Annotated in this window: 47 protein-coding genes and 1 other RNA gene; 19 read left to right on the top strand and 29 right to left on the bottom strand. The window is 61.2% G+C overall.

Annotated features, from left to right (window positions below; all coding sequences use genetic code 11):
- Together CRO59_RS21145 and CRO59_RS21140 are read left to right on the top strand one after the other, a co-directional pair.
- Positions 1-265, top strand: a 265-nt coding sequence (locus CRO59_RS21145) for a transposase (protein ID WP_143503308.1), incomplete at its 5' end; no start/stop codon positions are given.
- A 215-nt stretch (positions 266-480) separates the two neighbouring features.
- Positions 481-1,122 (top strand): HD domain-containing protein, encoded by a 642-nt coding sequence (locus tag CRO59_RS21140; RefSeq protein WP_097089600.1) that lies wholly within the window; start codon positions 481-483, stop codon positions 1,120-1,122.
- Positions 1,123-1,265: 143 nt separating this feature from the next.
- On the opposite strand, the gene CRO59_RS21135 is transcribed toward CRO59_RS21140, so the two are convergent.
- The 7 genes from CRO59_RS21135 to CRO59_RS21105 form a co-directional block, all read right to left on the bottom strand.
- Positions 1,266-2,156, bottom strand: coding sequence for an ABC transporter permease subunit (locus CRO59_RS21135; RefSeq protein WP_007968003.1), 891 nt, complete (start codon positions 2,154-2,156; stop codon positions 1,266-1,268).
- Positions 2,153-3,034, bottom strand: a complete 882-nt coding sequence (locus CRO59_RS21130; protein WP_371917826.1) for an ABC transporter permease subunit — start codon at positions 3,032-3,034, stop codon at positions 2,153-2,155. Before CRO59_RS21130 ends, CRO59_RS21135 begins: the two co-directional genes overlap by 4 nt.
- Before the next feature lie 35 nt (positions 3,035-3,069).
- On the bottom strand, positions 3,070-4,212 hold the full coding sequence (locus CRO59_RS21125) for an ABC transporter ATP-binding protein (protein ID WP_003229245.1): 1,143 nt from the start codon (positions 4,210-4,212) through the stop codon (positions 3,070-3,072).
- 67 nt (positions 4,213-4,279) lie between these two features.
- Complete coding sequence (locus CRO59_RS21120; RefSeq protein ID WP_047596655.1) at positions 4,280-5,377, bottom strand: polyamine ABC transporter substrate-binding protein; 1,098 nt, start codon at positions 5,375-5,377, stop codon at positions 4,280-4,282.
- A gap of 187 nt (positions 5,378-5,564) precedes the next feature.
- On the bottom strand, positions 5,565-6,674 hold the full coding sequence (locus CRO59_RS21115) for a polyamine ABC transporter substrate-binding protein (protein WP_097089597.1): 1,110 nt from the start codon (positions 6,672-6,674) through the stop codon (positions 5,565-5,567).
- A 171-nt stretch (positions 6,675-6,845) separates the two neighbouring features.
- Positions 6,846-8,210: an aspartate aminotransferase family protein gene (locus CRO59_RS21110; RefSeq protein WP_096797600.1), complete on the bottom strand. Its 1,365-nt coding sequence runs from the start codon at positions 8,208-8,210 to the stop codon at positions 6,846-6,848.
- A gap of 56 nt (positions 8,211-8,266) precedes the next feature.
- A complete protein-coding gene (locus CRO59_RS21105) occupies positions 8,267-9,625 on the bottom strand; it encodes a glutamine synthetase family protein (RefSeq protein ID WP_007967993.1) in 1,359 nt (452 codons plus the stop codon).
- A 730-nt stretch (positions 9,626-10,355) separates the two neighbouring features.
- Between CRO59_RS21105 and CRO59_RS21100 the strand changes: the two genes are divergently transcribed.
- Entirely contained in the window at positions 10,356-11,732 is a 1,377-nt protein-coding gene (locus CRO59_RS21100; RefSeq protein WP_003229254.1) for a glutamine synthetase family protein, read from the top strand.
- A gap of 282 nt (positions 11,733-12,014) precedes the next feature.
- A complete protein-coding gene (locus CRO59_RS21095; RefSeq protein ID WP_027610513.1) occupies positions 12,015-12,647 on the top strand; it encodes a TetR/AcrR family transcriptional regulator in 633 nt (210 codons plus the stop codon).
- 161 nt (positions 12,648-12,808) lie between these two features.
- Here the strand turns inward: CRO59_RS21095 and CRO59_RS21090 are convergent, their stop codons facing one another.
- The 8 genes from CRO59_RS21090 to CRO59_RS21055 all read right to left on the bottom strand — a co-directional run bounded on the left by CRO59_RS21090 (position 12,809) and on the right by CRO59_RS21055 (position 20,105).
- Positions 12,809-13,024: a molybdopterin-binding protein gene (locus CRO59_RS21090; RefSeq protein ID WP_007967989.1), complete on the bottom strand. Its 216-nt coding sequence runs from the start codon at positions 13,022-13,024 to the stop codon at positions 12,809-12,811.
- A gap of 33 nt (positions 13,025-13,057) precedes the next feature.
- Positions 13,058-13,864 carry an aliphatic sulfonates ABC transporter ATP-binding protein gene (gene ssuB / locus CRO59_RS21085; protein WP_095137604.1) on the bottom strand — a complete coding sequence of 269 codons (807 nt, stop codon included), beginning with the start codon at positions 13,862-13,864 and terminating at the stop codon, positions 13,058-13,060.
- The gene (gene ssuC / locus CRO59_RS21080) at positions 13,861-14,643 is read right to left on the bottom strand and encodes an aliphatic sulfonate ABC transporter permease SsuC (RefSeq protein WP_097089595.1); all 783 of its coding nucleotides are present in this window, start codon (positions 14,641-14,643) and stop codon (positions 13,861-13,863) included. The genes ssuB and ssuC overlap by 4 nt, the downstream gene beginning before the upstream one ends.
- A gap of 8 nt (positions 14,644-14,651) precedes the next feature.
- Positions 14,652-15,800, bottom strand: a complete 1,149-nt coding sequence (ssuD, locus tag CRO59_RS21075) for an FMNH2-dependent alkanesulfonate monooxygenase (RefSeq protein ID WP_003229262.1) — start codon at positions 15,798-15,800, stop codon at positions 14,652-14,654.
- A 25-nt stretch (positions 15,801-15,825) separates the two neighbouring features.
- Positions 15,826-16,806: a sulfonate ABC transporter substrate-binding protein gene (locus CRO59_RS21070; protein WP_097089594.1), complete on the bottom strand. Its 981-nt coding sequence runs from the start codon at positions 16,804-16,806 to the stop codon at positions 15,826-15,828.
- Positions 16,807-16,895: 89 nt separating this feature from the next.
- Positions 16,896-17,489: an NADPH-dependent FMN reductase gene (gene ssuE, locus CRO59_RS21065; protein ID WP_096797603.1), complete on the bottom strand. Its 594-nt coding sequence runs from the start codon at positions 17,487-17,489 to the stop codon at positions 16,896-16,898.
- A gap of 331 nt (positions 17,490-17,820) precedes the next feature.
- Positions 17,821-18,459: a peroxiredoxin gene (locus tag CRO59_RS21060; protein ID WP_097089592.1), complete on the bottom strand. Its 639-nt coding sequence runs from the start codon at positions 18,457-18,459 to the stop codon at positions 17,821-17,823.
- Positions 18,460-18,755: 296 nt separating this feature from the next.
- Entirely contained in the window at positions 18,756-20,105 is a 1,350-nt protein-coding gene (locus tag CRO59_RS21055) for an OprD family porin (RefSeq protein WP_097089590.1), read from the bottom strand.
- Between the two features lie 364 nt (positions 20,106-20,469).
- Here CRO59_RS21055 and tauA point away from each other — a divergent pair, with 364 nt between their 5' ends.
- Positions 20,470-21,465, top strand: coding sequence for a taurine ABC transporter substrate-binding protein (tauA, locus tag CRO59_RS21050; protein WP_097089588.1), 996 nt, complete (start codon positions 20,470-20,472; stop codon positions 21,463-21,465).
- Positions 21,466-21,589: 124 nt separating this feature from the next.
- Here the strand turns inward: tauA and argA are convergent, their stop codons facing one another.
- On the bottom strand, positions 21,590-22,888 hold the full coding sequence (gene argA, locus CRO59_RS21045; protein ID WP_007967974.1) for an amino-acid N-acetyltransferase: 1,299 nt from the start codon (positions 22,886-22,888) through the stop codon (positions 21,590-21,592).
- A gap of 266 nt (positions 22,889-23,154) precedes the next feature.
- Positions 23,155-24,309 carry an acetylornithine deacetylase gene (argE, locus tag CRO59_RS21040; RefSeq protein ID WP_097089586.1) on the bottom strand — a complete coding sequence of 385 codons (1,155 nt, stop codon included), beginning with the start codon at positions 24,307-24,309 and terminating at the stop codon, positions 23,155-23,157.
- 156 nt (positions 24,310-24,465) lie between these two features.
- On the opposite strand from argE, the gene CRO59_RS21035 reads away from it, so the two are divergent.
- Positions 24,466-25,836 carry an inorganic triphosphatase gene (locus CRO59_RS21035; RefSeq protein WP_097089584.1) on the top strand — a complete coding sequence of 457 codons (1,371 nt, stop codon included), beginning with the start codon at positions 24,466-24,468 and terminating at the stop codon, positions 25,834-25,836.
- An 89-nt stretch (positions 25,837-25,925) separates the two neighbouring features.
- Here CRO59_RS21035 and CRO59_RS21030 read toward each other — a convergent pair whose 3' ends face one another.
- Positions 25,926-26,390 (bottom strand): Lrp/AsnC family transcriptional regulator, encoded by a 465-nt coding sequence (locus CRO59_RS21030; RefSeq protein WP_027610503.1) that lies wholly within the window; start codon positions 26,388-26,390, stop codon positions 25,926-25,928.
- Positions 26,391-26,516: 126 nt separating this feature from the next.
- Between CRO59_RS21030 and CRO59_RS21025 the strand changes: the two genes are divergently transcribed.
- From CRO59_RS21025 to CRO59_RS21015, 3 genes are all read left to right on the top strand, one after another.
- Positions 26,517-26,855, top strand: a complete 339-nt coding sequence (locus tag CRO59_RS21025) for a hypothetical protein (protein WP_097089583.1) — start codon at positions 26,517-26,519, stop codon at positions 26,853-26,855.
- Between the two features lie 90 nt (positions 26,856-26,945).
- Positions 26,946-28,730: a GspE/PulE family protein gene (locus tag CRO59_RS21020; RefSeq protein WP_097089581.1), complete on the top strand. Its 1,785-nt coding sequence runs from the start codon at positions 26,946-26,948 to the stop codon at positions 28,728-28,730.
- A 65-nt stretch (positions 28,731-28,795) separates the two neighbouring features.
- Positions 28,796-29,116, top strand: a complete 321-nt coding sequence (locus CRO59_RS21015; protein ID WP_177409030.1) for a DUF2388 domain-containing protein — start codon at positions 28,796-28,798, stop codon at positions 29,114-29,116.
- 186 nt (positions 29,117-29,302) lie between these two features.
- On the opposite strand, the gene gcvP is transcribed toward CRO59_RS21015, so the two are convergent.
- Complete coding sequence (gene gcvP, locus CRO59_RS21010) at positions 29,303-32,176, bottom strand: aminomethyl-transferring glycine dehydrogenase (RefSeq protein ID WP_097089578.1); 2,874 nt, start codon at positions 32,174-32,176, stop codon at positions 29,303-29,305.
- Positions 32,177-32,332: 156 nt separating this feature from the next.
- Between gcvP and CRO59_RS21005 the strand changes: the two genes are divergently transcribed.
- The gene (locus CRO59_RS21005) at positions 32,333-33,475 is read left to right on the top strand and encodes a DegT/DnrJ/EryC1/StrS aminotransferase family protein (protein WP_096796140.1); all 1,143 of its coding nucleotides are present in this window, start codon (positions 32,333-32,335) and stop codon (positions 33,473-33,475) included.
- A gap of 56 nt (positions 33,476-33,531) precedes the next feature.
- Here the strand turns inward: CRO59_RS21005 and gcvH are convergent, their stop codons facing one another.
- The 8 genes from gcvH to CRO59_RS20965 form a co-directional block, all read right to left on the bottom strand.
- Entirely contained in the window at positions 33,532-33,915 is a 384-nt protein-coding gene (gene gcvH, locus CRO59_RS21000) for a glycine cleavage system protein GcvH (protein WP_027610498.1), read from the bottom strand.
- A 49-nt stretch (positions 33,916-33,964) separates the two neighbouring features.
- Complete coding sequence (gcvT, locus tag CRO59_RS20995) at positions 33,965-35,047, bottom strand: glycine cleavage system aminomethyltransferase GcvT (RefSeq protein ID WP_097089577.1); 1,083 nt, start codon at positions 35,045-35,047, stop codon at positions 33,965-33,967.
- Positions 35,048-35,203: 156 nt separating this feature from the next.
- Positions 35,204-36,820: an iron ABC transporter permease gene (locus tag CRO59_RS20990; protein WP_096796139.1), complete on the bottom strand. Its 1,617-nt coding sequence runs from the start codon at positions 36,818-36,820 to the stop codon at positions 35,204-35,206.
- A gap of 198 nt (positions 36,821-37,018) precedes the next feature.
- Positions 37,019-38,023: an extracellular solute-binding protein gene (locus CRO59_RS20985; RefSeq protein ID WP_097089575.1), complete on the bottom strand. Its 1,005-nt coding sequence runs from the start codon at positions 38,021-38,023 to the stop codon at positions 37,019-37,021.
- Between the two features lie 220 nt (positions 38,024-38,243).
- The gene (locus CRO59_RS20980) at positions 38,244-39,461 is read right to left on the bottom strand and encodes a 2-octaprenyl-3-methyl-6-methoxy-1,4-benzoquinol hydroxylase (RefSeq protein ID WP_177409029.1); all 1,218 of its coding nucleotides are present in this window, start codon (positions 39,459-39,461) and stop codon (positions 38,244-38,246) included.
- A gap of 109 nt (positions 39,462-39,570) precedes the next feature.
- Positions 39,571-40,758 carry a 2-octaprenyl-6-methoxyphenyl hydroxylase gene (gene ubiH, locus CRO59_RS20975; RefSeq protein ID WP_097089572.1) on the bottom strand — a complete coding sequence of 396 codons (1,188 nt, stop codon included), beginning with the start codon at positions 40,756-40,758 and terminating at the stop codon, positions 39,571-39,573.
- The gene (gene pepP / locus CRO59_RS20970; protein WP_097089570.1) at positions 40,755-42,089 is read right to left on the bottom strand and encodes a Xaa-Pro aminopeptidase; all 1,335 of its coding nucleotides are present in this window, start codon (positions 42,087-42,089) and stop codon (positions 40,755-40,757) included. Before pepP ends, ubiH begins: the two co-directional genes overlap by 4 nt.
- Before the next feature lie 27 nt (positions 42,090-42,116).
- Positions 42,117-42,677 (bottom strand): YecA family protein, encoded by a 561-nt coding sequence (locus CRO59_RS20965; RefSeq protein WP_097089569.1) that lies wholly within the window; start codon positions 42,675-42,677, stop codon positions 42,117-42,119.
- Between the two features lie 134 nt (positions 42,678-42,811).
- Between CRO59_RS20965 and CRO59_RS20960 the strand changes: the two genes are divergently transcribed.
- From CRO59_RS20960 to CRO59_RS20945, 4 genes are all read left to right on the top strand, one after another.
- The gene (locus tag CRO59_RS20960; protein ID WP_047597101.1) at positions 42,812-43,021 is read left to right on the top strand and encodes a TIGR02449 family protein; all 210 of its coding nucleotides are present in this window, start codon (positions 42,812-42,814) and stop codon (positions 43,019-43,021) included.
- Positions 43,018-43,335 (top strand): cell division protein ZapA, encoded by a 318-nt coding sequence (locus CRO59_RS20955; protein WP_007967943.1) that lies wholly within the window; start codon positions 43,018-43,020, stop codon positions 43,333-43,335. Before CRO59_RS20960 ends, CRO59_RS20955 begins: the two co-directional genes overlap by 4 nt.
- A 30-nt stretch (positions 43,336-43,365) precedes the next feature.
- Positions 43,366-43,544: non-coding RNA, 6S RNA (gene ssrS / locus CRO59_RS20950), on the top strand.
- An 80-nt stretch (positions 43,545-43,624) separates the two neighbouring features.
- Entirely contained in the window at positions 43,625-44,230 is a 606-nt protein-coding gene (locus CRO59_RS20945) for a 5-formyltetrahydrofolate cyclo-ligase (protein ID WP_097089567.1), read from the top strand.
- Positions 44,231-44,265: 35 nt separating this feature from the next.
- Here the strand turns inward: CRO59_RS20945 and CRO59_RS28790 are convergent, their stop codons facing one another.
- Positions 44,266-44,421, bottom strand: a complete 156-nt coding sequence (locus CRO59_RS28790) for a hypothetical protein (RefSeq protein WP_003229308.1) — start codon at positions 44,419-44,421, stop codon at positions 44,266-44,268.
- A 197-nt stretch (positions 44,422-44,618) separates the two neighbouring features.
- Here CRO59_RS28790 and CRO59_RS20935 point away from each other — a divergent pair, with 197 nt between their 5' ends.
- The 4 genes from CRO59_RS20935 (at position 44,619) to CRO59_RS20920 (ending at position 49,996) form a co-directional block, all read left to right on the top strand.
- Positions 44,619-45,068, top strand: coding sequence for an EVE domain-containing protein (locus tag CRO59_RS20935; RefSeq protein WP_097089566.1), 450 nt, complete (start codon positions 44,619-44,621; stop codon positions 45,066-45,068).
- A 121-nt stretch (positions 45,069-45,189) separates the two neighbouring features.
- A complete protein-coding gene (locus tag CRO59_RS20930; RefSeq protein ID WP_097089565.1) occupies positions 45,190-46,155 on the top strand; it encodes an HlyD family secretion protein in 966 nt (321 codons plus the stop codon).
- On the top strand, positions 46,152-48,878 hold the full coding sequence (gene rbbA / locus CRO59_RS20925; protein WP_097089563.1) for a ribosome-associated ATPase/putative transporter RbbA: 2,727 nt from the start codon (positions 46,152-46,154) through the stop codon (positions 48,876-48,878). Before CRO59_RS20930 ends, rbbA begins: the two co-directional genes overlap by 4 nt.
- Complete coding sequence (locus CRO59_RS20920) at positions 48,878-49,996, top strand: ABC transporter permease (RefSeq protein ID WP_097089562.1); 1,119 nt, start codon at positions 48,878-48,880, stop codon at positions 49,994-49,996. The genes rbbA and CRO59_RS20920 overlap by 1 nt, the downstream gene beginning before the upstream one ends.
- 16 nt (positions 49,997-50,012) lie before the next feature.
- Here CRO59_RS20920 and CRO59_RS20915 read toward each other — a convergent pair whose 3' ends face one another.
- Positions 50,013-50,420: a flagellar basal body-associated protein FliL gene (locus CRO59_RS20915; RefSeq protein ID WP_027610485.1), complete on the bottom strand. Its 408-nt coding sequence runs from the start codon at positions 50,418-50,420 to the stop codon at positions 50,013-50,015.
- 150 nt (positions 50,421-50,570) lie between these two features.
- On the opposite strand from CRO59_RS20915, the gene CRO59_RS20910 reads away from it, so the two are divergent.
- Positions 50,571-51,548 carry an NADPH:quinone oxidoreductase family protein gene (locus CRO59_RS20910; RefSeq protein WP_097089560.1) on the top strand — a complete coding sequence of 326 codons (978 nt, stop codon included), beginning with the start codon at positions 50,571-50,573 and terminating at the stop codon, positions 51,546-51,548.
- Positions 51,549-51,581 lie beyond the last annotated feature (33 nt).

Raw genomic sequence — 51,581 nt, 5'->3', positions numbered from 1 at the left:
CGCCGCCTTGGCGGGAATCGCCCCCTATAACGACGACAGCGGTAATCACAGCGGAAAGCGTCAGATTTACGGAGGGAGAGCGCGCGTCAGACGTGCGCTTTACATGTCGTGCTGGGTCGTTATCCGTTGCCAGGCCGACTTCAAGGCCCGTTATGAATCCTTAAGAGAACGGGGCAAGAGCGCGAAAGTCGCGCTCATCGCCTGTATGCGAATACTGCTGATCAGATTGAATGCCATGCTGCGAGACGGCACAGAGTGGCGGTGACGAATGGTGGCAGTAAGACAGTTGCTCCCACATGGGCCGTGCCTGCCTTGTTGATTGAGCCAACCCTAGCCAATCCAGGTTCAACAAGCGAGGTTGGCACGATTTGCAGGTCGATTGGCAAGGATCGCAGCCATGCGTTGATTGTCCGTTTAGTGCCTCGGGGAACAGACTTCGTCCATCAGCGCCACGACGGCGTTTTCGATGAGGATACCTTCATGAGCACGACCATTGCCGGCATCAAGATCCCCGACAGCGCCCTCGCCCGGGCCACCACCGAATACATTCGCGACATCGAAACCGACTTGCTCTACCACCACTCGCGCCGGGTATTTCTGTTCGGTGCGTTGAGCGGCGAGCGCCGGCAACTGGCCTACAACCCGGAGCTGCTGTACGTCGGCGCGATGTTCCACGACCTCGGCCTGGTCGAAGGCTATCGCAGTGCCGACGAGCGTTTCGAAGTGGATGGCGCCAACGCGGCAGCGGCGTTTCTCAAACCGTACGGGCTGAGTGATGACGACATCGAGCAGGTCTGGCTGTCGATTGCCCTGCACACCACGCCGGGCGTGCCCAAACATCTGCGGCCGACCGTGGCGCTGGTGACGGCGGGTGTCGAGATGGACGTGTTGGGCATGGATTACGCGGCGTTCAGCAGCACCCAGCGCGAGGCGGTGGTGCATGCGCATCCACGCGGGGAAGGTTTCAAGGAGTGCATCATCTGCGCGTTTGCCGACGGCTTGCGCCATCGTCCGCAGACCACGTTTGGCAACGTGAAGACCGATGTGCTGGTGGATCAGGAGCCGGGGTTCAAGCCGATGAACTTTGTTGAGGTCATCCGCCAATCTCCCTGGACTTCCTGAAACCAACTGTGGGAGCGAGCCTGCTCGCGAAGGGGGCGTATCAATCAACATTGATGTTGAATGACGCACCGCTTTCGCGAGCAGGCTCGCTCCCACAGTTGGATTTGGGTTGGCCTTGATAAAGGGGCCAACCCGATTTTGCTTTAAGCCGCTTCCGGCGCAGGCGCGCGGCGCACGTCCGGTTGCTTCCACGAATCGGCGGCGCCTTCTTCGATGGCTTGCTGGATGGCTTTCTTGCGCGCTTCTTCGGCACGGCGGCTGAAGAACCACACCAGGAACGTCACGATCGACACCGCCAGCAGAATCAGACTGGCCACGGCGTTGATCTCAGGCTTCACGCCCAGACGCACCGCCGAGAACACTTCCATCGGCAGCGTGGTCGAACCCGGGCCGGAAACGAAGCTCGCCAGTACCAGATCGTCCAGCGACAGAGCGAACGACATCATGCCGCCCGCTGCCAGCGACGGCGCGATCATCGGGATGGTGATCAGGAAGAACACCTTCCACGGCCGCGCACCTAGGTCCATCGCCGCTTCTTCGATCGACAGGTCCAGCTCACGCAGACGCGCCGACACCACCACCGCCACATACGCCGCACAGAACGTGGTGTGGGCGATCCAGATGGTGACGATGCCACGTTCCTGCGGCCAGCCGATCATCTGCGCCATCGCCACGAACAGCAGCAACAGCGACAGACCGGTGATCACCTCAGGCATTACCAACGGCGCGGTCACCAGGCCACCGAACAGCGTGCGGCCCTTGAAGTGGGTAATGCGGGTCAGCACGAACGCTGCCAGCGTACCCAGCGCCACCGCCGCAACGGCGGTATAGCAGGCGATTTCCAGCGAGCGCACCACCGAGCCCATCAGTTGGGTGTTGTCGAGCAGGCCGACGTACCACTTGATCGACCAGCCACCCCACACCGTCACCAGTTTCGAGGCGTTGAACGAGTAGATCACCAGGATCAGCATCGGCAGGTAGATGAACAACAGACCCAGTACCAGCATCAGGCTGGAGAAACGGATGCGTTTCATTCTTTGCCCTCCATTTCCTTGGCCTGACTGCGGTTGAACAGGATGATCGGCACAATCAGGATCGCCAGCATCACCACCGCCAGGGCGGACGCCACCGGCCAGTCACGGTTGTTGAAGAACTCTTGCCAGAGCACTTTACCGATCATCAGGGTTTCCGGGCCGCCGAGCAGTTCCGGGATCACGAACTCGCCGACCACCGGGATGAACACCAGCATGCAGCCGGCAATGATCCCGTTCTTGGACAGTGGAATGGTGATTTTCCAAAAGCTGTTGAAGGTGCTCGAACCGAGGTCGGAAGCGGCTTCCAGCAGGCTCTGATCGTGCTTCACCAGGTTGGCGTACAGCGGCAGGATCATGAACGGCAGGTACGAATAAACCACGCCGATGTACACCGCGAGGTTGGTGTTGAGGATCTGCAGCGGCTCGTTGATAAAGCCCATGCTCATCAGGAAACCATTGAGCAGGCCGTTGTTGCTGAGGATGCCCATCCACGCGTAAACGCGGATCAGGATCGCAGTCCAGGTCGGCATCATGATCAGCAGCACCAGCACCGTCTGCAGCTCTTTGCGCGCACTGGCGATGGCGTAAGCCATCGGATAGCCGATCAGCAGGCACAGCAGCGTGCTGAAGAACGCCATCTTCAGCGAGCCGAGGTAGGCGGCGATGTACAACTCGTCGTCGCCGAGCATCGCGTAGTTGCCCAGGTTCAGCAGCAGTTGCAGCTTCTGCTCGGCGAAGGTGTAGATCTCGGTGTACGGCGGGATGGCCACGTCGGCTTCAGCGAAGCTGATCTTCAGGACGATGAAGAACGGCAGCATGAAGAACAGGAACAGCCAGATGAACGGAACCCCGATGACCAGTTGCCGGCCATTGGGAATTATTCGGTTGAGCCGTCGTTTGAACTTGCGCATGTTCATGAGCGAAGTACCACGCCGCTGTCGTCTTCCCACCACACGTAGACCTGATCGCCCCAAGTCGGACGCTGGCCGCGACGTTCGGCGTTGGCGACAAACGACTGCACCAGTTTGCCGCTCGGCAATTCGACGTAGAACACCGAGTGACCGCCGAGGTAGGCGATGTCATGCACCTTGCCGCTCGACCAGTTGTATTCGCAGGTCGGCATTTCGGCGGTGACCAGCAGCTTCTCCGGACGAATCGCGTAGGTCACCGATTTGTCCTGCACCGAAGTGCTGATGCCGTGGCCGACGTAGATCTGCCGGTCGAGGTCTTTGCAAGTGATGGTCGCGTGGCCTTCGGCGTCGTCGATCACTTCGCCTTCGAAGATGTTCACGTTGCCGATGAATTCGCAGACCAGACGGCTGGTCGGGGTTTCGTAGATGTCGATCGGGCTGCCGATCTGGGCGATCCAGCCCAGGTGCATGATTGCGATGCGCTCGGCCATGGTCATGGCCTCTTCCTGGTCGTGGGTCACCATCACGCAGGTCACGCCCACACGCTCGATGATTTCCACCAACTCCAGTTGCATCTGCGAACGCAGTTTCTTGTCCAGTGCGCCCATCGGCTCGTCGAGCAGCAGCAGTTTCGGCCGCTTGGCCAGCGAGCGCGCCAGGGCTACACGCTGACGCTGACCGCCGGACAGTTGATGCGGCTTGCGCTTGGCGTACTGGCTCATCTGCACCAGTTTGAGCATCTCGGCCACGCGCGCATCGATCTCGGCGTTGGGGATCTTGTCCTGCTTGAGGCCGAAGGCGATGTTCTGCGCCACGGTCATGTGCGGGAACAACGCGTACGACTGGAACATCATGTTGATCGGTCGCTCGTACGGCGGCATGTCGGTGATGTCGACGCCGTCGAGGAAAATGCGCCCCTCCGTGGGCCGTTCGAACCCTGCCAGCATCCGCAGCAGCGTGGATTTGCCCGATCCCGAACCGCCGAGCAGGGCAAAAATTTCGCCCTTTTTGATTTCCAGGGACACATCGTCCACGGCAATCGTCTCGTCGAACTTCTTCGTGACCCGGTCGATTTTGACCAACACCTGCTTAGGTGTCTGGTCGCCCTCGAGGGCTTTCTTATAGGCGCCGGAGGCAACTGCCATTTACGAAACTCCCAGAAAAAAACAGTGCAGTTCGCCCCATGCGGACGAACCCAGGATAGTTTGTGCCTTACTTGCCCGACTTGACCTTGGTCCAGCTACGGGTCATCAAACGCTGAATATTGGGTGGCAACTCGACCGACACGTAAGTCTTGTCGAGGACTGCTTGCGGTGGATAAACCGCTTCATCGGTGCGGATGGACTGCTCCATCAGCTTGTCCGACCCCGGGTTGGGGTTGGCGTAACCGACGTAATCACTGACCTGGGCGATCACCTCAGGTTTCAGCAAATAGTTGATGAAGGCGTGAGCCTCTTTGACGTTGGACGAGTCCTTCGGAATCGCCAGCATGTCGAACCACAGCGCGCCGCCCTCTTTCGGAATCGAATAGGCGATGTTCACGCCCTTCTTGGCTTCTTCGGCGCGGTGCTTGGCCTGGAAGATATCGCCGGAGAAACCGATGGCCACGCAGATGTCGCCGTTGGCCAGATCACCGATGTATTTCGACGAGTGGAAGTAGGTCACGTAAGGACGCACGGCCAGCAGTTTGTCGGTGGCCTTGGCGTAGTCCTTCGGATTGGTGCTGTTGGCGTTCAGCCCCATGTAGTTGAGCACGGTCGGCATCATTTCATCGGCCGAGTCGAGGAACGCCACGCCACAGCTGTGCAGCTTCTTGATGTTCTCCGGCTCGAACAGCACGCTCCAGGAGTCGATCTTGTCGATGCCGAGCACCGCTTTGACTTTCTCGACGTTGTAGCCGATGCCGTTGGTGCCCCACAGGTACGGCACGGCGTACTGGTTGCCCGGGTCGTTCTGTTCCAGGCGCTTGAGCAGCACCGGATCGAGATTCGAGTAGTTCGGCAACTGCGACCTGTCGAGCTTCTGGAACGCGCCCGCCTTGATCTGCTTGCCGAGGAAATGGTTCGACGGCACGACCACGTCGTAACCGGTACGCCCGGCCAGCAGCTTGCCTTCCAGGGTCTCGTTGGAATCGAACACGTCGTACACCGGTTTGATCCCGGTGGCTTTCTCGAAGTCGGCCAGGGTGGTCTCGCCGATGTAATCCGACCAGTTATAAATATGCACCGTACCGGCGGCCTGGGCTCCGACAGCGATCGTCAGGCCGGCAGTGGCCAGCAGGGCTTTGCGCAAAGAAGAAAAAATAGGCAAGTGGAGGTCCTCTAAATTAGTTGGGCCCAAGTTGCCCCGCGTTACATGACAGCCATGGCTGCCCGGCAACCAAACCGGCGCGCAACTTACCCTCGAAAAACCGTTCCTGCAAAACTTCCTGTCATTTAATTGATCCGCTGGCCGCCGTCGCGGCGACGACGGCCAGCGGTTGCTGCTTCAAACCGGCTTATTTACCGGATTTGATCTTGGTCCAGCTGCGGGTCAGTTCACGCTGGGTAGCGGCCGGCAAGTCGGCGATCGCATACAGCTTGGCCTGCACGTCGGCTGGCGGGTAGATGCCTGGATCGCTGGTGATGTCTTTTGCCACCAGAGCGGTTGCAGCCGCGTTACCGTTCGGGAAGCGTACGGCGTTGGTGATGCCGGCCATGACGTCAGGCTTCTGCAGGAAGGTCATGAATTTGTAGGCGCCTTCAACGTTTTCGGCATCCTTAGGGATGGCGACCATGTCGAAGAAGCTGCCAGCACCTTCCTTCGGAATGGCGTAGCTGACTTTCACCTTGTCACCGGCCTCGGCGGCACGGGATTTGGCCTGCTGCACGTCACCCGAGTAGCCGACCGCTACGCAGATGTTGCCGTTGGCCAGGTCCGAGATGTACTTGGAGGAGTGGAAGTAGGTGATCGAAGGACGAATCTTGAGGAACAGCTCCTCGGCTTTCTTGATGTCTTCTTTTTTCTGGGTGTCGGTAGGCAGGCCCAGGTAGTGCAGCGCGACCGGGAGCATTTCGGTCGGCGAGTCGAGGAAGCTCACGCCGCAGCCCTTGAGCTTGGCGATGTTCTCAGGCTTGAGCAGCACGTCCCACGAGTCGATAGTGTCGACGCCCAGCGCAGCCTTGACCTTCTCCGGGTTGTAACCGATGCCGATCGAGCCCCACATGTACGGGAAGGCGTGCTTGTTGCCCGGGTCGCTGACCGACACGGCCTTGAGCAGGTCCTGGTTCAGATTCTTCCAGTTAGGCAGCTTGGACTGGTCCAGCTCCTGGTAAACGCCCGCCTTGATCTGCTTGGCCAGGAAGTTGTTCGACGGCACAACGACGTCGTAACCGGATTTGCCCGCCAGCAGTTTGGCTTCCAGGGTTTCGTTGCTGTCGAATACGTCGTAGACGACTTTGATCCCGGACTCTTTCTCGAAGTTGGCAATGGTATCCGGAGCGATGTAGTCGGACCAGTTGTAAACGTGCAGTACCTTGTCGTCCGCGTGAACCGCACCCGCCATCATGCCCGCGACGGACAGCGCGAGAAGAGTCTTGCCAGCAAGCTTTTTACCTAATGCCTTCATGCGTCATGCTCCAAATTTTTCTTTTTTGAACCACTTTGTTCAGCGGCCGAACCCGGACAACTGGAACCGCGGCTAGTCTGGCAAGATCGGAGGCGGTCTTTCAAGAAAAGGCCAACCTTTCTGATACCTTCGAGCGAGAGCACCGCAGCTCCCCCGCTCGAAGCCTAGCACTTAGGCCTGCAACGCACTGAGGGTCAGGTCCAGGCATTTACGTGCCTTGGTCACCAGCTCATCGATTTCTGCCTTGCTGATCACCAACGGCGGCGCAATGATCATGGTGTCGCCCACGGCGCGCATGATCAGGCCGTTATCGAAGCAGAACTGCCGGCAGATCATGCCCACGCCCCGCCCTTCGTAACGCTTGCGAGTGGCCTTGTCCTGCACCAGTTCGATCGCCCCCAGCAGACCAACGCCGCGCACTTCGCCCACCAACGGGTGGTCGTTGAGTTCGCGCAGACGTTTCTGCAAATACGGTGCCGTTTCGTTATGCGCGTTCTCGATAATTTTCTCGTCGCGCAGAATCCGGATGTTTTCCAGCCCCACCGCCGCCGCCACCGGGTGCCCGGAGTAGGTGAAGCCGTGGTTGAAATCGCCGCCCTCGTTGAGCACCTTCACCACTTCATCACGCACGATCAGACCACCCATCGGGATGTAGCCGGAGGTCAGGCCTTTGGCGATGGTCATCATGTCCGGCTTCAGATCGTAGAAATCCGAACCGAACCATTGGCCGGTACGACCGAAGCCACAGATCACTTCGTCGGCCACGAACAGAATGTCGTACTTGGCGAGGATTTCCTTGATGCGCGGCCAGTAGGTGTCTGGCGGAATGATCACGCCGCCGGCGCCCTGAATCGGCTCGGCAATGAACGCACCGACGTTGTCCACGCCGACTTCGAGAATCTTCTCTTCCAGCTGATTGGCCGCCCAGATGCCGAACTCTTCCGGCGACATGTCGCCGCCCTCGGCGAACCAGTACGGCTGCGCGATATGGACGATGCCCGGGATCGGCAAGTCGCCCTGCTCGTGCATATAGGTCATGCCACCCAGGCTCGCGCCGGCCACGGTGGAACCGTGATAACCGTTCTTGCGGCTGATGATGACTTTCTTGTTCGGCTGGCCCTTGATCGCCCAGTAGTGGCGAACCATGCGCAGCATGGTGTCGTTGCCTTCGGAGCCGGAACCGGTGAAGAACACGTGGTTCATGCCTTGCGGCGCCACGTCGGCGATGGCCTTGGCCAGTTCCAGTGCCGGCGGGTGCGCAGTCTGGAAGAACAGGTTGTAGTAAGGCAGTTCGCGCATCTGCTTGGCAGCTGCGTCGGCCAGCTCATCGCGGCCATAACCGATCGCCACGCACCACAGACCCGCCATGCCATCGAGGATCTTGTTGCCCTCGCTGTCCCACAGGTACACGCCCTTGGCGTTGGTGATGATCCGTGGACCCTTCTCTTTCAGCTGCTTGAAGTCGCTGAACGGGGCCAGGTGGTGATCGCTGCTCAGCGCTTGCCACTCACGGGTTTGCGGGTTGTTGCTGGTCATGCCAATTCTCCTTGTTATCGGTGAAGGCGCGGCGGCTGGCCACCGCGCCCGGCGTATCAGACGGCGAAGAGCAGGTACTCACGCTCCCAGGAACTGATCACGCGCTTGAAGTTTTCATGCTCGGCCCGCTTGACCGCGACGTAGCCGGTGATGAAGGTCTTGCCCAGGTATTTCTCGATGGTCGCGCTGTTTTCCATACGCTCCAGCGCGTCCTCGATGGTCAGCGGCAGGCGCAGGTTGCGGCGTTCATAGCCACGACCGACCACTGGCGCGCTCGGGTTGAGGCCCTCGACCATGCCGATGTAACCGCAAAGCAGGCTCGCGGCAATCGCCAGGTACGGGTTGGCGTCGGCGCCCGGCAGGCGGTTTTCCACCCGACGGTTCTGCGGCCCGGCATCCGGTACGCGCAGGCCCACGGTGCGGTTTTCTTCGCCCCACTCCACGTTCACCGGCGCCGAAGTGTCCGGCAGGAAGCGGCGGAACGAGTTGACGTTGGGGGCGAACAGCGGGAGCAATTCCGGGATCAGTTTCTGCAGGCCACCGATGTGGTGCAGGAACAGCTGGCTCATGGTCCCGTCTTCATTAGAGAACACGTTCTTGCCGGTCTCGATGTCGATGATGCTCTGGTGCAAGTGCATCGCACTGCCCGGCTCGCCGGTCATCGGCTTGGCCATGAAGGTTGCGGCCACGTCATGCTTGAGCGCGGCTTCGCGCATGGTGCGCTTGAACACCAAGATCTGATCGGCCAGCGACAGTGCATCGCCGTGACGGAAGTTGATTTCCATCTGTGCCGTGCCGTCTTCGTGGATCAGCGTGTCGAGGTCCAGCTCCTGCAGTTCGCACCAGTCGTAGACGTCTTCGAACAGCGGGTCGAATTCGTTCGCCGCTTCGATCGAGAACGACTGACGACCGATTTCCGGACGTCCCGAGCGGCCGATTGGCGGCTGCAGCGGATAGTCGGGGTCGTCACTGCGCTTGGTCAGGTAGAACTCCATCTCCGGCGCCACGATCGGCTGCCAGCCCTTGTCGGCATAGAGCTTGAGGACTTTCTTGAGGACGTTGCGCGGCGACAGCTCAATCGGGTTGCCTTGCTTGTCGTAGGTGTCGTGGATCACCTGGGCAGTCGGCTCGATGGCCCATGGCACCAGGTACACGGCGTTCTGGTCGGGGCGGCAGATCATGTCGATGTCGGCCGGGTCGAGCAGTTCGTAATAGATGTCGTCTTCGACGTAGTCGCCGGTCACGGTCTGCAACAGCACGCTTTCCGGCAGGCGCATGCCCTTCTCGGCGATGAACTTGTTGGTCGGCGAGATCTTGCCCCGGGTGATACCGGTCAAGTCGCCGATCATGCATTCGACTTCTGTGATCTTGTGGTCTTTCAACCAATCGGTGAGCTGGTCGAGGTTGTTACTCATAAATGCCTCTGGGCTGAGTCTCCTGACATCGTGTCAGGCAAAGTTTGACGCCGTGGCGTCGCGTTAAAGGGGGCTTGCTTGCGCGCAGTACCGGCTTACGCCTGGCACCGCGCATAGACAATGAAAGAGGAGCTTACCTGCCCTTTACGCTGGCGTTGCATTTCCTGTGCACATTCAAGGCGTGCAGAATCATGAGCACGGCTTTGGAAGCGGCACAGGCTTTGGGACTCAAAGGGATCTATATTGGAAGGAGACGCCATAAACAGGATGCTGTCCCGTGCGTCCAGAATATCGGACGTTGCCGTTGGGCCTGATGCGCACGAGAACCTCGTCGACCCGCCACGAGCCATGCTGGCCGCGTCACGGACGGATTTGTCGCCACTGATGTGATGAGCATGCAGACCGGACTGTTGCGAGCAGTCGGTGATGCCGATTAACGGCAGGCGAGACATGAAGCACCCCGGTATTATTGCTGTTATGGGTTTGGTCGGAGCTTAGCCTTGTTCATTTTTTTACACAACACCCCCGTAAAAAATACAACACGGCCTGCTCAAGCCCGCGGGTGCCAAGCGTCCCCAAGACAAAAAACTGCCCCAAAGTGCCCCATAAATGCCCTCGCAGCGCTTTTTTAGGGCAAAAAAGGCCTCGCTTGACTTCGGCAGGCCGTTCGGGTTGACTGAAACCAGAAAAGATCAATGATTGATATTTTTAACAACAAAGGTGTTGCATCATGTCGGTACCCCCGCGTGCCGTTCAGCTTAACGAAGCGAACGCGTTCCTTAAGGAACATCCTGAGGTTCTGTACGTTGACCTTCTGATTGCGGATATGAATGGTGTGGTGCGCGGCAAGCGCATCGAACGCACCAGCCTCCACAAGGTTTACGAGAAAGGCATCAACCTGCCGGCCTCCCTATTTGCTCTGGATATCAATGGCTCTACGGTGGAAAGCACCGGCCTGGGTCTGGACATCGGCGACGCCGACCGGATCTGCTATCCAATCCCCGATACCCTGTGCAACGAGCCATGGCAGAAGCGCCCTACCGCGCAACTGTTGATGACCATGCACGAACTCGAAGGCGACCCGTTCTTCGCCGACCCGCGCGAAGTGCTCCGTCAAGTTGTTGCAAAGTTTGACGAGCTGGGCTTGACCATCTGCGCAGCCTTCGAGCTGGAGTTCTACCTGATCGACCAGGAAAACGTGAACGGTCGTCCACAGCCGCCACGTTCACCGATCTCCGGCAAACGCCCACACTCGACTCAGGTCTACCTGATCGACGACCTGGACGAATACGTCGACTGCCTCCAGGACATTCTGGAAGGCGCCAAAGAGCAAGGCATCCCGGCCGACGCCATCGTCAAGGAAAGTGCCCCGGCGCAGTTCGAAGTGAACCTGCACCACGTCGCCGACCCGATCAAGGCGTGCGACTACGCGGTCCTGCTCAAGCGTCTGATCAAGAACATCGCCTACGACCATGAAATGGACACCACCTTCATGGCCAAGCCGTATCCGGGCCAGGCGGGTAACGGTCTGCATGTCCACATCTCGGTGCTCGACAAAGATGGCAAGAACATCTTTGCAAGCGAGGATCCCGAGCAGAACGCCGCGCTGCGTCACGCGATCGGCGGTGTGCTCGAGACCCTGCCGGCGCAGATGGCTTTCCTCTGCCCGAACGTCAACTCGTACCGTCGCTTCGGCGCGCAGTTCTATGTACCGAACTCGCCGTGCTGGGGCCTGGACAACCGCACCGTGGCGATCCGCGTACCGACCGGTTCTGCCGATGCCGTGCGTATCGAACACCGCGTGGCCGGCGCCGACGCCAACCCGTACCTGCTGATGGCTTCGGTCCTGGCCGGTGTGCATCACGGTCTGGTGAACAAGATCGAACCGGGCGCTCCGGTCGAAGGCAACAGCTACGAGCAGAACGAACAGAGCCTGCCGAACAACTTGCGCGATGCCCTGCGCGAGCTGGACGACAGCGAGGTTATGGCCAAGTACATCGATCCGAAATACATCGATATCTTCGTCGCCTGCAAGGAAAGCGAGCTGGAGGAGTTCGAACACTCCATCTCCGACCTTGAGTACAACTGGTATCTGCATACCGTTTAAGCGGATTGCAGGAATAAAAAGCGCTGCCGGCCATTTCAGCCCGCAGCGTTTTTTTATGCCTGAACATTTTCCACTGTGGTGAGGGGATTTAGCGAAGCGTCGCACCGCCCCGACCGGCTGCGCAGCAGTCGTAATCCCTGAGAACCGGATACTCCTGACACACCGAGGGGAATGGGTTTGGGGTCGCTTCGCAACCCATCGGGGATAAATCCCCTCGCCACAGGTCGGCAGACAACACACGGCGCGGCTCGTACAATGCCCGCTGCCCCGCAGGAGACTTCCATGACGCGTCCCGCCCCCGTCCGCAAACCCCGTGCCCGCAGCCAGGCGCGCATCGATTCGATACTCGAAGCCGCGCGTACGCTGCTGGCCGCCGAGGGTGTGGCCAGTCTGTCGATCTACAGCGTCGCCGAACGCGCGCAGATTCCGCCGTCATCCGTGTATCACTTCTTCGCCAGCGTCCCGGCACTGCTCGAAGCGCTGACCGCCGACGTGCATGCGGCGTTTCGCGCCTGCCTGCAAGCGCCGATCGACCACGACGCCCTGCGCGACTGGCGTGACCTGTCGCGGCTGGTCGAAGAGCGGATGCTGGAGATCTACGACGAAGACGCGGCGGCCCGCCAGTTGATCCTCGCCCAGCACGGCCTGACCGAAGTGACCCAGGCGGACCGCCAGCACGACATCGAACTCGGCGACCTGATGCACAAGCTGTTCGACCATCACTTCGAATTGCCGCGCCTGCCCAGCGATGTCGATGTGTTCGCGCTGGCGATGGAACTGGGTGACCGCGTGTATGCGCGCTCGGTGCAGCAGCACGGGCAGATCACACCGCGCATGGCCGAGGAAGGGATGCGGGTGTTTGATGCCTATATCGGGCTGTATCTGCCGCCTTATCTGCCCAAAAGAATTCTCTAGCGTCTTTACTGGCCTCTTCGCGAGCAGGCTCGCTCCCACATTTGGAAAGCGGTTCCCTGTGGGAGCGAGCCTGCTCGCGAAGGCCGCACCGCGAACTTCAAGACAGACACAAAAAACCCCGAAGGGCTCACGCCTTTCGGGGTTGTTTTTTACTCACCGGCTTACAACTTGGCGATCGACACCTCGGTGGATTTCACGAAGGCGATCACTTCGCTGCCCACCGCCAGTTCCAGCTCCTTGACCGAGCGGGTGGTGATCACCGAAGTGACGATGCCGGACGCGGTTTGCACGTCGATTTCTGACAGCACGTCGCCGAGAACGATCTCCTTGATCGAGCCTTTGAACTGGTTGCGCACGTTGATGGCTTTGATAGTCATGGCTTTGATTCCTGTCGTTGGATGTAGCTTGAGTTATTGCGCCCAACGCAATTGCGTAGGCAGTGGTGAAACAGGTTCCGGCTCCGGCGGTTCGCCGGGCAGGGACAGAACACGGTTGAGCACTTCGGTTTCCAGCGCCGCCAGTCGATGCGATCCGCGCACTCGCGGGCGTGGCAGCTCCACTTGCAAGTCGAGGCCGACTTCGCCGTCCTCGATCAGAATCACCCGGTCGGCAATCGCCACCGCTTCGCTGACGTCATGGGTCACCAGCAGCACGGTGAAGCCATGCTTCTGCCAGAGGCGTTCGATCAGTTGCTGCATCTCGATCCGGGTCAGCGCATCCAGCGCACCCAGCGGCTCGTCGAGCAACAGCAGGCGCGGCTGGTGAATCAGCGCCCGGGCCAGCGCCACACGCTGCTTCTGCCCGCCGGACAAGGCGGCCGGCCACTCGTTGGCGCGATCGGCCAGACCCACCGCTTCCAGCGCCTCCAGTGCTTGCGGGCGCCAGTTGCCCTTAAGGCCAAGGCCGACGTTGTCGATGATCTTTTTCCACGGCAGCAACCGGGCTTCCTGGAACATCAGCCGGGTGTCTTCCCGCGCATCGCTCAGCGGCGCGGCGCCGGCCAGCAGGTCGCCGCCAGTCGGTTGGTCGAGGCCGGCGAGCAAGCGCAGGAAGGTGCTCTTGCCGCACCCGCTGCGCCCGACCACGGCGACGAATTGCCCCGCCGGAATGTGCAGGTCGATGTCGCGCAACACCTGCCGCGCGCCAAAGGTTTTCTGCAGGTTGCGCACCACCAGCGGAATCCCGCGCAGCAGGCGTGGAGGTTGTTGAGCGGTCATGCCGCACCTCCTTTGGCAACCTGATAGGCCGGATGCCAGCGCAGCCACACCCGCTCAAGAGCACGGGCGGCGAGATCAGCAAGCTTGCCGAGTACCGCGTAAAGCAGGATCGCCAGCACCACCACGTCGGTCTGCAAAAACTCCCGGGCATTCATCGCCAGATAGCCTACGCCGGAGCTGGCGGAGATGGTTTCGGCAACGATCAGCGTCAGCCACATGAAGCCCAGCGCAAAGCGCACACCGACCAGAATCGAAGGCAGTGCCCCCGGCAGAATCACCTGCCAGAACAAACTGAAACCGGACAGGCCATAACTGCGCGCCATCTCCACCAACGCCGGATCGACGTTGCGGATGCCGTGATAGGTGTTGAGGTAGATCGGGAACAACGTGCCCAATGCGACCAGGAAAATCTTCGCCGACTCGTCGATGCCGAACCACAGAATTACCAACGGAATCAGCGCCAGGTGCGGCACGTTGCGGATCATCTGCACCGAGCTGTCGAGCAGGCGTTCGCCCCACTTCGACAGGCCAGTGATGAAGCCCAGCACCAGACCGATGCTGCCGCCGATGGTGAAACCGAGTGCCGCGCGCCAGCCGCTGATTGCCAGGTGCGTCCAGATCTCGCCGCTGCGCACCAGGCTGACACCGGCCTCGATCACCGCCACCGGTGCCGGCAGAATCCGCGTCGACAACCAACCGGCTGACACCGACAACTGCCACACCGCCAGCAGGAGCACCGGCAACGCCCAGGGCGCGAGGCTGTGGATAAATTTGTTCATGGCGCGCCTCAGCTCTGCGACGCGGCTTTGGGAAGAATATCGTTGGCCACCATCTCGCCGAACGGGCTGACATAACCGGCGCTTTTCGGCAGTTCCGGACGCTCGATGTCGAGGTGCGGGAACAGCAGTTCAGCGACGCGGTACGATTCTTCGAGGTGTGGATAACCGGAGAAGATGAAGGTGTCGATACCCAGATCCGCGTACTCCTTCACGCGGGCGGCCACGGTTGGACCATCGCCGACCAGCGCAGTACCGGCACCGCCACGCACCAGGCCGACGCCGGCCCACAGGTTGGGGCTGACTTCGAGGTTGTCACGACTGCCGCCGTGCAGCGCGGCCATGCGTTGTTGACCGACCGAGTCGAAGCGCGCCAGCGATGCTTGCGCACGTTTGATGGTGTCATCGTCCAGATGCGAGATCAGCCGGTCGGCTGCTTGCCAGGCTTCGGCGTTGGTTTCGCGCACGATCACATGCAGACGAATGCCGAAGCGCACGGTACGCCCGAGTTTGGCGGCTTTGGCGCGCACTTGTTCGATCTTCTCGGCCACCGCGGCTGGCGGCTCGCCCCAGGTCAGCACCATCTCGACCTGTTCGGCGGCCAGATCCTGCGCCGCTTCCGAGGAGCCGCCGAAGTACAGCGGCGGACGCGGTTGCTGAATGGGTGGATAAAGCAGCTTGGCGCCCTTCACGCTGATGTGTTCGCCGTCGTAATCGACGGTTTCACCTTCCAGTACTCGACGCCAGATGCGGGTGAATTCCACCGAGGCTTGATAGCGTTCTTCGTGGTTGAGGAACAGACCATCACCGGCCAACTCTTCCGGGTCACCGCCGGTCACCAGGTTGAACAGCGCACGACCGCCGGACAGACGATCCAGGGTCGCTGCCTGTCGCGCCGCCACCGTCGGGGAAATGATCCCGGGGCGCAGGGCGACAAGGAATTTCAGACGCTGGGTCACCGGGATCAGCGACGCGGCGACCAGCCACGAGTCTTCGCAGGAACGGCCGGTGGGAATCAGCACGCCGCCAAAGCCCAGACGATCCGCCGCTTGCGCGACCTGTTGCAGATAACCGTGGTCGACGGCGCGAGCGCCTTCGGCGGTGCCAAGGTAATGGCCGTCGCCGTGGGTAGGCAGGAACCAGAAGATGTTGAGGCTCATGGAGTGGTCTCCTTGGGGATTCGATTTACTGGGTTTGGCTAACCGAGCTTTGGGCCACAGCGGCCGGTGGTGTCCAGATCACATCCTTGATGCTCAACGGCTTGGGAATCAGCTTGAGCTGGTAGAAGGTGTCGGCGATTTTCTGTTGCGCGGCGACTACTTCCGGGGTCAGGAACAGCGCACCGTAGCCCTGGCGCTTCACCGAGGTCAGGGTGATGTCCGCCGGCAGGCCGAGCAGTGGCGCAACCTGTTGGGTCACGTCTTCAGGGTTGGCTTTGGACCACTCGCCGACAGCGCGCACTTCTTCGACGAGGGTCTTGATCACCTCGGGATTTTTCTGCGCGTAAGGTTTGGTCGCGAGGTAGAACTGATGGTTGTCGACGATGCCTTTGCCGTCACGCAGGGTGTGCGCTTGCAGCTGTTGCTCGGCAGCGGCCTGGTACGGGTCCCAGATCACCCAGGCATCGACACTGCCACGCTCGAACGCGGCGCGGGCATCGGCCGGCGGCAGGAACACGGTCTGGATATCGGAGTATTTGAGGCCGGCATCTTCCAATGCGCGAACCAGCAGGTAGTGCACGTTGGAGCCTTTGTTCAGGGCGACTTTCTTGCCCTTGAGATCCGCTACCGATTTGATTGGCGAGTCTTTCGGTACGAGGATCGCTTCGCTGTTCGGCGCTGGCGGTTCGTAGGCGACGTAAAGCAGATCAGCGCCGGCAGCCTGAGCGAATACCGGAGGGGTTTCGCCGGTAACACCGAAGTCGATCGAGCCAACGTTCAGGCCTTCCAGCAGTTGCGGGCCGCCGGGGAATTCAGTCCATTGCACGTCCACGCCTTGGGCGGCCAGACGCTTTTCCAGCGTGCCTTTGGCTTTGAGCAGCACCAGCGTGCCGTACTTCTGGTAACCGATCCGCAATGTCTCGGCTTGAGCTTGAGTGATGGCGCCGAAGGTGACAGCCGCAGCAAACAGAGCGACCAGACCACGACGCAAAAATACAGTGCGCATAGCGCTCTCCTTTTTGCTGTTGGGTTTTGGCTGCACCTGCTTGGCCGTTAGCGGCTGAGTAAGGTGAGTGGAGCAAATTCGGGTGAAGCTCAAATGCTCCAGCGAGCACTCAATAAACGTTCATTCAACAGGCCCGGCTCCAGCGGTTTCGGCCGGCGGGCCATGGCACTGACAAATTGATCCAGTGCTTCATGCAGACGCTGTTCCAGCGCTGGCGCCAGTTGCGCCTGGGCGCTGCCTTCGCCGTAAGCGATCTGGCTGTCCTCGGCGAAAATCCCTTGCAGCATTTCCTGGGCCTTCAATGCCGACAGCACAGGCTTGAGCGCGTAATCGACCACCAGCATGTGGGCGATGCTGCCGCCGGTGGCCATCGGCAGAACAATCTTGTGGTTCAAGGCGCGTTCGGGCAGCAGATCGAGTACGGTCTTCAGCGCCCCGGAAAACGACGCCTTGTACACCGGCGTGGCGATCAGCAGACCGTCAGCGTTTTCAATCTGCGCCAGCAGGTCGAGCACCTTCGGGCTGTCGAAGCGGGCGTGGAGCAAATCTTCGGCCGGGAAGTCCCGCACCTGATAACTCACCACTTCCACCCCTTGCGCCTGCAACCAGCGTTGCGAGCGCTCAAGCAACACTCCTGAGCGGGAGCGCTGGCTAGGACTGCCACCGAGTGAGACGACCAGCATTCAGACGATTCCTTGCGTGTTACAGGCGATTCGCGGGTTGCGATCTCGCTTCGATGGGAGTGACCTTACCAGCTGATTTATATATCCATAAATCATATTTATTCATTTGGTTATGCGTTTAAGAGATATGCGATTTGCTTTGTTCCGGGCAAAAAAACAGGCCGTGAAAACGGCCTGAAATCCCCTGCTTTGTGGTTCTGGATTCTCAATTCTGTGTTGCCTGGACTGGCGTCTTCGCGAGCAAGCCCGCTCCCACAGGGGAACGCATTTCAAATATAGGAGTGAGCCTGCTCGCAATGACGGTGGTGGCTACACCGCCAATCTCACTGATTCACTTATTCGGCTGCGGCGTCAGGCGCAGGTATGGCTTCACAGCACGATAGCCTTTGGGGAAGCGCCGCTTGATCTCTTCCTCATCCTTGAGCGACGGCACGATCACCACCTCTTCACCGTCCTGCCAGTTGGCCGGGGTGGCCACTTTGTAGTTATCGGTGAGTTGCAGCGAATCGATCACCCGCAGAATCTCGTGGAAGTTGCGCCCGGTGCTCGCCGGGTAGGTGATGGTCAGGCGGATCTTCTTGTTCGGGTCGATGACGAACAGCGAACGCACGGTCAGGGTGTCGTTGGCGTTCGGATGGATCAGGTCATAGAGGTCGGAAACCTTGCGATCGGCATCGGCCAGGATCGGGAAGTTGACGATCGTGTTCTGGGTTTCGTTGATGTCCTCGATCCACTTGTGGTGCGAGTCCACCGGGTCGACCGACAGCGCGATGGCTTTGACGTCGCGCTTGCTGAACTCATCCTTGAGCTTGGCAGTGAAGCCCAGCTCGGTGGTGCACACCGGGGTGAAGTCGGCCGGGTGGGAGAACAGCACGCCCCAGCTATCGCCCAGCCACTCGTGGAAACGAATCTTGCCGGCGCTGGAATCCTGTTCGAAGTCGGGGGCGATGTCGCCAAGTCTGAGGCTCATGGTGCTGCTCCTGATGAGTTGTTGGAGAACTCAACTGTAGCTTGGGATTCGACATCATGAAAAAGAATAAATAAATAGACATCTAGAATCTAAAGGAATATTAAACATCGTTCACTGGACGCTCGCCCGCATCGCGACCACCATCGCCCTCAAGGTTCGAGAAGGCCTTGAGTAGCTGCAAAAGAGGGAAATTTCGGGACAGGCTTACGGGGGTGAGTCTGACCCGGAAATGCAAAAGCCCCGTCCGGCGCGATGCCGGACGGGGCTTTTTTTACATCAACAGCTTGAACGCGCTATTACAGCAGCGGGATCGAGTAGCTGACGATCAGGCGGTTTTCGTCCTGGTCGCGCTGACCTGGGATATCGTTGCGCCAGGTAGCGTTTTTCCACATGAAGCCCAGGTTCTTGGCCGGGCCTTCAGGAATAACGTAACCGATGGTCAGATCGCGTTCCCACTCGGAAGCACCGGTACCGTTCTCACGACGGTTGGAGCCAACGGTGTCGATATCATCGCCACGCAGGTAGACCAAACCGGCGGTCAAGCCAGGCAGGCCGACTTTGGCGAAGTCATACGAGTAGCGAGCTTGCCAGGTTTTCTCGCCGGCACGACCGAACTTCTGGATCTGCATGTCGGTGATGGTGTAGTTCGACGAACCGTCGCCCTGGTTCAGCCAAGGGAAGTCGGAGCTGCCGTTGGAAACCTGGTAGCCGCCACCGAAGGTGTGGCCTTCAACGGTGTACAGGAACAGGCCGCTGTACAGATTGTTGTCGATCGGGCCTTTGCCGCTGACGTTGCCGACGTAGTTACCGTTACCGAAGTAGGCTGCGGTGTTGCCATTGGCGCCGTCGTCGCTGCTGTGGAAGTAGCGGAAGTCAGACTTCAGCACGCCCGGGCCGATTGCCCAGTTGTGAACCAGACCCAGGAAGTGTTGCTTGTAGAAGTCTTCCAGGTTGCCGTAGTAGTACTGGGCAGTCAGGTCCTTGGTGATTTTGTAGTCACCACCGGCGTAGTAGAACTTGTTGCTGTTGGCAACGCGAGCGTTCGCACCACCAACGGACAGGTTCTCGTTGTTGCTGGAGTTACGACCTTTCACTGCTTCGATCTGACCAGCGACCAGGGTCAGGTCCTTGATCTCGCCGGAAGTGATCTGGCCACCCTGCCAGGTTTGTGGCAGCAGACGACCGTCGTTTGTCACGATGACCGGGTTTTTCGGCTGCAGAGTACCCAGCTTCAGTTCGGTCTGGGAGATCTTGGCTTTGGCGGTCAGGCCCAGGCTCGAGAAGTTATCAACAGCTTCGCCGTTGGACTTGCTCGGGAACACAGTGCCGCCGTAGGAAGTCGAGGTTGCACCGTTGGTGCCGCCACCCGAATCCAGACGTACGCCCAGCAGGCCGATGGCGTCGATACCGAAGCCAACGGTGCCCTGGGTGTAACCGGAGATGAAACGCAGATCGAAGCCTTGGCCCCATTCTTCGTTCTTGTTCTGCGCGCCAGCCGCTTTGGTGCCGGAGTCACGGTTATCGTTGTTGATGTAGAAGTTGCGCAGGCCCAGAGTGGCTTTGCTGTCTTCGATGAAACCGGCGGCGCCTGCCTGCTGCGCCATAACCCCTACGGCCACAGCCAGGGCCAAGGTGGACTTGTTCATGTAAAGCTCCTCTCGTTTCTAATTCTTGTGTTCCTGGCCCGGGGTCTGATGCCCTGGATCCTAAGATGCGCGATTAGCGCCAGACCGTGACTGACAAGTCAATCGTAACCTTGTGTGTCTACGACCAAGGTCTAATCGCAGTGATTTGGTCCGTGCAGAGTAAAGATTTCCTGATAAACCCAAAAAGAATTTATTCATTCTTTTTCATATCATTCGGGAATATGGCCACTATCTCGCCATCCTCGCCCGGATACAACGTATCGGCGACTAAGCTCATTCCTAAATGGTATTTGTTAGCCTTTTTTTATATCGATTAGCTTTGGCGCAACCCCAATTCGTCAAACCCTATCGAAAAGGCGACGCCATGATGGCTAAACGCGCACTATCTAGTCAATTTGTTACAGTTTGTGTGTCGACGCTGATTTGTTTTTCCGCGCAGGCTGCCAACCTCACCATCGGTTATCAAACCGGGATCGACCCCAGCAAAGTCCCCCAGGCCGACGGTACTTACGAAACAACCATCGGCCAGAAGATCGACTGGCGACGCTTCAATAGTGGCCCGGAAGTTGTGACAGCCATTGCCTCCGGCGATGTGCAGATCGGCAACCTCGGTTCCAGCCCGTTGGCCGCCGCGGCTTCGCGAAACCTGCCGATTGTTGCCTTTATTGTTTCGGCGCAGATCAATGCCGCCGAAGCCTTGGTGGTGCGCAATGGCAGCGGGATCAACACCCCGCAGGACCTGGTCGGCAAGACCATCGCCACGCCCTTTGTTTCCACCTCCCACTACAGCTTGCTCGGCGCACTCAAGCACTGGGGTCTGGACACCATCAAAGTCAAAGTGGTGAACCTGCAGCCGGCGGAAATCGCAGCAGCCTGGAAGCGTGGGGATATCGATGGCGCATTCGTCTGGTCGCCGGCGCTGGGGGAAATCCGCAAGACCGGCAAGACCCTGACCGATGCCGCTCAAGTCGGCCAATGGGGCGCACCGACCTTCGAAGTCTGGGTCGCGCGCAAGGATTACGCCGAGAAGCATCCTGACGTCGTCGCGAAGTTTGCCAAAGTCACGCTGGATTCATTTGCCGATTACGCAGCGCATAAAGACAGCTGGACGGCTGACTCGGCGCCGGTTCAGAAAATCGCCAAACTGACCGGTGCCAATGCCGCCGATGTACCGGAACTGCTGGCCGGTTCAGCCTTCCCGGATGCCAAGGCACAGCAATCCACCGCACTGCTGGACGGCGGCACGGCCAAGGCGATTGGTGAGACGGCGAAGTTTTTGAAGGAACAAGGCAAGGTCGAGACGGTGCTGCCGGACTACTCGCCGTACGTCAGTGCGAAGTTTGTAACCGAAAACAATTGAATAGGTGGCGAGGGGATTCATCCCCGATGGACTGCGCAGCAGTCCCCTGCTTTTGCTGAAGCGAGGGCCGCTGCGCGGCCCATCGGGGATGAATCCCCTCGCCACAAAAGTCCTTCGCTAATCTTCAGAGGGTCTTTTCGAAGATCTTCGAGTTACGCTGATAGTTGTACAGCGACGCCCGCGCCGCCGGCAGGCGCTCGACGCTGCTAGGTTCGAACCCGCGCTCGCGGAACCAGTGCGCCGTGCGGGTGGTGAGGACGAACAGGGTTTTCAACCCTTGCGCCCGGGCACGGGTCTCGATGCGCTCCAGCAGCTCATCGCCGCGACCACCGTGGCGATACTCCGGATTCACCGCCAGGCACGCCAGCTCACCGGCATCCGAATCGGCAATCTGGTACAGCGCCGCACAGGCGATGATCATCCCTTCGCGCTCGACCACGCTGAACTGCTCGATCTCGCGCTCCAGCACCTCGCGCGAACGACGTACCAGAATCCCCTGCTCTTCCAGCGGACTGATCAAATCGAGCAAACCACCGACGTCCTCAATCGCCGCCTCGCGCACCAGCTCGAATTGCTCTTGCGCGACCAGTGTGCCGCCACCGTCGCGGGTGAACAGTTCGGTCAGCAGCGCGCCGTCTTCGGCGTAGCTGACGATATGGCTGCGCGCGACACCGCCACGGCAAGCCTCGGCAGCAGCATCCAGCAGTTCCGCCTGATAGTTGTTGCCCAGACGCGCCAGATGCGCAGGCACCTGTTGCGGACGCAGTTCGCGCACCAGTTTGCCGTTCTCGTCGATCAGACCGAGGTCGGCGCCGAACAGCAGCAGCTTGTCGGCACCGAGGTCGATGGCGGCGCGGGTGGCGACGTCTTCGCAGGCGAGGTTGAAGATTTCCCCGGTCGGCGAGTAGCCCAGCGGCGACAGCAGCACGATCGAACGCTCGTCGAGCAGACGATTGATGCCTTTGCGATCGACCCGGCGCACTTCACCGGTGTGGTGATAGTCGACGCCTTCGAGCACGCCGATCGGCCGCGCGGTCACAAGGTTGCCGCTGGCCACCCGCAAGCGCGAGCCCTGCATCGGCGACGAGGCCATGTCCATCGACAGCCGCGCTTCGATAGCGATACGCAGCTGACCGACCGCGTCTATCACGCACTCCAGCGTCGCCGCATCAGTGATGCGCATGCCGTGGTGGTAGTGCGGGGTCAGGCCGCGCGCAGCGAGGCGGGTTTCAATCTGCGGGCGCGAACCGTGGACCAGCACCAGGCGCACGCCGAGGCTGTGCAACAGCACGAGGTCGTGGACGATGTTGCCGAAGTTCGGATGCTCCACGCCGTCGCCGGGCAGCATGACGACGAAGGTGCAGTCGCGGTGGGCATTGATGTAAGGGGACGCGTGACGAAGCCAATTGACGTATTCGGGCATGAACCTGGGCCTGTAATAAATAGCAGCCGAAAAAAGGGCGAAACGGAAAACGCACAGCGGGCTGATGGTTATCGTCGGAACAGGCTTGGCGACACGCGCGCTCTCCTCATGAATACGGGTTGGGGTGCTGGCAATTTACAGCGTTTGATCGGATAAAACACATACCTCCTGTGGGAGCGAGCCTGCTCGCGAAAGCGGTGTATCTGTCGACATTGAGGTGTCTGGAATGGCGCTTTCGCGAGCAGGCTCGCTCCCACAGGGGTTGATCATCGTTCGTCAGTTGTCAGGCAATAATGTTCAATCAACTGCCGCAATAGATGCACGGTAGGCTGCAAACGTGACATTTCAAGGTATTCGCCGGGCTGGTGTGCACAGGCGATGTCGCCGGGGCCAAGCACGATGGTTTCGCAGCCAAGGCGCTGAAGATAAGGCGCTTCGGTGCCGAACGCTACTGCTTCGGCACTGTGGCCGGTGAGCTTTTCAGCAATGCGCACCAATTCGGTGTCTTCGGCCTGCTCGAATGGCGGCACTTCCGGAAACAACGGCTGGTAGTCGATCTTCACCTGATGACGTTCCGCAACCGGATTGAGCTTGCGCAGGATTTCCGCACGCAGGACTTTCGGATCCATGCCCGGCAACGGGCGCAGATCGAACTCCAGCGAACACTGGCCGCAGATGCGATTCGGATTGTCGCCGCCATGAATACAGCCGAAGTTCATGGTCGGCTGTGGAACGCTGAACTGCGGGTTGTTGAATTCACGCTGCCACAACAGACGCAAACCGCGCAGCTCGCCAATGGCATCGTGCATCGCTTCGAGGGCGCTGTGGCCCAGGCGCGGATCCGACGAATGGCCGCTCTGCCCGAGGATATCGATGCGCTCCATCATGATGCCCTTGTGCATGCGGATCGGTTTGAGCCCGGTCGGCTCGCCGATCACCGCCGCACGGCCCAGTGGCTTGCCGGCCTCGGCCAGCGCCCGGGCACCGGACATCGAGCTCTCTTCATCACAGGTGGCGAGGATCAGCAGCGGTTGCTTGAACGGTTGCTCGAGCAGCGGCTGCACGGCCTCGATGATCAGCGCGAAAAAACCCTTCATGTCGCAACTGCCCAGCCCGACCCAGCGGCCATCGACTTCGGTGAGTTTCAGCGGATCCGTCTGCCACAGCGCATCGTCGTACGGCACCGTGTCGCTGTGCCCGGCCAGCACCAGGCCGCCGGGCCCGCTGCCAAAACTGGCGAGCAGGTTGAATTTACCGGGGCTGACCTGCTGGATATCGCAGCTGAAGCCCAGATCACCCAGCCAACCGGCAAGCAAATCGATCACCGCCCGGTTGGACTGATCCAGGCTCGGTTGGGTGCAACTGACCGACGGTGCGGCGATCAGTGCCGCGAACTGGTCTTGCATGGATGGCAAAGGCATCGCTGACTCCAACTCCCGATTTGAAGTCCATCATAGAGCCATCCGGCGCTCGGAATAAACCGCCGCAGGGCGTAGGAAGTTTGAGTCCTGTACACTGCACGGCCTTGGCAGCCACACATTCCCCCGGCTGCGCTCCCGATCCTGGATTTTCCGGCCATGCAGAAAGAAACCGAAATCAAACTCCGCGTCAGCCGCGAAACCCTCGCGGCCCTGCGCGAGCACCCGCTACTGAAAAAACGCAACAAAAATGGCTGGGAACGCCGTGAGTTGATGAACCAGTACTTCGACACCCCCGAGCGCGATCTGGCTCAGGCCAAAGTCGCCCTGCGTCTGCGCAAGGACGGTGACGAAGTGATTCAGACCCTCAAGACCCGCGGCCAGAGCGTGGCCGGTCTGTCCGAGCGTAACGAGTACGACTGGAAGTTGCCCAAAGCCAAGCTCGACGTGAAGAAACTCGACGGCGAATGCTGGCCCGAGGCGCTGGCCGAGCTGGACAAGAAAACCCTGAAGCCGATCTTCACCACCGATTTCGTCCGCGAGCGCGCGGAAATCGCCTGGGGCCGCGGCAAGGCCAAAGTGGTGATCGAAGCCGCGCTGGACCTCGGTCACGTGGTGGTCGGCAAACAGAAAGAAGAAATCTGCGAGCTGGAACTGGAACTGCGCGAAGGTGAGCCTGCCGCGTTGCTGGAATTGGCCGCCGAACTGGCCGAAACCCTGGCCCTGATGCCGTGCGACATCAGCAAGGCCGAGCGCGGCTACCGTCTGTACGACGCCAACAGCTACTCGCTGAGCCTGCCGGCGCCGCAATTTACGCCGGAAACCCAACTTGACGACGCTTTCGCCGCACTGGCCTGGCACTTGCTCGGCAGCAGCCAGCGTCTGGCCGAACAATATCGCTTCAACGGCCACTGGCGCCTGCTGCAGGACTGGGTCGAGAACCTCGCGGAAATGCGCGCCCTGCTCAGCAGCCTCGGCCAGGCCGCACCGCGTCCGGCCACTCACGACCTGCGCGTGGCGCTGGATGCACTGCTGGAAGACTGGCGCCCACTGGTTCAGGTCGGTATCGAAGACGAAGACGTACGCAAGGCCGCGCCGGAGCAATTCCTCGAAGAACTGGAAGACCCACGCTGGGGCCTGTTCTCGCTGACGGTTTCGCGCTGGCTGCTGGCCCGCACCTGGGCCGCCGAGCGCAACACCCGCGGCAACCGCCAGGGCGCCGCGCAACTGCACAGCTGGCTGCCGCGCATGCTCGGCGAAGAAGCCACGTCCCTGCAACTGCAGCGCTATCAGCAGCAGCCGGAAGATCTGGCCGAGCAACTGCCGCGCATCGAACGCATCCAGGTCTGGCTGCACCACGCGCGTAACGTGCTGGAGATCGCGGAAATGGATCGCCTGTACGGCGAGCTGAACAAACTGGCGCAACTGGCCAACGAGCCGACGATCACTGACGAACTGCTCGATGCGCGCAAGCAGCAGGCGATTGCGGTTTATCAGAATCGTGCGTGGAAAATGCTGCTGCGCATGTAAAACCGCTTTCGCGAGCAGGCTCGCTCCCACATTGGAATGCAATTCCCTGTGGGAGCGAGCCTGCTCGCGAAGAGGCCATCTGCCTTACCTCAGACAGGCAAGCTTGTTGTGGACTTGATCTCCGACAGCGCCACAATCGAATTCACCTCCTGAATCCCCGGCACCAGCGACAGCTTTTCGAAGAAGAATCGCTCATACGCCTCGATGTCCGCCGCGACAATCCGCAACAGAAAGTCCACCGCGCCCATCAACACATAACACTCCAGCACTTCCGGAAAGCCGCGAATCGCCTCGGTGAATTCGGTGAAGTTCGAACGCCCGTGGGCGTTGAGCTTGATCTCGGCGAAGATCTGCGTGTTCAGGCCGATCTTCTTGCGATCAAGCAAGGTCACCTGCCCGCGAATGATCCCCTCCTCCTTCATCCGCTGAATCCGCCGCCAGCACGGCGACTGCGACAGCCCCACCTGCTCGGCGATCTGCGCGCTGGACAGTGACGCGTCCTCTTGCAGCAGAGCGAGAATCCGCCGGTCGTAGCTGTCCAGCTCGCTATGCATAATCAATCCTCAAAATGATCATTTTGCGAATCGTTCCAGTCGAGCAATCCGCGAATCCGCTCATCTTAGACAAGAAATGCCCGGCATCGAATGTAAAAATTCCTCCACTGACTCTGGAGACCGGACATGCCTCACCTCGAAGCCGTAAATACCCCTGCGCCCCGCGCCGATGTGTGGAACGTCAACAATGCCCACCGCTGTGCGCGTTATCAGTTGCTCGCCGAAGCCGAGCCGGATCTGTTGGTGCGGGTGCTGAATCTGTTTGCGCTGCAATTCCTCACGCCGCAACAGGTCCACGTCGAGCGGCTCGACGATCTGCTGTCGATCGATATCGTCATTGACGGTCTGAGCTGGCATCGCGCCCAGGTGATTGCGGAAAAACTTCGTAACCTGATCAGCGTCTGCTCGGTGAACCTGCAAGACGCCGACACGGCGTGGGCTGCGCCGGCCCAGGCGTCCGGCTGACAAATCCGGCAACGGCTTTGTCGGGTAGTGGCCCAACAGTCTGCGGGGCCACGACTATCCTTTGCGCACAGTCGTTCAAAAGGAGCCCGCATGTCCGTTCAACTCGCCACTCAGGACCGCTGGCTGGATCTCAACGATGTGTTGCGTGAGCTGGTCGCCCAAGGCTTTATCAGCCAGGACTCGGCGGAGCAGGCGCTCAACGCCCGGCGCCGCCATGCGACCCACGGCCAGCAACATCCGCTGGAGTTCATCGCCAGCCAGCAACTGGATGACCTCAGCCGTCCGGGCAAACATCTGGACCTGGAAAGCCTGACCCTGTGGCTGGCGCAGCAGGCCGGCCAGCCGTACCTGCGCATCGACCCGTTGAAGATCAACGTTGCGGCGATCACCCCGCTGATGTCCTACGCCTTTGCCCAACGCCACAAGATTCTCGCGGTGGCGGTCGACCGCGATGCGGTGGTCGTGGCCAGCGCCCAGCCCTACGTCACCGGTTGGGAGGCTGACTTGACCCACGTGCTGAAGCTGCCGATCAAACGGGTGGTCGCCAACCCGGTGGACATCCAGCGCTTCAGCGTCGAGTTCTTCCGCCTCGCCAAATCGGTCAGCGGCGCCAACAACGCCGATCAGCAAAACGGCAACCTCGGCAACTTCGAACAACTGCTCAACCTCGGCGCCAGTGATCAGGAGCCGGACGCCAACGACGCGCACATCGTCAACATCGTCGACTGGCTGTTCCAGTACGCCTTCCAGCAGCGCGCCAGCGATATCCACATCGAACCGCGCCGCGAACAGGGTACCGTGCGCTTTCGCATCGATGGCGTGTTGCACAACGTCTATCAATTCCCGCCGCAGGTGACCATGGCGATCGTCAGCCGCCTGAAAAGCCTCGGGCGGATGAACGTCGCCGAGAAGCGCAAACCCCAGGACGGCCGGGTCAAGACCAAGACCCCGGACGGCGGCGAAGTGGAACTGCGGCTCTCAACGCTGCCCACCGCGTTTGGCGAAAAAATGGTCATGCGGATCTTCGACCCGGAAGTGCTGCTCAAGGACTTCGATCAGTTGGGCTTTTCCGCCGATGACCTGCGCCGCTGGCAGGACATGACCCGCCAGCCCAACGGCATCATCCTGGTCACCGGGCCGACCGGTTCGGGCAAGACCACCACGCTCTACACCACGCTGAAGAAACTGGCGACGCCGGAGATCAACCTCTGCACCATCGAAGACCCGATCGAAATGGTCGAGCCGGCGTTCAACCAGATGCAGGTCCAGCACAACATCGACCTGAGTTTCGCCGCCGGGGTACGCGCGCTGATGCGGCAAGACCCGGACATCATCATGATCGGCGAGATCCGTGACCTGGAAACCGCGGAAATGGCGATTCAGGCTGCTCTCACCGGCCATCTGGTGCTGTCGACCCTGCACACCAACGATGCCCCCAGCGCGATCAGTCGGCTATTGGAACTCGGCGTGCCGCACTATCTGATTAAAGCCACGGTGCTCGGGGTCATGGCCCAGCGTCTGGTGCGCACCCTGTGCCCGCACTGCAAGGCGCCGCTGACGCTGGAAGAGGAAGACTGGCAAACCCTGACCCGGCCCTGGCAGGCGCCGCTGCCGGGCAATGCGCAACGCGCTATCGGTTGCCTGGAGTGTCGCGACACCGGTTATCGCGGACGCGCCGGGGTCTACGAAATCATGCAGTTGAGCGATAGCCTCAAAGCGCTCATCACCCCGGACACCGACCTCACCGCCATCCGCCGGCAAGCCTTCAAGGAAGGCATGCGCAGCCTGCGCCTGTCGGGTGCGCAGAAGGTCGCGGCGGGGCTGACCACCCTCGAAGAAGTGCTGCGGGTGACACCGCAGAGCGAGCAGAAATAGGCCACTACGGAACCGGATTGGCGAATCGTTATCCAACGCCGTAGTTAACCCCCAGGAGTCACTCAATCATGCGTCTCAAACTTGCTGTCGCCACCGTTGCCTTGCTGTCCCTTCCCGTTGGTTCAGCGATGGCCGACAGCTTTTGGCGTAACGTCATTTCGTCCGGCGCCACCACCGGTTCGACCTACCTGACCTTCAAGGATCACAAGCTGATCGTTGCCGCACAGGACGATGCCGGCAGCTTCGTTGCCAGCGATGGCGGCATCCGTGGGCCGTACCTGGAAGCGGCGATGCAGAAAGTCCGCGCCGACAATCCGGGCCTGCAGGCCACGGACATGGAACTGGCGAATGCGATTCTGGCGAAGAACGCAGTGGCTTCCGAGTAAGCAGGGCGCCACAAAAATGCCGCTCGATCGAGCGGCATTTTTTTGCCCGTAATGTCGAATTCACCACCCCCCCCTGTGGGAGCGGGCTTGCTCGCGAAGGCGGTGGGTCAGACGCATCCATTTTTCTGACACGACGCCTTCGCGAGCAAGCCCGCTCCCACTATGGCTCTGCGTGTTGCCTGAAGATCAGCGGTAATCGTCTACCGGGACGCAGGCACAAAACAGATTGCGATCCCCATAGACGTTATCCACCCGATTCACCGCTGGCCAATACTTGTGCGCCTTGGTGTGTGCATCCGGGGTGATGCCCTGTTCGATGCTGTAAGGCCGCTCCCACACTCCAGTGACATCCGCCAGGGTATGCGGCGCGCGCTTGAGCGGGTTGTCTTCCGCCGGCCAGTTGCCGTTCTGCACTTCGGTGATTTCCGCGCGGATGCTCAGCATCGCGCCGATGAAACGATCGAGTTCGGCCTTGGACTCGCTCTCGGTCGGCTCGACCATCAACGTCCCCGGCACCGGGAATGACATGGTCGGCGCGTGGAAGCCATAGTCCATCAGGCGCTTGGCGACATCTTCTTCGCTGATCCCGGTCTGCGCCTTCAACGGCCGCAGATCGAGAATGCATTCATGGGCCACCCGCCCGTTGCGCCCGGTGTAGAGCACCGGGAATGCGCCGGATAAATGCTGCGCCAGATAGTTCGCCGCGAGGATCGCCACTTCGCTGGCATCCGCCAGTTGCGGCCCCATCATCGCGATGTACATCCAGCTGATCGGCAAAATGCTCGCACTGCCCCACGGCGCCGCGCTGACCGCGCCGTTCTGTGGCAGCGGGCCGTCAATCGGCACCACCGGGTGATTGGCAACGAACGGCGCCAGATGCGCACGAATACCGATCGGCCCCATGCCCGGCCCGCCACCGCCGTGGGGAATGCAGAAAGTCTTGTGCAGGTTCATGTGCGACACGTCGGCGCCGATGTCCGCCGGCCGCGCCAGCCCGACCTGCGCATTGAGATTGGCGCCGTCCATGTACACCTGCCCGCCGTGCTGGTGAATAACTTCGCAGATCTCGCTGATGCCCTCCTCGTACACACCATGGGTCGACGGATAGGTCGCCATCAGGCACGACAACTTGTCCCCCGCCTCGGCAGCCTTGGTTTTCAGGTCGTCCAGATCGACGTTGCCGGCCTCGTCGCACTCGACGATCACCACGCGCATCCCGGCCATCTGCGCCGAGGCCGGGTTGGTGCCATGGGCCGAGGAGGGGATAAGGCAGATATCCCGCGCGCCCTGCTGCCGGCTCTCGTGATATTTGCGAATCGCCAGCAGCCCGGCGTACTCGCCCTGAGCGCCGGAATTGGGCTGCATGCAGATCGCATCGAACCCGGTGATCGCGCACAACCAACGCTCCAGTTCTTCAATCATCAAGGTGTAACCGACCGCCTGTTCCCGTGGCGCGAACGGGTGCAGATTGGCGAACTGCGGCCAGGTGATCGGGATCATCTCGCTGGTGGCGTTGAGTTTCATGGTGCAGGAGCCCAGCGGGATCATCGACTGGTTAAGCGCCAGATCCTTGTTCTCCAGTTGCTTGAGGTAGCGCAGCATCTCGGTTTCGCTGTGATGCGCATTGAACACCGGGTGGCGCAGGTACGGCGTGTTGCGCTGCAGGTGGTCGGGAATGCCGGAAACCAGTGCTTCTGCGTCAATGTCGTCGACGTTCAAACCATGATCGGCACCGAGCAGCACGTCGAACAGTTTGGCCACCGTGTTTTCATCGCACGTCTCGTCGAGGCTCAACCCCACTCGGCCACGGCCGAGAATCCGCAGGTTGATCTGCGCGGCCCTGGCACTGTCAATGATCGCGGTCTGCGCACCACCCACCTCCAGCGTGAGGGTGTCGAAAAACTGTGCGTTGATCCTTTGGATGCCATGGCGCTCAAGGCCCGCCGCCAGGATGCAGGTCAAGCGGTGCACGCGCTGGGCGATGCGTTTCAAGCCTTGCGGCCCGTGATACACCGCGTAGCAACTGGCGATGTTGGCCAGCAGCACCTGCGCGGTGCAGATATTCGAGTTGGCCTTCTCGCGGCGAATATGTTGCTCACGGGTTTGCAGGGCCATGCGCAACGCGACGTTGCCACGAGCGTCTTTCGACACGCCGATGATCCGTCCCGGAATCGCCCGTTTGTACTCCTCACGGCTGGCAAAAAACGCTGCGTGCGGGCCACCGTAGCCCATCGGTACGCCAAAGCGCTGGGACGAACCGAACACCACGTCCGCGCCCAGTTCACCCGGCGGTGTCAGCAGCAACAGGCTCAGCAGATCGGTGGCGACACACGCTAACGCCTGCTGCGCGTGCAACTGATCGATGACCGGACGCAGATCACGGATCTCGCCGTGAGTGTCGGGATACTGCAGCAACGCGCCGAACACCTGATGCTGGTTGAGGTTATCCACAGCGTCGATGATCAGCTCGAAGCCGAAACCTTCGGCGCGGGTCTGCACCACGGAGATGGTTTGCGGATGACAGTTCTCATCGACGAAAAACAGATTGCTCTTCGACTTCGCCACCCGCTTGGCCAGCGCCATGGCTTCTGCAGCGGCGGTGGCTTCGTCGAGCAACGAGGCGTTGGCCAGTTCAAGCCCGGTGAGGTCGATGGTCAGTTGCTGAAAATTCAGCAACGCTTCGAGACGGCCCTGGGCGATCTCCGGTTGATACGGGGTGTAGGCGGTGTACCAACCGGGATTTTCCAGCACATTGCGCAGGATGACCGTCGGCGTGAGCGTGCCGTGGTAGCCCATGCCGATCAGGCTGGTCCAGACCTGATTCTGCTCGGCGTAACTGCGCAGCTTGGCCAGCGCCGCCTGCTCATCAAGGGCCGGCGGCAAGTCCAGCGCCCGATTCAGGCGAATGCCCGGCGGCACCGTCTGCTCGATCAGTTCGACCCGGCTGCCCAGACCGAGGCTGTCGAGCATCGCCTGTTGTTCGGCGGCGTCGGGGCCCAAATGGCGGCGCAGAAAGGCTTCGGGGTCGCGTAACTGGCTCAAGGATGGCAACTGGGACATGACGGGCTCTCTCTTGGCTGGCGCTCGGCGTCAATGCAACACGGTCAAACCAGCATAGCAGCCGATCCCGACGCGCACGGCTTGGCGGCAGAGGGGGTTCCGGGGCATGCTGTAGCGCCTGCATCAGGCGTCCAACCTTCGGATGATCCAATCCTCATGAACCAACTGCCGTTCCTGCCGTTTTCCAAACCTGTCATTGATGAAGCCACGATTGCCGCCGTCGGCGATGTGCTGCGTTCCGGCTGGATCACCAGCGGGCCGAAGGTCCAGGCCTTTGAAGCACAGTTGTCGGAATACTTCGGCGGACGCCCGGTGCGCACCTTCAACTCCGGCACCTGCACCATGGAAATCGCCTTGCGCATCGCCGGCATCGGGCCGGGTGACGAAGTGATCACCACGCCGATTTCCTGGGTCGCCACCGCCAACGTGATCCTCGAAGTCGGCGCCACACCAGTGTTTGCCGACATCGATCCGGTGACCCGCAACATCGATCTGGACCAGTTGGAAGCGGCCATCACCCCGCGCACCAAAGCGCTGATTCCGGTGTACCTCGCCGGTCTGCCAGTGGATATGGATCGGCTATATGCCATCGCGCGCAAACACAATCTGCGTATCGTCGAAGACGCCGCTCAGGCCCTGGGTTCGAGCTGGAACGGCCAGCGCATCGGCGCCACCGGCGATTTCGTGTCGTTCAGCTTTCAGGCGAACAAGAACGTCACCTGCTCCGAGGGCGGCTGCCTGGTGCTGAACACCCCGGAAGAGGCGCGGCTGGCGGAGAAGTACCGCCTGCAGGGCGTGACCCGCAACGGCTTTGATGGTCTGGACGTCGATGTGCTCGGTGGCAAGTTCAACATGACCGACATCGCCGCCACCATCGGTCTGGGTCAATTCGCCCATATCGAGGCGCTGACCGCCCATCGTCAGGAACTGGCCCGGCACTACTTCAAATGTTTTGGCGATGACTTTGAAGCGACTTATGGCGCCCAACTGCCACCGGCGGACTTTACCCAGAGCAACTGGCACCTGTTCCAACTGGTCCTGCCGGAGCGCAAGGACGGCTTGCCGGCCCGCGCCACGTTCATGGAACAGATGCAGGCCAAAGGCATCGGCATTGGCTATCACTACCCACCGATTCACTTGCTGAGTCTGTACCGCGAGCGCGGTTTCAAGGAAGGCATGTTGCCAGTTGCCGAGCGCGTTGGACGCTTGATCGTGTCATTGCCGATGTTCACCACCATGACCAAGGACGACGTCGAGCGTTCGGTGGCGGCAGTGAAAGCGGTATTGCGCGACGCCTGATCGACGCCTACAAAAAAGCCCCGAGAGATCGGGGCTTTTGCAGTATTACAGTCTGCTTATTCGCCGATGGCAGCCTTGTAGGCAGCAGCGTCCAGCAGCTTGTCCAGCTCGGCCTTGTCGCTTGGCTTGAGCTTGAAGATCCATGCGGCGTACGGATCGTTGTTCAGCTCTTCCGGCGAGTCAGCCAGCGTTTCGTTGACCGCGATCACTTCACCGCCGATCGGGGAGTAGATGTCGGACGCGGCCTTCACCGACTCGACAACACCGGCAGCCTCACCGGCAGCAAACACCTTGCCGACTTCGGCCAGTTCAACGAACACCACATCGCCCAGCGCTTCCTGCGCGTGATCGCTGATGCCCACGGTAACGGTGCCGTCGGCTTCCAGGCGTGCCCATTCATGACTTTCGGCAAAACGCAGTTCAGCGGGGATATTGCTCATGCTCGGTGTCCTCAAGAAAATTGTCAGCGGTCAGGCCCGCCGGAAAAGGTCAGATCAAGGTTTTACCATGGCGCACGAAGGTCGGTTTGACCACTCGTACCGGATACCACTTGCCACGGATTTCCACTTCGGCGCGGTCGGCGGTAGCCATCGGTACACGCGCCAGGGCAATCGATTTGCTTAGCGTAGGAGAGAAACTACCACTGGTGATCTCTCCTTCGCCAACATCGGCGATACGAACCACTTGATGGGCGCGCAAAACACCGCGCTCCTCAAGCACCAGACCCACCAGTTTGTGCGCAACGCCGGCGGCTTTTTCCGCTTCCAGCGCCGAGCGACCGATGAACTGCCGCGAGGCCGGTTCCCAGGCGATGCTCCAGGCCATATTGGACGCCAGCGGCGAGACATCCTGATGAATGTCCTGGCCGTAGAGGTTCATCCCGGCTTCGACCCGCAGGGTGTCGCGGGCACCGAGGCCGATTGGCGAAATGCCGGCACCGACCAGATCGTAGAAGAACCCCGGGGCCTGATCGGCCGGCATGGCGATTTCCAGGCCGTCCTCACCGGTGTAACCAGTACGCGCAATAAACCAGTCGCCATCGACTTCGGCTTCGAACGGCTTGAGGTGATGGATCAGTGCCGCGCGGGACTGGGTCACCAGTTCGGCAATCTTGTGCCGGGCCTGCGGGCCTTGAATGGCGAGCATTGCCAGATCCTGACGCTCGTGCAATTGCACGTCGTAACCGGCGACCTGCGCCTGCATCCAGGCCAGATCCTGATCGCGGGTGGAGGCGTTGAACACCAGGCGATAACGGTCTTCGAGGCGATAGACGATCATGTCGTCGACGATGCCGCCACGTTCGTTGAGCATCGTGCTGTAGAGCGCACGGCCGGGGCGGTGCAGGCGCTCGACGTCATTGGCCAGCAAATGCTGCAGCCAAGCCTTGGCCTGTGGGCCATCAACGTCGATAACGGTCATATGGGAAACATCGAACACCCCGCAATCGCGGCGCACCTCGTGGTGTTCCTCGACCTGCGAGCCGTAATGCAGTGGCATGTCCCAACCGCCAAAATCGACCATCTTCGCGCCGAGGGCGAGATGCAGGTCATACAGAGGCGTACGCTGTCCCATGGGTTTCTCCTTCCGGGCGTGGCGAAGGTGCGGACAGCCGCTGTACGGGGTGAAAGCCGCGAAATAGAAGGCTTTCAGCCGATTTCAGCGAACGGGTCTGTCAGACGAACCGCACCGAATGCCGCGCATTGTAGCCGCATGATTCAGGGCTGACGACTAAGTGTTTCGGTGCGCCGAGCGGCGGATCAGGCCGATGACCGGTAACAGGCCGACGAACACCAGGGTCAGCGCCGGCAGCGATGCCCGCGCCCATTCCCCTTCACTGGTCATTTCGAAGATCCGCACCGCCAGCGTGTCCCAGCCAAACGGGCGCATCAGCAGGGTCGCGGGCATTTCCTTGAGCACATCGACGAACACCAGCAACGCCGCGCTCAGTGTGCCGGGCAGCAACAGCGGCAGATACACTTTGAAAAACAGTCGCGGCCCACTGACACCCAGACTACGTGCCGCTTCGGGCAATGAAGGCCGTATACGCGCCAGACTGTTTTCCAGTGGTCCGTAGGCCACCGCGATAAAGCGCACCAGATAGGCCATCAGCAACGCCGCCAGACTGCCCAGCAGCAATGGTTTGCCGGCGCCGCCGAGCCAGCCCGACAGCGGAATAACCAGTTCGCGGTCGAGATAACTGAACGCCAGCATGATCGACACCGCCAGCACCGAACCCGGCAGCGCATAACCAAGATTGGCCAGACTGACCCCGGAACGGATTGCCCGGGTCGGCGCCAGACGTCGGGCAAACGCCAGCAGCAGCGCGACGCTGACGGTGATCAACGCCGCCATGCCGCCCAGATACAGGGTGTGCAGGATCAACCCGGCATAACGCTCATCGAGATCGAAGCGCCCGCGCTGCCAGAACCATACGAGCAGTTGCAGCAACGGAATCACGAACGCGCAGGCAAACACCAACGTGCACCAGCCGGTCGCCGCGAACGCCTTTAGCCCGCGCAGCTGATACAACGCCTTGACCCTGGGGCGCTCGTTGCTCGCCCGGTTGGCGCCACGGGCGCGCCGCTCTCCGTACAGCACCAGCATCACAACCAGCAACAACAGGCTCGCCAGTTGCGCGGCGCTCGGCAGGCTGAAGAAGCCGTACCAGGTCTTGTAGATGGCGGTGGTGAAGGTGTCGAAATTGAACACCGACACCGCGCCGAAATCCGCCAGAGTTTCCATCAGTGCCAGCGCCACACCGGCGCCAATCGCCGGACGCGCCATCGGCAACGCCACCCGCCAGAACGCCTGCCATGGCGATTGCCCGAGTACCCGCGCCGCCTCCATCAAGCCTTTGCCCTGCGCGAGAAACGCGGTGCGCGCCAGCAGGTAGACATAGGGATAAAACACCAGCACCAGCACCACAATCACCCCGCCGGTGGAGCGCACGCGCGGCAGGCGCAGGCCGCTGCCGAACCACTCACGCAGCAGGGTTTGCACCGGGCCGGCATAGTCCAGCAGACCGACAAAAACGAACGCCAGCACATAGGCTGGAATGGCGAATGGCAACATCAGCGCCCAGTCGAGCCAGCGCCGTCCGGGGAATTCGCAGAGGCTGGTGAGCCACGCCAGACTGACACCGAGCAGCGTCACACCGACGCCAACGCCGAGCACCAGCGTCAGGGTGTTGCCGAGCAGGCGCGGCATCTGGGTTTCCCACAGGTGCGACCAGATCTGCTGATCGATGGTCTGCCACGACAGCAGCAGGACACTCAGGGGCAACAGCACCAGCGCGGCAATGGCGAGGACGATGGGGTACCAGCGGCGTTGGGCGGGGTGGGCCAAGGGGGTTCTCTAATAAATCGTGGGTTGGCGCAAGAGTAATGCCAGCCCCAATTGTGGCGAGGGGATTTATCCCCGATGGGGTGCGAAGCACCCCCATGTCGTTAATCAAGGCGTAGTGATACACCGCGGGCATCGCCTTTACGAATGCTGCGCATCCGATCGGGGATAAATCCCCTCGCCACAGGGGATAACCAGGTTTTAGTTCCAGCCCGCCCGATCCATCATCCGGATCGCCTCGGCCTGACGCTTGCCCGCCACTTCCACCGGCAAGGTGTCAGCGACGAACTTGCCCCACGCCGCCACTTCTTCCGAAGGTTTCACTGCCGGGTTGGCCGGGAATTCCTGGTTGACGTCGGCGAAAATCTTTTGCGCCTCTGGCGTAGTCATCCACTCGACCAGCGCCTTGGCTGCTTCCGGGTGCGGCGCATGCTTGGTCAGGCCGATGCCCGACAGGTTCACGTGTACGCCGCGGTCGGCCTGATTCGGCCAGAACAGTTTCACCGGCAGGTCGGGCTTCTGCTTGTGCAGGCGACCGTAGTAGTAGGTGTTGACGATGCCGACGTCGCACTGCCCGGCGTTGATCGCCTCCAGCACCGCAACGTCGTCGGAGAACACATCGGTGGACAGGTTGTTGACCCAGCCCTTGAGGATCTTCTCGGTCTTTTCGGCGCCGTGCACTTCGATCATGGTCGCGGTCAGCGACTGGTTGTAGACCTTCTTCGCCGTGCGCAGGCACAGACGCCCTTCCCAATTCTTGTCGGCCAGCGCTTCGTAGGTGGTCAACTCGCCCGGTTTCACCCGCTCGGTGGAATAGGCGATGGTTCGCGCGCGCAGGCTCAGGCCAGTCCAGGCGTGGCTGGAGGAGCGGTATTGCGCGGGAATATTGGTATCGATGGTTTTCGAAGTGAATGGCTGGAGGATGCCCATCTGCTCGGCCTGCCAGAGGTTGCCGGCATCCACGGTCAGCAGCAGGTCGGCAGTGGCGTTTTCGCCTTCGGCCTTGATCCGCTGCATCAGCGGCGCTTCCTTGTCCGTGATGAACTTGATCTTCACCCCGGTTTTCGCGGTGTAGGCGTCGAACACCGGTTTGATCAACTCATCGATACGCGAGGAGTAGACCACCACCTCGTCGGCGGCCTGGGCGGCAGTGCTGCCGATCAGGGTCAGGGCCAGTGCGGTCAGGAGACGCTTGGGTGCCAACATGGGAGTGATCTCTCGGTCGGAAAATGTGGGCCAAATGATAAGGACTCACATTTACCAGCTCAATCGAACACTTGGGCAAGGAGTTACCAGATGTTGCACAAGCTGAAATTCATGGCGTCGGTTCTGGCCCCTTCGCGAGCAAGCCCGCTCCCACCCTTGAAATGCATTCCAATGTGGGAGCGGGCTTGCTCGCGAAGGGGCCATCAGCCTCAAACAAATCTCAGGGTTTGGCCAGTACCGGCAGATCCCCGGTCAACCCCAGCGCCTCACGCACAAACAACGCCTTGGCCTCCGGCATCTGCTCCACCAGTTTCAACCCGGCATTGCGCAACCAGCGCAGCGGCAACGGGTCAGCCTGGAACAAGCGCTCGAAGCCCTCCATCGCCGCCATCAATGCCAGGTTGTGCGGCATGCGCCGACGCTCGTAACGACTCAGCACTTTCACGTCCGCCAGCCGTTCGCCGCGTTCCGCCGCCTGCAACAGCACTTCAGCCAGCACCGCCGCATCGAGGAAACCGAGGTTCACACCCTGCCCGGCCAACGGGTGAATGGTGTGCGCGGCGTCGCCGATCAGTGCCAGGCCTTCGGCCACATAGCGTTTGGCGTGGCGTTGACGCAAGGGCACGCACAGCCGTGGATCAGCACTGACGACTTCGCCCAGGCAACCTTCGAAGGCTCGCTCCAGCTCACTACAGAATGCGGTTTCATCCAGCGCCATCAGGCGTTCGGCTTCACTCGGCGTGGTCGACCAGACGATCGAGCACCAGTCCTGCTGCCCGTCACGCTCCAACGGCAGAAACGCCAGCGGCCCGTGATCGGTGAAACGCTGCCACGCTGTCATCCGGTGCGGCTTGCTGCTGCGCACGCTGGTGACGATGGCGTGGTGCAAGTAATCCCACTCGCGGGTGGCGACGCCGGTCAGACGGCGCACCGCCGAATTCGCACCGTCCGCCGCAATCACCAGCGGCGCACGCAACTGCCGACCATCGGCCAGGGTCAGCAGCCAGTCGTCGCCGGAGCGACGCATCTGTTCCAGCCGTGCGTTGGCCAGCATGCCCAGATCGCAATCGTGCAAGCGATCGAGCAAGGCATCCTGCACCACACGGTTTTCGACGATATGACCGAGCACTTGGGCATGCACACTGCTCGCCGAGAAATGAATCTGCCCGGTGCCGCTGCCGTCCCACACGTGCATGTCGGTGTAGGGGCTGCTGCGGCGCTTGGCGATGCCGTCCCAGACGCCAAGGCGTTCGAGTATCCGCTGGCTGGCCGCCGACAAGGCGCTCACTCGCGGCTCGAACGGCGCGGCGGCGTCGAACGGTTTGACGCTCAGCGGGCTGCCGTCGAGCAGCAACACTTCCAGGCCGCTGTCCTGCAACGCCAACGCGAGGGCGCTGCCGACCATTCCGGCTCCGACAATCAGCAGATCTGCGCGCATTTCCATGCTTTAAGCCTGTCTCGCTGGCGGCATGCGCCGCTCGTAAAAGGTTTTAGCGAGCGCGCCAGTTAGCGGCGCGCTGCTGAAAGTGAAAGTGCCGACCCGCTGCTCAAGCATCCGGCCGCGTCCCCAGCCCCATGGCCTGACGAGCAAACCAGCGCTTGGCCGGTGGCAACAGATCGAGACCGAGCAGGCCGATGTTGCGGCCCAGCGAGACCAGCGGCTGGGTGCTGCCGAACAGTCGGGTGACCTGATCGGAGAAGCCCACGGTGAGCTCCTGATCCAGACGCTGCCGCTCGCGATACGCCTGCAATGTAGCGATGTCGCCCAACGGTTTATCGCTCGCAAGCAGCGCCGCGGCCAATGCATCGGCATCACGCAAGGACAGATTGAAACCTTGTCCGGCAATCGGGTGCAGGCTGTGCGCGGCATTGCCGAGTACGGCCAGATGCGAGCGCACCTGCTCTTCGGCCTCGACCAGCGACAACGGATACAAATGCCGCGCGCCGACCTGTTTCAAGGTGCCGAGGCGGTAGCCGAACACGCCTTGCAGTTCGCTGAGGAAATCGCGCTCGCTGAGGTCTGCCAGGCGTTGCGCATCCATGCCCAGGCGGGTCCAGACCAGTGCGCAACGGTTGTCCGGCAGCGGCAGCAAGGCCATCGGCCCTTCGTCGGTGAAGCGCTCGAAGGCCATGCCGTTGTGTGATTCGCTCGGGGTGATGTTGGCGATCAGCGCGCTCTGGTTGTACGGACGCTTGCGCACGTTGATGCCCAGTTGCTCGCGCAAACCGGAACGGCCGCCGTCCGCCAGCACCGCCAGATCGCACTCGACGGTGGTTTCATCATTGAGGGTCAGGCGATAGCCGTCAGGCAGCGGCTCCATGCGCGTGACTTCCGCCGGGCAGCGCCAGCTGATCACGTCTTTATCCAGGTGCTGCCACAGGCACTGGCCGAGCCAGGCGTTTTCCACCACGTAGCCCAAGGCCGGCACGCCCTCTTCCATCGCCGACAGACGGGCGGTGGAGAAGCGGCCACGGTCGGACACGTGAATCTGTTTGATCGGCTCGGCGCGGCGGGAGATTTCCTGCCACACGCCCAGCCGTTGATAGATCTGCCGCGAACCGAAGGACAGCGCCGACGAACGCGCGTCGTAGCTCGGCTGCCAGCTGTCGCCGGGGGCGAACGGTTCGATCAGGACGATTTTCCAGCCGCGGGCCTTGGCCCCGGCCTGCAAGGCCAACGCCAGACTGGCGCCGACCAGGCCGCCACCGATGATTGCCAGATTGACTCGACTCATGCCGCGTGTGTCCGTGCTTGCGCCATCAGCGCTTCGATCTCGGCAACGGTTTTCGGTACGCCGCTGGTCAATATTTCACAACCGGTCTTGGTCACTACCACGTCATCCTCGATGCGCACGCCAATGCCGCGCCATTTCTTTGCTACGTTCTGGTTGTCCGGGGCGATGTAGATGCCCGGCTCCACGGTCAGCGCCATGCCGACCTCCAGCACGCGCCATTCGCCGCCGACCTTGTACTCGCCAACGTCATGTACATCCATGCCCAGCCAGTGGCCGGCACGGTGCATGTAAAACGCTTTATAGGCTTCGGTCGCAATCAACTCATCGACCTCGCCTTGCAGGATCCCGAGCTTGACCAGGCCTGCGGTAATCACCCGTACCGTCGCTTCGTGCGCCTGATTCCAGTTTTTGTTCGGGGCGATTTCGGTGAATGCGGCTTCCTGCGAGGCCAGCACCAGTTCGTAAATCGCTTTCTGCTCGGTGGAAAACTTGCCGTTGACCGGCCAGGTGCGGGTGATGTCGCTGGCGTAGCAGTCGATCTCGCAACCGGCGTCGATCAACACCAGATCGCCGTCCTTGAGCAGCGCGTCATTCTGCTGGTAATGCAGGATGCAGCTGTTGCGCCCGGCAGCGACGATCGAACCGTAGGCCGGCATCTTCGCCCCGCCCTTGCGGAATTCGTAATCGAGTTCGGCTTCCAGGCTGTATTCGTACAGTCCCGGCCGGCTGGCCTGCATCGCGCGGATATGCGCCTGAGCGGAAATCCGCGCGGCTTCGCGCATCACCTTCACTTCTGCCGCCGATTTATACAGGCGCATGTCGTGCAACAGGTGATCCAGCGCAACGAATTCGTTCGGTGGCTGGGCGCCGAGGTGCGCTTTGGAGCGGATCACGTTGATCCAGTCCATCAGATGGCGGTCGAACTCCGGGTTGCTGCCCATCGCCGAATACACCCGGTCGCGGCCTTCGATCAGGCCCGGCAGGATGTCGTCGATGTCGGTAATCGGGAACGCGTCGTCAGCGCCGTAATCACGGATTGCGCCTTCCTGGCCGGCGCGCAGGCCGTCCCATAACTCGCGTTCGGCATTGCGCTCGCGGCAGAACAGCACGTACTCGCCGTGCTCGCGGCCGGGCATCAGGACGATGACGGCTTGCGGCTCGGAGAAACCGCTGAGGTACTGAAAGTCGCTGTCCTGACGGTAGACGTGCTCGACGTCGCGGTTGCGGATCGCCACTGCGGCGGCGGGCAGGATCGCGATGCTGTTGGGTTCCATCTGCGCCATCAGGGCCTTGCGGCGACGGCTGTATTCCGCTTTGGGGATATGGGTCATGGGCAGATGGCTTTCCCTGGCACGCGATTAATGCAGCGACGGCTTGGCGGCTGGCGGCACGTCGGCTTTCTTGGTTTCCGAGAACAGCAGCAGCGGCGCGACGCGCAGGTATTCCATGACTTCCATGTAGTCGCTTTCGCCGTCTTCGGATTCTTCCAGAGCGTCTTGCACCTGGGAGATCGCCGCCAGATCCTGCAGCACTTCGGTGGCTTCAGTGCTGAGCATGCTGCTGTCGCGGCAGTTCAGGCCGAAACCGCTGAGGAAGCCCTGGCACCATTGGCCCAGTGCGGCGGCGCGGTCGGCCAGCGGCGCGTCATCGGTCGGCAGCAGCAGAACGACGGTGACGTCGTCACCGGTCAACTCACCCTTGACCATCTCTTGCAGGCCGATCAGGGCGTTGCGGACGTTGTCCTGTGGCTCGTTTTCCAGAATTTCGGCGGCATCGATCAGCCACTCGTCGGCGTTGAAGCCGGCACCGGCGCAGCTGCGGCCGAGCAGCAGGCCGTGCAGTTCGGCAGGCGAGACGTTGTGGCCGCTGGAAGTCAGCAGGGTGGCAAAGGCTTGGTACGGGGAATTCGCAATGGTCATGGGCAGCTAGGCGCCAGACGGCGCTATGTCTAGAATGAAGGCCTTGTATCCTACATCGACAGACTCGCCAAGACTATTAAAGGCTGTCCGCCAGCCAGGCGCCTGCCGCCCATCAGATGAATTCAGTGGACACAATGGAAGACACCGACCTGCAAGCGCTGATGGCCAGACTCGAAAAGCTGATTAGCCGAGTCGAGCAACTAAAGAGTCAAAACGCACTCTTACTAGCTCAGGAAAAGACCTGGCGCGAGGAACGCGCTCACCTCATTGAAAAAAACGAAATCGCCCGGCGTAAGGTCGAATCGATGATTTCGCGCCTCAAGGCCCTGGAGCAAGACTCATGAGTTCAAGCAATAGCGTTACCGTGCAGATCCTCGACAAAGAATATTCGATCATCTGCCCCCAGGAAGAACGCAGCAATCTGGTCAGCGCCGCCCGCTACCTGGACGGCAAGATGCGCGAGATCCGCAGCAGCGGTAAAGTCATCGGCGCCGACCGTATTGCGGTGATGGCTGCGCTGAACATCACCCACGACCTCTTGCACAAAGAAGAGCGCCCGGACATCCAGGCCAGCGGCTCGACCCGTGAACAGGTGCGCGACTTGCTCGATCGTGTCGATCTGGTGCTGGCCGACGATCCGGACATCAGCAAGGGCTGATTCGCCAGGCCGCTTGAGGTATACTCGCCGCACTCCCTGGGGTGCTTGCCAGTTGACGATGTCCCTGAGCCGATTTGCACTACCCTGGAGGTTGCACGTTGGGCTGGTGTGCATGTCCGCCAGACGGAAAGCCTTAAAGTCTACTGCATCCTCCACCTTGAACTTTCGGGTTCAAGGGCTAAGTTGACAGCGGTTCATCCGGGGAGCCTGATTCGAATCCGATGCTGGTTTTTGCCGGCATCGGATTTTTTATGCGTGCGTTTTCGCCCTCACCTGCCGAAGCCGAACCATGACCGAACCTGCGCTGCTGCCCCGCCCGCAACTCCGCCGCCTGCTGCGCAAGGCGCGTCGTTCACTGACTCCCGGTGAACAGCGGCAGGCCGCCAAAGGCCTGTTCCGCCAACTGGCGCAAGACCCGCACTTTCGCCGGGCGAAACACATCTCTCTGTACCTGCCCACCGACGGTGAAATCGACCCGCGCCTGCTGCTGCGCGAAGCCCAGCGGCGCGGCAAAGCCACCTACCTGCCGGTGCTCAGCGCCTGGCCGCGAACCAAAATGGTGTTCCAGCGAATTCGCCCCGGCGACAAGCTCAAGCCCAATCGCTTCCGTATTCTTGAGCCTCGGGCCAATCTGGCTCTTCAGCGCAAGATCTGGACCCTGGATCTGGTGCTGTTGCCACTGGTGGGGTTTGACGATGTTGGCGGACGTCTGGGGATGGGCGGCGGATTCTACGACCGCAGTCTGGCGTACCTGGCCCGGCGCAAGAACTGGCGCAAGCCGACGTTGCTGGGCCTGGCCCATGAATGTCAGAAGGTCGAACGCCTGGCGCAGGCAAGCTGGGATGTACCGTTGCAAGGCACGGTCACCGATAAGGCGTGGTATTTCGCAGGATAGACGCCGCGCAGATCAGCGGCGTCGGGAAGGCAGTTTCAGCGTTTGAACGCGGTCGACTGTTGAACCTGTTGCGCGACTTCAACCGGAGCATCGGTCTTGCTCGTCCACAGACTTTGCGCGTAACCGGTGGTTACGACGCCAAGGCCGAACAAAATAACCAAAGTCCATAGCAAATCCGGTTTGCGTTTCATCGATTGCCCCCCTCAAGGCACATCATCACGATGACAGCAGCGGTTTCCGTTCGTAGGCCGTGCAGCAGCGTCAAGCTTTAAAGGCCGGCATTTTGCGACAACGTGAACCCGGGCGCAAACGCTGACGTCAACCGACCGTCGGTTTGTCATAAAATTGCCCGACAACCTGCCCAATCACCGCTTGAGGAGCAAAAGACATGGCCTATTGGCTGATGAAATCCGAGCCCGACGAACTCTCGATCAAAGATCTGGAGAAACTCGGCAAAGCGCGCTGGGACGGGGTTCGCAACTATCAGGCGCGCAACTTCCTGCGGGCGATGGCGGTGGGCGATGAGTTCTTTTTCTACCACTCCAGTTGCCCGGAGCCGGGTATCGCCGGAATCGGCAACATAATCGAGGCGGCGTACCCGGATCCCACCGCACTGGAACCCGAGAGCCATTACTTCGACCCGAAGGCCACACCCGAGAAAAACGCCTGGAGTGCGATTGATGTGGCACACGTCGAGACGTTTGCCCGGTTGCTGAAGCTCGATTACCTGAAACAGCAGACTGCGCTGGCCGAAATGCCGCTGGTGCAAAAAGGCAGTCGCCTGTCGGTGATGCCGGTGACGGCCGAACAGTGGGTCGCGGTGCTTGGTTTGCGCTGAGAACTCGCCGGTCACGGTTTTTACCGACAAAAGGGGCTAGGCTTGGCGCTCATTTGACTGACATCAAGCGAATGGAACGCTTGAACAGTCAGACTGCAAGCCACAGCCGCAGGATGCCCCCATGTCGACGCACAGCCGTTCTTCACTTCTATACGCCGGTTCGCTCCTGGTATTACTTGCCGCCGCTGGCGGATTAGGTTACTGGATGTCCATCAGCAGCCGCCTGGTCGAAGGACTGTCGATGGGCAACGGGCGGCTGGAAGCCACTGAAGTGCAGATCGCCAGCAAGCCCCCCGGGCGCCTCGCCGAGGTGCTGGTCGATGAAGGCGACAAAGTCAGCAAAGGGCAACTGCTGGCGCGCATGGACACCCGCACCCTTGAAGCCCAGCGTAATCAGGCCGAAGCCGAAGTGTTGCGCGCCCGGGAGAATCTCAACGCCGCTCAGGCCAACGTGCAATTGCGCCAGAGTGAACTGCTGCTGGCCCAGCAAGAGCTCGGGCGTTCGCAATCACTGTTCAAGCACGGTTATGTCAGCGCGCAGATCATCGATCAGCTGCAGTCACGCATCGGCACTGGCAACGCTGCCGTTGTCGCCGCCCGGGCCCAAGTGTCTGCTGTCAGTGCGGCGATTGGCGCGGCACAGGCTCAAGTCGCACAGTTGACCAGTGAAATTGACGACAGCAGTCTGCGCGCGCCGATTGATGGCGTGATCCAGCTGCGCATGGCCGAGCCCGGCGAAGTGCTGGGGGCCGGTGGCCGGGTCTTGCTGCTGATCGATCCCAACGACCAGTACATGAACCTCTATCTGTCAGCCGCGGTGGCCGGGCGCCTGGCGGTGGGCGATGAGGCTCGCGTGCTGCTCGATGCCTTGCCCGATAACCCGCTGCCGGCAAAAATCAGCTTCGTCGCAGCCAAATCGCAGTTCACTCCCAAAGAGGTCGAGACCCGCGACGAGCGGCAAAAACTGGTGTTCCGCGTCAAGCTGCGCCTGGTCCAGCCCAGCGCCGTGCCGCAGGCCAAACCCGGCATGCCCGGGGCCGGCTACGTGCGGATCGCGCCCGTCGAATGGCCGGCCAATCTGCAATGAGCGGCCTTGCGGTTCAAGCGAACGGTATCGCCCACCGCTACGGCAAACAGCAAGCGCTGAGCGATATCAGCTTCAGCCTGCCCGCCGGTACCCGCTGCGGGCTGATCGGCCCCGACGGCGCCGGCAAATCCAGCCTGCTGGGGTTGATTGCCGGCGTGAAGACCTTGCAGCAAGGGCAACTGGACGTGCTCGGTGGCGCGATCGAGGATCGCCGGCATCGCGACACACTCTATGCGCGCATCGCCTTCATGCCGCAGGGGCTGGGCGGCAACTTGTACCCGGAGCTGTCGATCCGCGAGAACATCCAGTTCTTCTCGACGCTGTTCGGCCTGTCCAAGGCTGAAAGCGAGCAGCGCATGCACAGCCTGTTGCTCGCCACGGATCTGCTGAAGTTCGCCGAGCGCCCCGCCGGCAAGTTGTCCGGCGGCATGAAGCAGAAACTCGGGCTGTGCTGCGCGCTGATCCATGAACCGGATCTGCTGATCCTCGATGAGCCGACCACCGGCGTCGACCCGCTCTCGCGCCGGCGCTTCTGGGAGTTGGTCGACGATGTGCGACGCCAGCGCCCGCAACTGACGCTGCTGGTCGCCACGGCCTATATGGAAGAAGCCGAGCAGTTCGAGCATTGCCTGATGCTCGATGCCGGCAAGTTGATCGCCACCGGCCTGAGCCGCGAGCTGGCGACCGTCACCCCCAGCGGCAAGCTCGATGACGCCTTCACCTATTTCCAGGGCGACAGCCAGCATGACGCTCAGCCGCTGGTGATTCCACCGCGCACCGGCAACAGCAGCGACATCGCCATCGAAGCCCACGACCTGACGCTGCGCTTCGGCGATTTCACCGCCGTGGATCACGTCAGTTTTGCCATTGGCCGTGGCGAGATTTTCGGTTTTCTCGGCTCCAACGGCTGCGGCAAGACCACCACCATGAAAGTCCTGACCGGGCTGATGCCGGCCAGCGAAGGCAGTGCGACGCTGCTCGGCAACCCGGTGAACGCCAAGGATCTGGCCACGCGCAAGCGGGTCGGCTTCATGTCGCAGAGTTTTTCGCTGTACGGCGAACTGAGTGTGCGGCAGAACCTCGAGCTGCACGCGCGGCTGTTCGACCTGCCCAAAACCGAGAGCGCACAACGCATCGAAGCATTGATTCAGCGCTTCAATCTGCTCGCGGTCGCCGACCAGCCATCCGGGGCATTGCCATTGGGGCTGCGCCAGCGTCTGTCACTGGCGGTGGCGGTGCTGCACCGCCCGGAGGTCCTGATTCTCGACGAGCCGACTTCCGGCGTCGATCCGGCAGCCCGTGATGATTTCTGGCGACTGTTGATCGAGTTGTCCCGCGAACAGGGCGTGACGATCTTCCTCTCCACGCACTTCATGAACGAAGCGCAGCGCTGCGACCGCATCTCGCTGATGCACGCGGGCAAGGTCCTCGCCTGCGACACCCCGGCGGCGCTGCAACGCCAGTTTGCGGGAGAGACGCTGGAAGCGGCCTTCGTCACTTGCCTGGAACAGGCTCAGGGCGCTCAGCCATCAGCGCCTGTGGCCGAACCGCAAATGGCGCCGCCGAGCGCAGCGACAACACCGCTGCCCCGTCACGGTTTCAGCCTCGGTCGCCTGTTGGCCGTGGCCAGTCGCGAAGGCAAGGAGCTGTTGCGCGACAAGGTGCGCATGGCGTTCGCCTTGGCCGGGGCGATTTTCATGATGGTGATTTTCGGTTACGGCATCTCGCTGGACGTGGAAAACCTCGCGTTCGCCGTGTACGACCAGGATCAGACGCCGCAGAGCCGGGCTTATCTGGAGGCGTTTCGCGGCTCCCGCTACTTCGACGAACAGCCGGCCATTCATGATCCGCAGGAACTGCACCGGCGCCTGCAACGCTCGGAAATCAAACTGGCGCTGGAGATTCCCCCCGGATTCGGCCGCGATCTGTACGCCGGGCGCCAACCCGCCGTGGCGGCGTGGCTGGATGGCGGCATGCCGTTTCGCGCCGAAACCAGCCGCAATTATGTTGAAGCAGTGCACTTGGCCAATCTGCAACAGCTGGCCGAGCAGAGCAGCCCCGCGCTGGCCCACCCGGCGGCCGCCAGCCTGGAAACCCGCTTTCGCTACAACCAGGACGTGGTCAGCGTCAACGCTATTGGCCCTGGGGTCATGGCGCTGATCCTCGCCTTCATTCCGGCGATGCTCACGGCGCTGGGCATCGTCCGCGAAAAGGAGTTGGGGTCGATCACCAATTTCTACGCCACGCCCCTGACCCGCCTCGAATTTCTGCTGGGCAAACAGGCGCCGTACCTGCTGGTCAGTCTGGTCAACCTGGCGCTGCTGGTGGCGATGAATCGCTGGCTGTTCGGCGTGCCGTTCAAGGGCAGCCTGCTGACGCTGGCATTCGGCGGCCTGCTGTACGTGCTGGCGACCACCAGCATGGGCCTGCTGATCTCGGCGTTCACCCGCACACAAATCGCCGCGATCCTCGGCACCATGATCATCACCAGCCTGCCGACCATCCAGTTCTCCGGGCTGATCGTGCCGCGCTCGTCGCTGGAAGGTGCGGCAGCAGTGATGGGCATGCTGTTTCCGGCGGGGCACTTCCTCGACATCGCGGTGGGTACGTTCACCAAGGCGCTGGACTTGCGTCAGCTGTGGCCACAGTGCCTGGCGCTGTTCGGGTTCTTTGTCGGGTTCACCGGGCTGAGCCTGATCATGCTGAAAAAGCAGGAGGCCTGATGCACAAGTTCGCGCACATCCTGCGCCTGGGACTCAAGGAACTGACCAGCCTGCGCCATGACAGCGTGTTGCTGCTGTTCCTGTTCTACGCCTTCACCGTGGCGATTTACATGCCCGCCGCCGGTTCGGTGATCGGCGTGCACAACGCCAGCGTGGCGATCGTCGACGAAGACCACAGCGCCCTCTCACGCCAATTGGCCCAGGCCCTGCAGCCGCCGGAATTCCAGACGCCGGTGCTGCTGCCTTATGCGCAACTGGATCAGGTCATGGACAGCGGTGAGTACACCTTCGTGATCAATATTCCGGCGGGCTTTCAAACCGACTTGCTCGCCACGCGGCAACCGGCGATTCAGGTCAACGTCGATGCCACAGCCATGAGCCAGGCGTTCATGGGCGCCGGCTACATCGGCCGGATCTTCCAGCGCGAATTGCTCGACTATGCCGGTCAGGGCGGTGCAGCGGCCAAGGCACCCGTGCAACTGACTACTCGCGCCCTGTTCAACACCAATCTGGAGGGCGGCTGGTTTCTGGCGGTGATTCAGATCGTCAACAACATCACTATTCTGGCGATCATCCTCACCGGCACGGCGCTGCTGCGCGAACGCGAACACGGCACGCTCGACCATTTGCTGGTGCTGCCACTGACGGCGCTGGAAATCATGCTGGCGAAAATCTGGAGCAACCTGCTGGTGGTGGTGTTGTGCACCTGGCTGTCGCTGGAGGTAGTGGTCAAAGGCCTGTTGAATGTGCCGTTGGCCGGCTCGATGAGCCTGTTTTTGCTGGTGACTGCGGTTTATCTGTTTGCGAGTACCGCGCTGGGCATCTTTCTGGCGACGCTGGCGCGCTCGACGCCGCAGTTCGGTCTGCTGGCGATTCCGGTGATCATCCCGATGTTGCTGCTGTCGGGCGGCAGCACGCCATTGGACAGCATGCCGCAGTGGCTGCAATGGGTCATGCAGGGTTCGCCGTCCACGCACTTTGTCAGCCTCAGCGCCGCGATTCTGTTTCGCGACGCCGGGCTGAGCGTGGTCTGGCCGGACTTGCTGGCGCTGACGGCTATCGGCCTGCTGTTCTTCGTCATCGCGTTGGCGCGCTTTCGCAAAAGCCTGGCGTCCTGAACAGCGGCCAGCGTGGTTACTGAATGATCAGGTTGTTGAACAACAGATCTTCAACCACCGGTTTGCCGGTCTCGTCATTCATCACTTGCTGGGTCTGCTTCAGGGCTTCCTGACGCAGCTTTTCCTTGCCTTCGATGCTGCCCATCGCCTCGGTGGTCTGCTGAGTGAACAGCGCCACCAGTTGATTGCGGATCAGCGGCTCGTTGGCCTTGACCAGTTTGGTCGCCTCTTCGCCCGTCACACGCAGCGCCACGTCGGCCTTGTAGACCTTCAGCTTCGGTGTGCCGTCCAGCCCGTAGTTGCCCACGAACGGCGGGCTCAGGGTGATGTAGTTGACCTTCGGCGCCTCGCCTTCTTTGGCTTCTTCGGCCAGCGCTGCCACAGGCAGAGACAGGGCCAGCAACAACATGATCCACGCTTTCACAATTCGCTCCTTATCCGGTTTGCGGCCTAGCATAACGACCCGCCGCGCAAGCACAAGCTTATGGCTGACTATCAGGGCCGGGCATGCTCGTTGACCCGTTGACTGACACACCTACACTTATCGGCCATCACTCCCAAAGGAATAGCCCTGATGAAAGCCGTGCTGTGCAAAGCCTTCGGCCCTGCCGAATCGCTGGTGCTGGAAGACGTCGCCAGTCCTGTCGCGAAGAAGAACGAAATCCTGCTGGAGGTGCACGCCGCCGGGGTCAACTTCCCGGACACGCTGATCATCGAGGGCAAGTATCAGTTCAAGCCGCCCTTCCCGTTTTCGCCGGGGGGCGAAGCGGCCGGCGTGGTCAGCGCCGTCGGTGAGAAAGTCAGCCATCTGAAAGTCGGCGACCGGGTCATGGCCCTGACCGGCTGGGGCAGCTTCGCCGAACAGGTCGCGGTGCCGGGCTACAACGTGCTGCCGATCCCGCCGTCGATGGATTTCAACACCGCCGCCGCGTTCAGCATGACCTACGGCACTTCGATGCACGCCCTCAAGCAACGGGCCAACCTGCAACCGGGCGAGACCCTGCTGGTGCTCGGCGCTTCCGGTGGCGTCGGTCTGGCGGCGGTGGAAATCGGCAAAGCCATGGGTGCCCGGGTCATCGCCGCCGCCAGCAGCACGGAAAAACTCGCCGTGGCCAAGGCCGCCGGTGCCGATGAACTGATCAACTACAGCGAAACCAGCCTCAAGGACGAAATCAAACGCCTCACCGACGGCCAGGGCGCCGACGTGATCTACGACCCGGTCGGTGGCGACCTGTTTGACCAGGCCATCCGCGCCATCGCCTGGAACGGCCGCCTGCTGGTGGTCGGCTTCGCCAGCGGACGCATCCCCGAGCTGCCGGTCAACCTCGCGCTGCTCAAGGGCGCAGCCGTGCTCGGCGTGTTCTGGGGCTCCTTCGCCCAGCGTCAGCCGCAGGACAACGCGGCGAACTTCCAGCAGTTGTTCGGCTGGTTCGCCGAGGGCAAGTTGAAACCGCTGGTGTCGCAGGTGTATCCGCTGAGCAACGCGGCGCAGGCGATCAACGATCTGGGGCAGCGCAAGGCGGTGGGCAAGGTGGTGGTGCAGGTGCGCTGAGTTTTTGCAGGCCGGTGACTCTCGGCGCCGGCC

Source organism: Pseudomonas sp. LAMO17WK12:I5, from assembly GCF_900215165.1.
GTDB classification, from domain to species: domain Bacteria; phylum Pseudomonadota; class Gammaproteobacteria; order Pseudomonadales; family Pseudomonadaceae; genus Aquipseudomonas; species Aquipseudomonas putida_A.
This window is presented reverse-complemented; position numbering and strand designations above follow the sequence as displayed.

Excerpts from the sequence above, each read along its gene's own strand:
- CRO59_RS21140 (WP_097089600.1), top strand. The coding sequence starts at position 481 with ATGAGCACGACCATTGCCGGCATCAAGATCCCCGACAGCGCCCTCGCC.
- CRO59_RS21135 (WP_007968003.1), bottom strand. The coding sequence starts at position 2,156 with ATGAAACGCATCCGTTTCTCCAGCCTGATGCTGGTACTGGGTCTGTTG.
- CRO59_RS21125 (WP_003229245.1), bottom strand. The coding sequence starts at position 4,212 with ATGGCAGTTGCCTCCGGCGCCTATAAGAAAGCCCTCGAGGGCGACCAG.
- CRO59_RS21115 (WP_097089597.1), bottom strand. The coding sequence starts at position 6,674 with ATGAAGGCATTAGGTAAAAAGCTTGCTGGCAAGACTCTTCTCGCGCTG.
- CRO59_RS21110 (WP_096797600.1), bottom strand. The coding sequence starts at position 8,210 with ATGACCAGCAACAACCCGCAAACCCGTGAGTGGCAAGCGCTGAGCAGC.
- CRO59_RS21105 (WP_007967993.1), bottom strand. The coding sequence starts at position 9,625 with ATGAGTAACAACCTCGACCAGCTCACCGATTGGTTGAAAGACCACAAG.
- CRO59_RS21100 (WP_003229254.1), top strand. The coding sequence starts at position 10,356 with ATGTCGGTACCCCCGCGTGCCGTTCAGCTTAACGAAGCGAACGCGTTC.
- CRO59_RS21095 (WP_027610513.1), top strand. The coding sequence starts at position 12,015 with ATGACGCGTCCCGCCCCCGTCCGCAAACCCCGTGCCCGCAGCCAGGCG.
- CRO59_RS21090 (WP_007967989.1), bottom strand. The coding sequence starts at position 13,024 with ATGACTATCAAAGCCATCAACGTGCGCAACCAGTTCAAAGGCTCGATC.
- ssuB (WP_095137604.1), bottom strand. The coding sequence starts at position 13,864 with ATGACCGCTCAACAACCTCCACGCCTGCTGCGCGGGATTCCGCTGGTG.
- ssuC (WP_097089595.1), bottom strand. The coding sequence starts at position 14,643 with ATGAACAAATTTATCCACAGCCTCGCGCCCTGGGCGTTGCCGGTGCTC.
- ssuD (WP_003229262.1), bottom strand. The coding sequence starts at position 15,800 with ATGAGCCTCAACATCTTCTGGTTCCTGCCTACCCACGGCGACGGCCAT.
- CRO59_RS21070 (WP_097089594.1), bottom strand. The coding sequence starts at position 16,806 with ATGCGCACTGTATTTTTGCGTCGTGGTCTGGTCGCTCTGTTTGCTGCG.
- ssuE (WP_096797603.1), bottom strand. The coding sequence starts at position 17,489 with ATGCTGGTCGTCTCACTCGGTGGCAGTCCTAGCCAGCGCTCCCGCTCA.
- CRO59_RS21060 (WP_097089592.1), bottom strand. The coding sequence starts at position 18,459 with ATGAGCCTCAGACTTGGCGACATCGCCCCCGACTTCGAACAGGATTCC.
- CRO59_RS21055 (WP_097089590.1), bottom strand. The coding sequence starts at position 20,105 with ATGAACAAGTCCACCTTGGCCCTGGCTGTGGCCGTAGGGGTTATGGCG.
- tauA (WP_097089588.1), top strand. The coding sequence starts at position 20,470 with ATGATGGCTAAACGCGCACTATCTAGTCAATTTGTTACAGTTTGTGTG.
- argA (WP_007967974.1), bottom strand. The coding sequence starts at position 22,888 with ATGCCCGAATACGTCAATTGGCTTCGTCACGCGTCCCCTTACATCAAT.
- argE (WP_097089586.1), bottom strand. The coding sequence starts at position 24,309 with ATGCCTTTGCCATCCATGCAAGACCAGTTCGCGGCACTGATCGCCGCA.
- CRO59_RS21035 (WP_097089584.1), top strand. The coding sequence starts at position 24,466 with ATGCAGAAAGAAACCGAAATCAAACTCCGCGTCAGCCGCGAAACCCTC.
- CRO59_RS21030 (WP_027610503.1), bottom strand. The coding sequence starts at position 26,390 with ATGCATAGCGAGCTGGACAGCTACGACCGGCGGATTCTCGCTCTGCTG.
- CRO59_RS21025 (WP_097089583.1), top strand. The coding sequence starts at position 26,517 with ATGCCTCACCTCGAAGCCGTAAATACCCCTGCGCCCCGCGCCGATGTG.
- CRO59_RS21020 (WP_097089581.1), top strand. The coding sequence starts at position 26,946 with ATGTCCGTTCAACTCGCCACTCAGGACCGCTGGCTGGATCTCAACGAT.
- gcvP (WP_097089578.1), bottom strand. The coding sequence starts at position 32,176 with ATGTCCCAGTTGCCATCCTTGAGCCAGTTACGCGACCCCGAAGCCTTT.
- CRO59_RS21005 (WP_096796140.1), top strand. The coding sequence starts at position 32,333 with ATGAACCAACTGCCGTTCCTGCCGTTTTCCAAACCTGTCATTGATGAA.
- gcvH (WP_027610498.1), bottom strand. The coding sequence starts at position 33,915 with ATGAGCAATATCCCCGCTGAACTGCGTTTTGCCGAAAGTCATGAATGG.
- gcvT (WP_097089577.1), bottom strand. The coding sequence starts at position 35,047 with ATGGGACAGCGTACGCCTCTGTATGACCTGCATCTCGCCCTCGGCGCG.
- CRO59_RS20985 (WP_097089575.1), bottom strand. The coding sequence starts at position 38,023 with ATGTTGGCACCCAAGCGTCTCCTGACCGCACTGGCCCTGACCCTGATC.
- CRO59_RS20980 (WP_177409029.1), bottom strand. The coding sequence starts at position 39,461 with ATGCGCGCAGATCTGCTGATTGTCGGAGCCGGAATGGTCGGCAGCGCC.
- ubiH (WP_097089572.1), bottom strand. The coding sequence starts at position 40,758 with ATGAGTCGAGTCAATCTGGCAATCATCGGTGGCGGCCTGGTCGGCGCC.
- pepP (WP_097089570.1), bottom strand. The coding sequence starts at position 42,089 with ATGACCCATATCCCCAAAGCGGAATACAGCCGTCGCCGCAAGGCCCTG.
- CRO59_RS20965 (WP_097089569.1), bottom strand. The coding sequence starts at position 42,677 with ATGACCATTGCGAATTCCCCGTACCAAGCCTTTGCCACCCTGCTGACT.
- CRO59_RS20960 (WP_047597101.1), top strand. The coding sequence starts at position 42,812 with ATGGAAGACACCGACCTGCAAGCGCTGATGGCCAGACTCGAAAAGCTG.
- CRO59_RS20955 (WP_007967943.1), top strand. The coding sequence starts at position 43,018 with ATGAGTTCAAGCAATAGCGTTACCGTGCAGATCCTCGACAAAGAATAT.
- CRO59_RS20945 (WP_097089567.1), top strand. The coding sequence starts at position 43,625 with ATGACCGAACCTGCGCTGCTGCCCCGCCCGCAACTCCGCCGCCTGCTG.
- CRO59_RS28790 (WP_003229308.1), bottom strand. The coding sequence starts at position 44,421 with ATGAAACGCAAACCGGATTTGCTATGGACTTTGGTTATTTTGTTCGGC.
- CRO59_RS20935 (WP_097089566.1), top strand. The coding sequence starts at position 44,619 with ATGGCCTATTGGCTGATGAAATCCGAGCCCGACGAACTCTCGATCAAA.
- CRO59_RS20930 (WP_097089565.1), top strand. The coding sequence starts at position 45,190 with ATGTCGACGCACAGCCGTTCTTCACTTCTATACGCCGGTTCGCTCCTG.
- rbbA (WP_097089563.1), top strand. The coding sequence starts at position 46,152 with ATGAGCGGCCTTGCGGTTCAAGCGAACGGTATCGCCCACCGCTACGGC.
- CRO59_RS20920 (WP_097089562.1), top strand. The coding sequence starts at position 48,878 with ATGCACAAGTTCGCGCACATCCTGCGCCTGGGACTCAAGGAACTGACC.
- CRO59_RS20910 (WP_097089560.1), top strand. The coding sequence starts at position 50,571 with ATGAAAGCCGTGCTGTGCAAAGCCTTCGGCCCTGCCGAATCGCTGGTG.